Below are 57,671 nucleotides of genomic sequence, written 5' to 3' on the forward strand. Positions count from 1 at the left end.
GACTTCAGTCGGCTGCGTTTCGCGAAATCCCACCGCAGCCGACTGAAGTCGGCTCTACCGGGACCCCCCCCGGCGCAGCCTCCCCCCGTCGCACCGAGGCGCACCAGCGCGCGGCGCGCGGGCGGCTCAGCTCATGCCAGTCATCACACCGCGCTGGTAGGCAGGGCGCTCGCGCAACCGCGCGTACCACTCCGCAAGGTGCGGCAGGTCGGGGCGCTGGATCGGCATTTCAAACCATGCATACACCAGCGATCCCAACGGAATGTCACCCATCGCGAAGTGGTCGCCGGACAGCCACGGCTGCTTGGCAAGCTCCGCATCGGCCATCGCCAGCAGATCGCCCGCCTTCACCAGTGCCGCGTTGATGCGCGCTTCGTCGCGGTCTGCCGGCGCGGTGCGCATCACACCCCAGATCAGCTCGCTGTACAGCGGCGCCATGCGGGAAGTGCTCCAGTCCATCCATTTCTCGCTCTGCGCCCGCACGATCGGCGATTCGTCGTACAAGCTGCCCAACGCATAACGCGCCGACAGATAGCGCACGATCGCATTGGATTCCCATAGCGGCAGGCCGTGGTCTTCAATGACCGGCACCAGTCCGTTGGGATTCATCGCCTGGTACTCCGCTGCCTGCGTACCGCCGAAACTGCCGCCCACTTCGATGGACTCGTAGGTCAGGCCGATCTCTTCGGCACACCACAGCACCTTGCGCACATTGCTCGAATTGCGACGGCCCCAGATCTTCAGCATGTTGGTTCTCTTGCGGGCAAACGGGCGCCCGGCAGGCGCGGGACCGCTACGATACGCCGATCACGCCACATCTGGCTTGCCGCTTTTTGCTGCCTGCTTCCTCGCCTGTTTGGCGGCGGGTTTCGGCGCTTGTCCTGCGGCAGGTTTTGCAGCCGGCTTTTTCGCCAGCGCGCGTACGAAGGACGATTTGCCTTCCTTCTTCATGTCGAACAGGCCGATCGCCGCCAGCAGGTCACTGAGCTTGCCGTAGCCATAATTCCGCGGATCGAACGACGCTTGGTTGCCGATCTGGCTACCGACCGGCCCCAGGTGCGACCAGCCGTCCTCACCCTCCGCCGATGCCACCGCGCGGCGCAGCAGGTTCACCAGTTTGGTATCGCTGCGCATCTCCGCGCCGGTCTTGCGCGGGCGCGCCTCGCTGCTCGTTTCACCTGCGGACACTGCACCGGTTTCGATCTCCGGCGCGCTGACATGTGCCTGGCCCAGCGCTTCGACATAGGTGAACTTGGAACACGCGTTGACGAAGGGCTCCGGCGTCTTCTTTTCACCGAAGCCGTACACCTTCACCCCATCGGTCAGCAGGCGCATCACCAGCGGGGTGAAGTCGGCATCGCTGGAGACGATCGCGAAGCCATCCAGGTTGCCGGCGTACAGCAGGTCCATCGCGTCGATCACCATCGCCATGTCGGACGCATTCTTGCCGCGGCTGTAGGCGAACTGCTGGATCGGGCGGATCGCGTACTCGTGCAGCACCGCTTCCCAGCTTTTCAGGTTCGGGCTTTTCCAGTTGCCGTAGGCACGGCGCACGTTCGCCACGCCGTGGCGGGCGACCTCGGCCAGGACTTCCTCGATCTTCGCGGCCGGCGCGTTGTCGGCGTCGATCAACAGGGCAATGCGCTTTTCAGGCTCGGACATACCGACTCCAGGCTGACGATGGGCAGAGGACAGTATGTTCCAGCCCGGCGTACCCCGCCGTGACATGCGATCATCCCCACGCCCCCCTACTGGAGCCACGCGATGTCCCGCGAGCGCACCCCCCACCTGGTCATCGTCGGCGGCGGTTTCGCCGGCCTCTGGGCGACCCGCGCCCTGGCCAGCGAGCGCATCCGCATCACCCTGATCGACCGCCGCAACCATCATCTGTTCCAGCCCTTGCTCTACCAGGTCGCGACGGCAGGCCTTTCCGCGCCGGATATCGCCGCACCGCTGCGGCATATCCTCGGCCAACAGCGCAACGTGGAAGTCCGCCTGGGCGAAGTCAGCCGCATCGACAAGGTGACGCGCAGCGTGCATCTGGCCGATGGCACCTCGATGGCGTACGACTCCCTGCTGCTGGCCAGCGGCGCCACCCATGCCTATTTCGGCCATGACGAATGGGCCAAGGATGCGCCCGGCCTGAAGACGCTGGATGACGCGATTGCCTTGCGACGCAAGCTGCTGTTGGCCTTCGAGCGTGCCGAGGCCGAGCCGGATCCCGAAAAGAAAGCAGCGTGGCTCAGCTTTGCCGTGGTCGGCGGTGGCCCGACCGGCGTGGAGCTCGCCGGCACGCTGGCCGAAATTGCCCGGCATACCCTGCGCAACGAGTTCCGCCACATCGACCCGGCGTCGGCCAAGGTGCGGCTGGTGGAAGCCGGACCGCGCGTGCTGTCCACGTTCCCGGACGTGCTCTCGCTGAAGGCACGTCGGCAGCTGGAAAAGCTGGGCGTGGAAGTACTGACCGGCACCGCGGTGACGTCGATCGACAGCCTCGGTTTCCAGCTGGGCGATCAGTTCGTCCCTGCACGCACGGTGGTGTGGGCGGCAGGCGTCGCCGCATCGCCGTTGGGCGCCACGCTGGACGTGCCGCTCGACCGCGCTGGCCGCGTGCAGGTGCAGCCCGACCTGACCCTGCCCGGCCACCCGGAAGTGTTCGTGGCCGGCGACCTGGCCGCGCTGACCCAGGCCGATGGTCGACCGGTGCCAGGCGTCGCACCGGCGGCCAAGCAGATGGGCAAACACGTAGCGGACACCGTTCGTGCGCGCCTGCACGGCAAACCGGAACCGGGCGCGTTCACGTACGCCGACTACGGCAACCTGGCCACCATCGGCCGCATGGCCGCGATCGTGCACCTGGGCAAGCTGCAGCTGTCCGGCGTGCTGGCGTGGTGGTTCTGGCTGGCCGCCCACGTGTTCTTCCTGATCGGCTTCCGCAACCGCATGGTGGTGTTGTTGAACTGGGCCGTGGCGTACTGGAGCTACCAGCGCAGCGCACGGATCATCTTCGGTGACGTGAAGCCGCCGAAGGATCCGCCCCCTTCGGTGTAGCGGCGCGACCGCTGCGCTGACGCGTGGGGTTCATGGGTGGGGTCTGCGGATGGGCCCACGGATGGGCTTACGGGTGGGGCTTACGGATCGGGTCTACGGATGGGGCCGACGGATGGGTCCTACGGGTTGGGCCTACCGGTAGAGCCGACTTCAGTCGGCTTGCGCGGTGGTGCGGTAAGAGCAGCCGACTGAAGTCGGCTCTACCGATCGGCTTGCGCGGTGGTGCGCTAAGAGCAGCCGACTGAAGTCGGCTCTACCAAGCGGCTCTACCAAGCGGCTCTATCGGTCGTGCGTCACGGGCCGATGGCGCCGCTGAGCCATGCGAGCTTCTTCGCGCGCGGCAGCTGCTTCAGTTGCCACTCGGCGCGGGAGGCTTCCGCGCGGTCTGGATACTGGCGTACGGCCAGGATCTGCAGGGGTGGGCGCGCGCGGGTGTAACGCGCGCCCTTGCCGGCCTGGTGGGCGGCGAAGCGCGCCTGTACGTCGGTGCTGATCCCCGCGTAATAGCTGCCATCCCGGCATTCAAGCAGGTACAGGAACCACGGGGCAGTCAGGCAGGGCATGCGGCGATTATCGCGCAACGGCGGCCAGCAGCTACACTACGCGCCGGATGCAGGAGAGTGGTGCCACGCTGGCACCCGCCGAAGGCGCAGGCTCCCATGATCGCTCAGGCCGGTGGGATGGCATCCCACCAACCATGTATCCGATTCGCCGAGCTGGAGAGAGGTCCGCAAGGATCCGCCGAAGGGGCACGCGGTTTCATCCGCTGAACTCTCAGGCAAAAGGACAGCGGGAGCGGCACCGGTCACCTTGATTCGTCGATGCGCGCGCATCGGTGCGTGCCTTGCGTGGCCGTCCGTCAGCCGACTCACGTCGGTTCTACCGTCAGCGGCGTCCCACCGCGTCCGGAGCCTGCCCATGCTGTTGTCCATCATCTACCTGATCGCTATTTCCGCCGAAGCCATGACCGGCGCCCTGTCCGCAGGACGCCGCCGCATGGATCTTTTCGGCGTGGTCATGATCGCCTGTGTCACCGCGTTGGGCGGGGGCTCACTGCGCGACATCATCCTCGGCCATTACCCCTTGGCCTGGGTGAAGCATCCGGAGTACCTCGGATTCACTGTCTGCGCTGCGTTGATCGCCACTTGGGTCGCGCGCTGGATGCACCACTTCCGCCGCACGTTCCTGGTGCTGGATGGTTTGGGGCTGATCGCCTTCACCCTGATCGGCTGCGCGATCGCCCGCGAGACCGGACATGCCACACCGATCGTGCTGATCGCCGGGATGCTGACCGGTGCGTTCGGCGGCGTGCTGCGCGACATCCTGTGCAACGAGGTGCCGCTGATCTTCCAGAAAGAGCTCTACGCGATCATCTCGTTGCTCACCGGTGCTGCGTACCTGCTGCTGTTGCGCTGGAACGTGGCCGACAACATCGCCATCCTGTGCTGCCTGGGCGGGGGGTTCGCGTTACGCCTGCTGGCGATCCACTACCGCTGGGAAATGCCGAAGTTCGTGTACCACGACGAAGTGCACTGAAAAACCGGTAGTGACGGCCGCTGGCCGTCAGTTCGATTGACGGCCAGCGGCCGTCACTACCGACTTTCTGCTGACGGCCGTCACGCGCCGGCATGCCACCCCCATGACCTTGGTCATGCGGAAATATGCCGTGCGATTAGCTACCATGACGGCCCCGTCGCTGCGTGCGGCGGCATCCAGCCACGCTGCCTCTGCGGCCCCGCCAGACAACCCTTCCCCCCGTTGCCAGGCGATGCAGTCGTGTCCCTGGCGCAGTACTACCCTGCGCCAGCGCAGGGTGCAGGATGCCCCATGTCCGTTGCCGAACCGTCGCGCCTCCGCCGTAACCGCATGCTGCTGCTGGCAGCTTCCCTCGTCGCGCTTGTTGCGCTGATCGCATGGTGGGCGTGGCCGCACGCTGCTCCGGCAACCGATGAAGGCGGCCGCAAGCCGACTCCGGTGCGCGTGGCGCGCGCCAGCGCCGAACCGCTGCAGTTGCGGCTGAAAGCCATCGGCACCGTGACCCCGTTGCACAGCGTGGTGGTGCGCAGCCGCGTCGATGGTGAACTGCTGAAGCTGCATGTCGACGAAGGCCAGCACGTCCGTGCAGGCGAGCTGATCGCGCAGATCGATCCGCGCCCGTACGAGGTGCGTCTCGCCCAGGCACAGGGCACCCAGCAGCAGAACCTGGCCGAACTGGAAAATGCAGAGCGCCAGCTGCAGCGGTTCCGCGAGCTGCAGGCAAAGAACTATGTGTCCGGGCAGGAACTCAGTGACCAGCAGAGCAAGGTCCGGCAGCTGCAGGGGCGACGCTTGAGCGACCAGGCCACGGTGGACGAAGCCCGCCTGCAGTTGCAGTACACCCGTATCACCGCACCGGTGAGTGGTCGGCTCGGCCTGCGACGGGTGGACGTGGGCAACCTGATCCGCAGCAGCGATGCCGATGGCCTGGTCACGCTGGCGCAGACCGCACCGATCAGCGTGCTGTTCACCGTACCCGAACCGGAGCTTCCGGCGCTGCTGGATGCCGTGCGCGCCACGCCGGCGTTGGCGGTGCAGGCCTGGGACCGCGAAGAGCGCGCCGCGCTGGGCGACGGTGTGCTGTCCAGCGTGGACAACGTGATCGACACGGCCACGGGCACCTTGAAGCTGCGCGCGCAGTTCGACAACGCCGATGACGCGCTGTTCCCCAACCAGTTCGTCAACATCCGCCTGCAGCTCGGTGCGCAGGATGCCGTGGTGATTCCCGATGCCGCCGTGCAGTTCGGCAGCAAAGGCAACTACGTGCATGTGATCGACCAGGATGACAAGGCGCAACGCCGTGATGTGGTGCTGGGACCGGCCGATGGCAGCCGCGTCTCGGTGCGCAGCGGGCTCAAGGCCGGCGAAAAGGTGGTGGTGGAAGGCATCGACGGACTGGAAGACGGCAGCGCCGTGCGCATCATCAGCGAGGACGCTGCGCAGGACGGCGCATGAATCTGTCGCGGCCTTTCATCCTGCGCCCGGTCGCCACCACCCTGCTGATGGTGGCGCTGCTGCTGGCCGGCGTGCTGTCGTATCGGCTGCTGCCGGTGGCGGCGCTGCCGCAGGTCGACTACCCGATCATCCAGGTCACCACGCTGTATCCCGGTGCCAGCCCCGAGCTGACCACGCGGATGGTCACCGCCCCCCTGGAGAAGCAGCTGGGCCAGATCCCGGGACTGAAGCAGATGTCCTCCACCAGTTCTGGTGGCGCGTCGGTGGTGACGCTGCAGTTCGGGCTGGAGGTGTCGCTGGGCGTGGCCGAACAGGACGTGCAGGCGGCGATCAACACCGCCGGCAGTTTCCTGCCCGACGACCTGCCGGTGCCGCCGGTCTACCGCAAGGTCAATCCAGCCGACACCCCGATCCTGACCCTGGCGGTGACCTCGCAGGGCATGGCCCTGCCGCAGGTGCACGACCTGGTCGATACGCGCGTGGCGCAGCGTTTGTCACAGTTGCCGGGCGTCGGCCTGGTCAGCTTGGCCGGCGGCCAACGCCCTGCCGTACGCATCCAGGTCAACCCTGCCGCATTGGCCGCCAATGGCCTGGGCATGGACCATGTCCGCACGGCGATTGCCGCCGCCAACGTCAACTTGCCCAAGGGCAGTTTCGACGGGCCGATCCGCGCGGTGATGCTCGATGCGAACGACCAGATGCGCAGCGTCGCGGAGTACCGCGCGCTGGTACTGAAGTGGCGCGACGGCGCGCCACTGCGGCTGGGCGACGTGGCCAGCATCAGCGACGGTGCCGAGAACCGGCAGCTGGCGGCGTGGTCCGGCACCACGCCTGCGGTGCTGGTGAACATCCAGCGCCAGCCGGGGGCCAATGTCATCGCGGTGGTGGAGCACGTGCGCGAGCTGCTGCCGCAGTTGCAGGCGGCGCTACCCAAGGGCGTGGAACTGCAGGTACTCAGTGATCGCACCGAGTCCATCCGCGCGTCCGTCCACGGCGTACAGAAGGAGCTGGTGCTCGCCATCGGCCTGGTGGTGTTGGTGACCTTCGTGTTCCTGCGCAGTGCCTCGGCCACGCTGATTCCCAGTGTCGCGGTGCCACTGTCGCTGGTGGGGACGTTCGCGGTGATGCTGCTGGCCGGCTTTTCGCTCAACAACCTCACTCTGATGGCACTCACCATTGCCACCGGTTTCGTGGTCGACGATGCCATCGTGATGCTGGAAAACATCGCGCGGCACCTGGAAGAAGGCGAGACGCCGATGAACGCAGCGCTCAAGGGCGCCAGCGAGATCGGCTTCACTCTGGTATCGCTGACGGTGTCGTTGATCGCCGTGTTGATCCCGCTGCTGTTCATGGCCGATCTGGTGGGCGCGCTGTTCCATGAGTTCGCCATCACCCTGGCCGTGGCCATCGGCATCTCGCTGCTGGTCTCGCTGACTCTGACGCCGATGCTGTGCGCGCGCTTCCTGCGCCCCGGCGCGAACAAGCACGAAGGGGTCAGCGGCCAACGCGGCGACATGTTCGACCGTGTCATCGCCGCTTACGACCGACAACTGCACTGGGTGCTGCAGCGCCAGCCGTTGATGCTGATCGCCACTGCGGCGACGTTGCTGCTGACCGTGGCGCTGTACTTCGCTGTCCCCAAGGGCTTCTTCCCCGTACAGGACGCCGGGCTGGTGCAGGGCATCAGCGAAGCGCCGCAGGCGATTTCGTTCCAGGCGATGCGCCAGCGCCAGCTGGCCCTTGCCGCGGCCATCGAGCAGGACCCGGCGGTGGCCAGCCTGTCGTCGTACATCGGTGTGGATGGCAACAACGCGGCCCTCAATACCGGCCGCCTGCTGATCGAGCTCAAGCCGCACGGCCAACGCGGCGAGGGGCGCGGCGACGTCGCTTCGGTGATGGCCCGCCTGCAGCAGCGCGTGGCCGATATCCCCGGCATCACGTTGTATCTGCAGCCCGTGCAGGAACTCGGACTGGAAGACCGCATCAGCCGCAGCCAGTACCAGTTCACCCTGACCAGCCCGGACACCGATGCGCTGCAGGACTGGACGCCGCGGCTGCTGCAGGCGTTGCAACGTTCGCCGGTGCTGCGCGATGTGGCCAGCGACCTGCAGATGCAGGGCCGCCAGGCGCGCGTGGTGATCGATCGCGATGCAGCGGCCCGGCTGGGCGTGTCCGTGGAAGCGGTCGCCGATGCGCTGTACGACGCCTACGGGCAACGGCAGATCTCCACCATCTTCACCCAGGCCAGCCAGTACCGCGTGGTGCTGGTGGCGGATCCTGCACACCAGCCCGGACCGGATGCGATCGCCGGCCTGCGCGTGCGCAATGCCCAGGACCAGACCGTGTCGCTGGGCGCGGTGGCGCGCATCGAACAAGGCCCAGCGCCCCTGCTGCGCAACCATGTCGGCCAGTTCCCGGCTGCCACGTTGTCGTTCAACCTCGCGCCCGGTGCATCGCTGGGCGCTGCCGTCGCAGCGGTCGAGGCCGCGCGGGCGGATATCGCGCTGCCGGCCAGCATCGAGCTGCGCCTGCAGGGCGCGGCTGCGGCCTTCAACGGATCGCTGTCCAGCACGCTGTGGCTGATCCTGGCGGCCGTGGTGGTGATGTACATCGTGCTGGGCGTGCTCTATGAGAGCTTCATCCATCCCATCACCATCCTGTCCACGCTGCCCTCGGCCACGGTGGGTGCGTTGGCCGCGCTGTGGATCAGCGGGCGCAGCCTGGACCTCATCGCGGTGATCGGCATCGTGCTGCTGATCGGGCTGGTGAAAAAGAACGCGATCATGATGATCGACTTCGCGCTGGATGCACAGCGCACCCGGGGCATGGCACCGCGCGAGGCGATCCACCAGGCGGCGCTGCTGCGCTTCCGGCCGATCCTGATGACCACGTTGGCGGCCCTGTTCGGGGCGATACCGCTGATGCTGGCCAGCGGCTCGGGCGCCGAACTGCGCCAGCCGCTTGGCTGGGTGATGGTGGGTGGATTGCTGGTCAGCCAGGTACTGACCTTGTTCACCACGCCGGTGATCTATCTCGCCTTCGACCGCCTGCAGCGCCGTCGCGTGGCCGCTCCGATCCCGGCCGACGGCGGGGCCAAGGCGTGAACCCGGGCGCGCGCATTGCCCAGGCCTGCGTGCAGCGGCCGGTCGCCACCACGTTGCTCGCCGTCGCCCTCGTGCTGGCCGGCCTGATGGCGCTGCGCCTGCTGCCCGTGGCGCCGCTGCCGCAGGTCGATTATCCGGCCATCGAGATCAGCGCCAGCCTGCCCGGCGCCTCGCCCGAATCGATGGCGGCCACGGTGGCCACGCCCTTGGAGCGCGCACTCGGCAGCATCCCCGGTATCACGAACCTCGAATCGTCCAGTTCGCAGGGGCAGACGGAGATCGAGCTGGAGTTCGTGCTCGACCGCAACATCGACGAAGCGGCGCGCGAAGTGCAGGCCGCCATCAATGCGGCACGCGGCCAGCTGCCCAGTGGCATGCCCGGCATGCCGGAGTACCGCAAGGTCAATCCATCGCAGGCACCGATCCTGGCCTTGGCGCTGACCTCGGACGTACTGTCGCCGGGCCAGCTGTATGACATCGGCTCCACCGTCCTGGCGCAGAAGCTGTCACAGGTACCCGGCGTGGGCGAGGTGCAGGTCGGCGGCAGCGCATTGCCCGCCGTGCGGGTATCGCTGGACCCGAACGCGTTGAACCACGCCGGGCTGGCCCTGGATGACGTATCGCAGGCCATCGCGCGTGCGAACGCATTGCGGCCGCTGGGGGCAGTAGGAAACGCCGAGCGGCAGTGGCAGCTGGAGGCACCGCTGCAACTGCGCGAAGCGGCGCAGTACCGCGAACTGGCCCTTGCCATCAAGGACGGTCGCCCCTTGCGGCTGGGTGACGTGGCACAAGTCGCGGACGGCGTAGAGGACCGCTACGCCAGTGGTTTCCACAACGAACGTCCCGCCGTGCTGTTGATCATCAGCCGCCAGCCCGGCGCGAACATCATCGCCACCGTGGACGCCATCCAGCAGCAGCTGCCCCAGCTGCATGCGCTGCTGCCGGCGAACGTCGACATGCAGTTGGTGATGGATCGCTCGCCGGTCATCCGCGCCACCCTGCACGAGGCCGAGCTGACCCTGCTGCTGGCGATCGTGCTGGTGGTGCTGGTGGTGCTCGGCTTCCTCGGTCACTGGCGTGCCGCACTGGTGCCCAGCGTGGCCATCCCGGTCGTGTTGTTCGGCACGCTGGCCCTGATCGCGCTGCTGGGCTTTTCGCTCAACACGCTCTCGCTGATGGCGTTGATCGTTGCCGCCGTGCTGGTGGTGGACGACGCCATCGTGGTGCTGGAGAACATCGCGCGCCATCGCGAGCTGGGTGCCGATCGGTGGCAGGCGGCGATACGCGGTGCGGGTGAAGTGTCCGCAACGCTGGTGTCGATGAACCTCGCACTGGCAGTGGTTTTCGTCTCCATCCTGTTCATGGATGACTTCGTTGAACGGTTGTTCCGCGAGTTCTCGCTGACCCTGGTGGCCGCGATGGCGGTATCGGTGGTGGTGGCACTGAGCCTGGTGCCGATGCTGTGCGCGCATCTGTTCACCGATGCACAGCGCACGCCGTCGCGATGGCAGCGCGGCAGCAACGCGTTGTTCGAGCGGGTGCGTACCGGTTACCTGCGCACCCTGGACAAGGGCCTGCAGCGGCTGCGCTGGCCGCTGTTGGCCTTCGTCGCCGTGATCGCGCTCAATGCCTGGTTGCTGCAGAAGGTACCCAAGGGCATGGTGCCGCAGCAGGATACCGCGCAGCTGCGTGGCTTCGCGCGTGGCGATGACGGACTGTCATTCCAGGCAATGCAGCCCAAGATCAGTGCCTACCGCCAGCTGCTGCTGGATGATCCGGCAATTGAGGACATCATCGGATACATCGGCGGCGGCATGGGGGTCAACAATGCCTTCATCATGATCAAGATGAAGCCCTTGGCCGAACGCAAGGTATCCAGCCAGCAGGTGATCGAGCGACTGCGCGCGAACCTGCCACCGCTGCCTGGCGGCAACCTGTACATGTGGGTGGACCAGGACATCCGCCTGGAAGGCGCCAGCGACAGCGGCAAGCAGGAACTGCAGTTGCTGGCCGCCGACCTCGCGCCGTTGCGTGAGTGGGCGCCGAAGGTAAGCGCCGCGCTGAAATCCCTGCCGGAACTGGTGGATGTGGAAGCACAGGGCGAGGCCGGCATGCGCCAGGTGGTGCTGGACATCGACCGCGAAGCCGCCGCGCGCCATGGCGTGGACCTGCGCACGATCGCCACCGTGCTCAACAACTCCTTCAGCCAACGCCAGGTCGCCACGCTGTACGACACCCTCAACCAGTACCGCGTGGTGATGGAACTGGACCCGCGGCATACCCAGGACCCGACCACGCTGCAGCAGTTGCAGGTAGTCGGCGCGGAAGGCCAGCGCATCCCGTTGTCCAGTGTGGCCACGTGGCGCTATGGCATGGCGTCGGACCGTGTGTCCCACAGCCAGCAGTTCGCCTCGATCTGGATCGAGTTCGCGCTGGCACCCGGGGTGGGTCTGGAGCAGGCGGTCACCGCCATCAACGGCGCCATGGCCACGCTGATGCTGCCCGCCACCGTGCAGGCGAAGCTGTCCGGTGAAGCGGCCGGCCTGGAGCAGATGCGGCAACGGCAGCTTTGGCTGCTGCTGGGCGCCACACTGGCGGTGTACCTGGTGCTGGGCGTGTTGTATGAGAGTTTCCTGCAGCCGCTGGTGATCCTGTCCACGCTGCCGTCGGCCGGCGTCGGCGCCCTGCTCGCCCTGCTGCTGTTCGACAACGAGCTCAACCTGATCTCGCTGCTGGGGCTGTTCCTGCTGGTCGGCGTGGTGATGAAGAACACCATCCTGCTGGTCGACTTCGCCCTGGCCGCCGAGCGGCGCGGTCTCAGTGCGCACGATGCGGTGATGGAGGCGGCACGGCTGCGTCTGCGACCGATCCTGATGACCTCCATCGCCGCGCTGCTGGGCACCCTGCCGCTGATGCTCGGCGGCGGCGAAGGCTGGGAGCTGCGCCGCCCGCTGGGCATCGCCATCGTCGGCGGGCTGCTGGTCAGCCAGCTGCTGACCCTGTACACCACCCCGGCAATGTATCTGGCGCTGGCGAAACTGCAGCGGCCTCGGTAGAGCCGACTTCAGTCGGCTGCTCCCGCGCTCGCGGACCGACACGCAGCCGACTGAAGTCGGCTCTACCAGCGAGGCTCTACCAGCGAGGCCCAACCAAGGCGGCTTTACCCCACCCGCCAGATCGCGATCATTACCTCGTCCACCACCCCGGCGATGAACCTGGAACGGGTTCATTGCATCCCGTCCCAGGCGCATCGCCGATGCGGCCGCGATGGCTGCCAACTCCGCCAGCCACCGCTGAAGACGGCGCGCCCCCGCAGGCAGCAACCGTCTTCCACACACGTTGCACCGCTCAGGCGGCTTGCGCTTCCACTTCTGCTTCCCGCGCCGCCACGGCCTCGCGGCGCGCACGCACGGCGGCGGCCAACCGCTCCAGCACCACTTCGGTGGTCGCCCAGTCGATGCAGCCATCCGTGATGCTCTGGCCGTGCACCAGCGGCTGGCCTTCCACCAGCTCCTGCCGACCGCCGACCAGGTTGCTCTCGATCATCACCCCGACGATGCGCTGCTCACCGCCGGCCATCTGCGCGGCGATGTCATCGACCACCTTGGGCTGGTTGTCCGGATTCTTCAGGCTGTTGGCGTGGCTGGCATCGACCATCAGGCGCGTGGGCAGCTGCGCCTTGGTCAGCACCTGGCAGGCATCCGCGATGCTGGCCGCATCGTAGTTGGGCTGCTTGCCGCCGCGCAGGATCACGTGGCAATCCGGATTGCCCGCCGTGGCGACAATCGCGGTATCGCCCTGCTTGGTCACCGACAGGAAATGATGGGGGTTCATCGCCGCGCCAACGGCATCGGCGGCGATCTTGATGTTGCCGTCGGTCCCGTTCTTGAAGCCAACCGGGCACGATAGGCCGGACGCCAGCTCACGATGCACCTGGCTTTCGGTGGTACGTGCGCCGATCGCACCCCACGCCACCAGGTCGGCGATGTACTGCGGCGAGATCACATCAAGGAACTCCACGCCGGCCGGCAGCCCCAGCTTGTTGATGTCGCGCAGCAGGCCACGGGCAATACGCAGGCCTTTGTTGATGTTGAAACTGCCGTCGAGGTCCGGATCGTTGATCAGCCCCTTCCAGCCCACCGTGGTGCGCGGCTTTTCGAAGTACACACGCATGACGATTTCCAGTTCGCCCGCGAGCGCATCGCGCAACGGCTTGAGCTTCTGCGCGTATTCGATCGCGGCGGCGGGATCGTGGATCGAACAGGGCCCCACTACGACGGCAAGACGGTCGTCCGCCCCGTGCAGGATGGCATGCAGCGCGCTGCGCGAGGCACTGACGGTGTCGGATGCTTCATCGTCGCAGGGCAGCAGGGCCAGCAGTTCTGCCGGTGAGGCCAGCGGTTCGATCTTGCGGATGCGGAGGTCGTCGGTATGGGGGGGCATGGCGGGGATCTCGGTAAGCGGGTGGGGTTCCCCAGCGCGGCGACAACAAAAAAGCCGCCAGGTTCGCTGGCGGCTTTCGGGAATGCGTCTGAAGGTTTCTTCAGGGTGAACGCAGTCCTTCCTCCGCCTGGGGCTTCGGAAAGTAATACCAATAAAAGTTGGCGTGGGCTGCGTGCATGGTCAGTATTGTTAGCACAGAAATGCGCCAGTGCAACAGTTTCAATCGCAACATCGACCCGACGTGAATCAGTGGTTCAGCGCCGTTCGGTCGGAGCGGGTGCGACGCAGGTCATCCTGCTTCTCGCGCAGCCGACGCTGCTTTTCGCTGAGCTTTTCCTGATGCTTGCTGATCTTTCCCTCATCGTTCCGTGCCCGTGCGTCGCGCATCGGACGTGGCTGTAAGAACGCAGCGAGACAGAGGCACGCATCACTGCAGCCCGGTATCGCGTTGCCGGAACGGAGAGCCGCCGAGCATGGCTCGGCGCTACCACGGCAATGCAACCCCGTAGCGCCGAGCCACGCTCGGCGAGCGCGAAGCGCGGCCTGCATCAGGCATCCTGTTGCCGGAACGGACAGCCGCCGGGCCAACAAAAAACCCCGCCGTTTCCGGCGGGGTTTTTGATGATGCAGGTGCTACGGGACGCGTTGGACTTAGAAGTCCATACCGCCCATGCCACCCATACCGCCCATGCCACCAGCGCCGCCGCCGCCAGCAGACTCTTCCTTGCGCGGGGCTTCAGCCACCATTGCTTCGGTGGTGATCATCAGGCCAGCGATCGAAGCGGCGTTCTGCAGGGCAGAACGGGTCACCTTGGTCGGGTCCAGGATGCCGAATTCGACCATGTCGCCGAACTCGCCATTGCCGGCGTTGTAGCCGTAGTTGCCGGTCCCTTCCTTCACCTTGTTCAGGATGACCGACGGCTCTTCACCGGCGTTGGCCACGATCTCGCGCAGCGGGGCTTCCATGGCGCGCAGGGCGATCTGGATGCCGTGGGTCTGGTCTTCATTGGCACCCTTCAGGTCGCCAACGGCCACCAGGGCACGCACCAGGGCCACACCGCCGCCCGGGACCACGCCTTCTTCGACGGCTGCGCGGGTAGCGTGCAGGGCGTCTTCAACGCGGGCCTTCTTTTCCTTCATTTCGATTTCGGTCGATGCGCCGACCTTGATCACTGCAACGCCACCGGCCAGCTTGGCCACGCGCTCCTGCAGCTTCTCACGGTCGTAATCGGACGAGGTGTCCTCGATCTGCGTCTTGATCTGGGTGACGCGCGACTGGATCGCTGCACCGTCGCCGGCACCGTCGATGATGATGGTGTTTTCCTTGGAAACCTGCACCTTCTTGGCGCGGCCAAGATCGGTGATGGTGGCCTTCTCCAGCGACAGGCCCACTTCCTCGGAGATCACGGTACCGCCGGTCAGCACGGCCATGTCTTCCAGCATCGCCTTGCGACGGTCGCCGAAGCCCGGTGCCTTGACGGCCACGACCTTGACGATGCCACGGATGGTGTTGACCACCAGGGTCGCCAGCGCTTCGCCTTCGACTTCTTCAGCGACGATCAGCAGCGGCTTGCCCGACTTGGCGACGCCTTCCAGCACCGGCAGCAGGTCACGCACGTTGGAGATCTTCTTGTCGTGCAGCAGGATGTACGGGTCATCCAGGTCGGCCGTCTGGCCCTGCTGGTTGTTGACGAAGTACGGGGACAGGTAGCCGCGGTCGAACTGCATGCCTTCGACGACGTCCAGCTCGTTGTCCAGGCCCGAGCCTTCTTCAACGGTGATGACGCCTTCCTTGCCAACCTTCTTCATCGCTTCGGCGATGATGTTGCCGATCGACTCGTCCGAGTTGGCCGAGATCGTACCGACCTGGGCAATCGCCTTGTCGTCAGCGGTCGGCTGGGAGATCTTCTTCAGCTCGGCAACCGCGGCGATGACCGCCTTGTCGATGCCGCGCTTGAGGTCCATCGGGTTCATGCCGGCCGCGACGGCCTTGGCGCCTTCGCGGATCAGGGCCTGCGCCAGCACGGTCGCGGTGGTGGTGCCGTCGCCAGCGTCGTCATTGGTGCGCGAAGCAACTTCCTTCACCATCTGCGCGCCCATGTTCTCGAACTTGTCAGCCAGTTCGATTTCCTTGGCGACGGAGACGCCGTCCTTGGTGATGGTCGGTGCGCCGAAGCTCTTTTCGAGCACGACGTTGCGGCCCTTCGGACCCAGGGTTGCCTTCACGGCATTGGCGAGCACGTTGACGCCGCGGACCATGCGGGCGCGGGCGTCTTCACCGAAACGAATATCTTTGGCAGCCATTGCGATTACCTTTTAATTGAAATGCGGTTGTAGCGCCGGGCGACGCCCGGCGGCTTGATGCGCGGATGCAGCTCAGCCGATGACGGCGAGCACGTCGTCTTCGCGCAGGACCTTGTACTCCACGCCAGCTTCCTTGTAGCTGCTGCCGGCGTACTGGCCGTAGATCACCTTGTCGCCAACCTTCAGCGACGGCGCGCGCACGCTGCCGTTGTCCAGTGCCTTGCCCGGACCCACGGCAACGACTTCACCCTTGGTCGACTTTTCCTTGGCCGAATCCGGGATCAGGATGCCGCCGGCGGACACTTCCTCGGCTTCGATCGGCTTGACTACAACGCGGTCGTGAAGCGGCTTCAAGTTGCTCATGTGAGACCTCTCAAGTTATTGATTGTGCTGAAAAAGTCCGGCGATTTTAGCACTCACCCGAGGTGACTGCCAGAACCGCTCGTGAAAAAAGCCCGAACTGATCGGGACACAGCAGAGATGGAGCCCGGCCTTGCCCTTTCAAGGGGCTCCTTCAATTTCTTTTTTGGTGATGCCGATCACGCCCCCCATAAGAAGCGTGCCGAATACGACAGAAATGTCATGGAATCGGCTTAGATTGCCGTCAGGGGATCCGCTCACAAGGAGTAGTCGATGCGATTGCTGTCACCACTAGCCGCTGCCTGCCTGCTGGCACTGGCCACCTCGCCCGTCCGGGCCGAGGTCTTCATCAATGAACTGCACTACGACGACAGCACCCCGGCCGGGGACGTCGGCGAGGCGATCGAGGTCGTTGCCACGGCCGGCGAGGACCTGTCCGGGTACCGCCTGTACCTGTACAACGGCAGCACGCCGTCGGCAGCCAGCGTGTACGCCAACACTGCGGTTCCGGCGGGCACGGCAGCGGCCTGCGGCAGCGCCCGCATCGCGGTGGTGACCTACCCGACCAACGGCATCCAGAACGGGGCCAACGACGGCATCGCGCTGGTCGACGCCAGTGGCAAGGTGGTGCAGTTCCTCAGTTACGAGGGCACCATCACCGCCGGCAGCGGCCCAGCCGCCGGCATGACCAGCCAGAACATCCCGGTTGCGGAAAGCAACAGCACCGCGCCGGGGACCTCGCTGCAGCTGACCGGCAGCGGCAGCCAGTACACGCATTTCACCTGGGCCGAATCGGCCGCGCAGACGTTCGGCGCCTGCAACACCAGCCAGACCTTCAGCGGCAGCCCCGGCGCCCCGGGCCCGAACACGCCGCCGTCGGTGTCCACGACCCTGCCCGCTCAGGGCAGCAGCACCTTCCCCGCCGCCGGCGATCTGGAAGTGGTGTTCAGCGAGAACGTGACCCTGGCCAGCGGCGCGTTCGCGCTGAGCTGTGGCCAGTCCGGCAGCGTGCCGCTGAACCATCCGTCCAGTGGCCGCACCCTGAAAATTTCCACCAACACCGCCCTGGTGGCCGGTGAAGCGTGCCGCTTCGACATCCGGGCCAGCCGCATCAGCGACAGCCAGGGCGCGCGACCGGCGGCCGATTCACGCATCGCCTTCACCGTGGCCAGCAGTACCGGCACCCCCGATCCGGGCAATCCGGGCAACCCCGGTGCGTACTACTCCAAGGTCAACACCTCCAGCCCCAGCCAGCTGCGCTGCTCGTTGCACGCCACCATCAAGGGCCACACCGCGTATCCGTACAGCGGGTCCGGCACCAGTACCTGGACCATCCTGGAAATTGCCGACGAAGATCCCAACAACGCCGGCAACGTGCTGGATGCCTACCGCAACCGCAGCTACGTCAAGGGCAGCGCGCGCGCGGGCACCGGCAGCGGCCTGACCTACAACCGCGAGCACACCTGGCCGAACTCGCTGGGTTTTGCCAGCACCTCCGGCGACAAAGGCCTGCCGTACGCGCCGTATACCGATACCCACATGCTGTACCTGACCGATGCGCAGTGGAATGCCGACCGGGGCAACAAGCCGTTCGCCAAGTGCGACAGCAACTGCGGCGAGCGCGCCACCGAGTCGAACAACGGCCAGGGCGGCGGCAGCGGCGCCTACCCCGGCAATTCGAACTGGGTGCGCACGCCGGATGGCAACCAGGGCACGTTCGAGGTGTGGGGCAAGCGCAAGGGCGACATGGCCCGCGCGGTGATGTACATGGCCATTCGCTATGAGGGAGGCAAAGATGCCGCAACTGGCCAGTCCGAACCCGACCTGGAGCTGACCGACGACCGCAGCAAAATCGTCAAGACCAGCAGCTCGCCGGCTTACATGGGCCTGCTGTCCACGCTGATCGACTGGCATCTGGCCGACCCACCGACCGAGGCCGAGCGGGCCCGCAACGAGGTGATCTACAGCTTCCAGGGCAACCGCAACCCCTTCATCGACCACCCCGAGTGGGCCACCCCGGCCCTGTTCACCTCAGCGAAGCCGGCCAGCTGCCAGCTGGCCAACTGATGCGCTGCTGATCTGCCTAATGCCCCGGTCCGGCCTCCTGCGCGGACCGGGGCCCTATACTCGGCGGCGATGTCGACCGCCGATCCCGTGCTGCTGTTGTTCACCACCTGCCCTGACCTGGCCACTGCCGAGCGCATCGCGCACGCATTGGTAGGTGAGCGGTTGGCGGCGTGCGTTACCCGCCAGGAGGGCGCGCGGTCCACGTACCGCTGGCAGGGCGAAGTAACCACGGACACCGAGCTGCAGCTGCTGGTGAAGACCACGGCCAGCCGACTCGATGCCGCGATGGCGCGGCTGGTCGAACTGCATCCGTATGAACTCCCCGAGTGCATCGCGGTCGAAGCACGCGCCGGCTTGCCGGCCTATCTGGATTGGATCCGGGCGCAGACCCGGGAGGAACACGCTTGAACACCTTTGGATTGATGACGCTTGCCCGTCGCGGCGCTGCCCTGTGTGCGCTGCTGGCCCTGGCCCTGCCCGCGTGGGCCCTGAGCGAGAAAGACCTGCTGCCGGTGGATGAAGCGTTCGCGCTCAGCGCCACGGCTCCGCAGCGCGGCCAGATCGAGCTGCAGTGGAAGATCGCACCGGGCTATTACCTGTACCGCCATCGCACCAGCGTCAAGGCGGATCCCGCGTTCAATGCAGGCACCCTGAAGATGCCGGCCGGTGATCGCCACCACGATGATTTCTTCGGCGAAGTGGAAACCTACCGGCAGCAGCTGGTGGCGACCCTGCCCGGCCAGCCGACAGCCGACGCCGGCACGGTCAGCGTGGAAGTCCGCTACCAGGGCTGCGCCGATGCGGGCGTGTGCTACCCGCCGCAGAAGCGGGTGATCCAGGTCGCCCTGCCCGGCGGTGGCGCTGACACGGGAACAGCGGGTTCAGCGGTCCGTAGCGGCGGCGCGGCGGCCCTGCTCGGCAGCCCGCTGGGCAGCGCCGGTGGCGGCCTGCGGCTGCCCGGGACGGCCAGCGCGACGCAGTCGTTGCCGCTGCCGGCGGAGAAAGCCTTCGGCTTCGACGCCATCGTCGACGACGGGAATGCGCTGCTGCTGCGCTTCACCCCGGCCAAGGGGTATTACCTGTATCGCGACCGCACTTCGCTGAAGCTGGAAGGCGCCAACGGCGTGCGCCTGCAGCCGCTGCGTTGGCCGGCGGCGCGCTCGCACCGCGATGAGCACTTCGGTGATGTCGCGGTGTATTTCGATCAGACCGATGTGGCCCTGCCGTTGCAGCGCACCCGTCCGGGCCCGGTCGATGCCACCTTGGTCGTCACCTTCCAGGGCTGCCAGACCGACGGCATCTGCTATCCGCCGATGACCCGCCGGGTGAAGCTTGCGATCCCCGCCGGCACCGTCGACAACGGCGTGGCCGGCACCACAGCGGCGACCGAGCTGCCGGCCGCGCTGCCGCGCGAAGCACAGCGCACCGACGGCGGCGGCAGCGGTGGATCCACCGATGGGCGGCGCCTGGTTGCGATAACGCCGGACCCGCTGCCCGATGACAGCACCGTGGCCCGGACCGCCGATGCCGCAGCTCCCAGCCCCGACGCCAGCGCAGGCAATGCGCAGCGCACGCCGCCGCCTACGTCCGCGCCGACGACCACCTTCAAGGGTCTGCTGATGGTGCTGCTGCTGGCGCTCGCCGGTGGCCTGGTACTGAACCTGATGCCCTGCGTGCTGCCGATCCTTTCCCTGAAAGTGCTGGGCTTGGCGCAGAGCGGTGAAAGCCGCCAGCGCGCGCGGGCGCATGCCCTGTGGTACACCGCCGGCGTCCTGGTGGCCTTTGCGGTGATCGGCGCGTTGGTGCTGGCATTGCGCGCCGCGGGCCAGGCGGCCGGCTGGGGGTTCCAGCTGCAGCATCCGTGGTTCATCGCCACCCTGGTGTACCTGATGTTCGCCGTCGGCCTGAGCCTGTCCGGCGTTTTCACGCTGGGCGGCAGTGTCGGCGGCATCGGCCAGTCGCTGGCCTCGCGTAGTGGCCCGATGGGCGACTTCTTCACCGGCGTGCTGGCGTGCGTGGTCGCCAGCCCGTGCGTTGCGCCGTTCATGGGCCCGGCACTGGCCTATGCCTTCGCCGCACCGGCGGTGCAGTCGATGCTGGTGTTCCTGGCACTGGGCCTGGGCCTGGCGCTGCCGTTCCTGCTGGTCGGCTTCGTCCCCTCGCTGGCCCGCCGCCTGCCGCGTCCGGGAGCCTGGATGGAGACCCTCAAGCACGTCCTGGCGTTCCCGATGTATGCCACCGCCCTGTGGCTGTTGTGGGTGCTGGGCAAGCAGCGCGGCGTGGACGCGATGGCCTTCGTACTGGCCGGACTGGTGCTGCTGGCGCTGGGCCTGTGGTGGTTCGAGCGCAGCCGCTGGCGCAGCCAGCGCATCGGTGCGGTACTGGCCGGCGTGGTGATCCTGGCGGCGCTGGTACCGGTGTGGGGCGTGAGCCGACTGGCGGCGCCGGTTGCCGGTGCACAGGCCGCCGGCGAGAACGCGGTGGCCTATTCGCCGGAGATGCTGGACCGGCTGCGCGGCGACAACCGCGTGGTGTTCGTCAACATGACCGCCGACTGGTGCGTCACCTGCAAGGCCAACGAACGCGCCGTACTGTCGCGTCCCGCGTTCCAAGACCTGCTGCGCAGGACCAATGCGGTGTACATGCGCGGCGACTACACCAACGTGGATCCGCAGATCACCGCGTTCCTCGATGAGCACAAAGCCGTGGGCGTGCCGCTGTACGTGGTGTATGGCCCCGGCGCACCGCCGATCGTGCTGCCTTCGGTACTGACCCAGGCGCTGGCCGAAGAGGCCTTGCTGCGTACTGCGCGGTGACGCGCCTGCGGCCCGCACTGCTGTGGACGGCGGTGCTGGCCGGTGGCCTGGGCCTGTGGGCCGGGAACGTGATGGAAGAGCGTGGGGCGGCCCCCGTTCCCCGGCAGGCGAAGGCTGCAGATCCCATCGGATCGCCGCTGCCCGCCATCGTGCTGCCGGACCTGTCCGGGACCCCGGTGGACCTTGCCGCCTTCCGTGGACGGCCGCTGCTGATCAACGTCTGGGCCAGCTGGTGCGGCCCCTGCGTTGAGGAAATGCCCGAGTTGGCTCGCTTTGCCGATGCGCAGGGCGACCAGGGCGTGCAGGTGCTGGGCCTGGCACTGGACACCAGGGAAGGCGTGCAGGACTTCCTGCAGCGGGTGCCAGTGGGCTATCCCATCGTGCTGGACACGCCGGGCCGCGACGACGCCAGCGTGCGCCTGGGCAATACGCAGGGCCTGCTGCCCTACAGCGTGCTGGTGGATGCGCAGAGCCGCATCGTGCGCCGCAAGCTCGGGCCTTTTGCCCCAGGTGAGATCGAGGAGTGGGCGACAGGCCGTTGATCGCGCTTGACCCTGAAGCCTTGGACCGGAACACTGTGCGAGTGATTCTCATTTGCTAATGGCATGAATGCCATCCGCATCGCCACTTCCTGCGCAGCAGCCAGCCCCCACTGGCGGTACCGGTTCCCCCTCCCCCGATGTTCAAGAACGTTCTTTTCCAGGTGCACTGGTTCCTCGGCATCACTGCCGGCACCGTGCTCGCCCTGATGGGCCTCACCGGCGCCACGCTGTCGTTCGAGGACGAGCTGCTGCGCGCGCTGAATCCCGGCTTCGCCGCCGTGGCGACCCAGCATGCGGACGGGCAACAGGCATTGCCATTGGATACCCTGGTGGACACCCTTGCCGCTTCGAGTGACACCCCGTTGCAGCGGCTGCGCGTGGACGCGACAGGCCAGCGCCCCTCAGTGGCCCGCTTCGACGGCGGACGCGATAACTGGGTTTATTTCGATCCCTACACCGGCGAGTCGTTCAGTGCGCTGCGGGGACAGGGATTCTTCGATTTCATGGAAGATCTGCACCGTCGCCTGGTGGCCGGCGAGCGGGGGCAGCTGGTCACCGGTATCTGCACGATCTTCCTGCTGGTGTTCGTGCTGTCGGGCATCTACCTGCGCTGGCCGCGGCAGTGGTGGAACTGGCGCAGCTGGTTCGCCGTGGAGTGGAAGCACCGTGGCCGCAGCTTCCTGTGGAGCCTGCATTCGGTGATCGGCACGTGGGTCCTGCCGGTCTATCTGCTGATCGTGCTCACCGGGTTGTGGTGGTCGTTCGACTGGTACCGCGATGGCCTGACCCGCGTGCTGGGCGGCGAAAGGGAAACACCGGCCGTGCTGCAGGGCGAGGGCACGTTGAACCTGCAGCGCGTGCAGGCCACGTTGTACGCCCTGCCCGGCGTACGCGAGGGCTATATCGACCTGCGCTTGCCGGCCCGTGGCGACCGGCCGCTGACCGTGCGCGTGATGTCGGCCAGCAGCACGCACCACGACCGCGCCCACGACGTACTGCAGCTTGATCCCTCCAGCGGTGCGCTCCTCGAACAGCGCGCCTACGGCAGCCTGGATGCAGGCGGCAAAGTGTTGGCCAGCATGTTCGCACTGCATTCGGGCAGCTTCTTCGGCCTGCCCGGCCGCCTCATCGTGATGCTGTCCAGCCTGATGATGGTGCTGTTCTTCGTCACCGGCTGGATGCTGTACCTGGATCGTCGGGCGAAGAAACGCGCGGTACGCGCCTCACGTGTCGACCTTCCTGCGCTCGAAGTCACCGGCGACGCCAGCGGGCCGGCGTGGCTGGTGTCCTTTGCCAGCCAGAGCGGCCAGGCCGAGCAGCTGGCCTGGCGCGCGGCCGGCCAGTTGCAGGCGGCCGGCATGCGCGTGCAGGTGCAGCCGTTGGCCCGATTGGATGTGGCCACCCTGCAGCAGACCGAACGCGCCCTGTTCGTGGTCAGCACGTTCGGCGACGGCGAAGCACCGGACAGCGCGCGGGTGTTCGAACGCAACGTACTGGCGCAGGCGCAGGCGTTGCCCGGGTTGGGCTACGCGATGCTCGCACTGGGTGATCGTCAGTACGCGCGCTTCTGTGGATTCGCGCGCCGGGTGGAGACCTGGCTGGGTGAACAAGGGGCGGCGGCGCTGTTCCCCTGCGTCGAAGTGGATGGCGATGATGCACGCGCGCTGCAGCGCTGGCAGCAGCACTTGGTGGCGTTGACCGGCATCGAGGCACTCGAGGCGGATACAAGCCCGAGCGCCCTGCAGGAATGGTCACTGGTAGAGCGCGTGCTGCTCAATCCGGGCAGCCAGGGCGGTGCGATCTGGCAGATCACCCTGCAGCCACCACCCGGCACCGGCTGGCAGGCCGGGGACATCCTGCAGGTAGCTCCCCGGCAGGGCGATGCGCACGTACAGGCCGTCCTGCACGCCGCCGGCGTGGATGCGGATGCGTGGGTGCACGTGGATGGCGCAACGGTACGCGTCGGCGATGCGGCCGCACTGCGCGTATTGCCCGATGCCACCCAGGTGCAGGCCGTGCACGACGCGGTGCACTGGCTGGATGAGCTGCCGCGGCTGCCGCCACGCGAATACTCGATCGCTTCGTGCGCGGCCGATGGCACGGTGCAGCTGGTGGTCCGCCTGGTGTACGACGCCGCTGGTCGCGCGGGGCTGGGGTCGGGCTGGCTGGCACACCACGCGCCGGTGGCGGGACCCCTGCATGCGCGCGTTCGCCGCAATGCCGGTTTCCATCGCCATGCCGATGCGCCGCCGATGATCCTGATCGGCAACGGCACCGGTATCGCAGGGCTGCGCAGCCTGTTGCGCGAAGCCGATGCAGCGGGGCACCACGGGCACTGGCTGCTGTTCGGTGAACGCCAGCAGGCCTGCGATGCGTTGTATGCCGATGAGCTGCGGGATTGGCAAGCACAGCGGCACTTGGCGCGCGTGGATCTTGCGTGGTCGCGCGATGGCGAAACGCGCCTGTATGTGCAGGACCTGCTGCGTGCGGCCAGCGCAGAGCTTCGCCACTGGATCGCCGATGGCGCCTGCCTGTATGTCTGCGGCTCGCTGCAGGGCATGGCGCAAGGCGTGGATGACGTACTGCGCGAGACGCTGGGCGAAGACGCCCTGGACGCCCTGCTGGCAGAAGGCCGCTACCGCCGCGACGTGTACTGAGCGACGGCCGGCGCGCTGGCGCGGACCCGGTCGCGCCTACCCGGTGGTGCCTACCCGGTGGCGTCTACCCGGTAGAGCCGACTTCAGTCGGCTGGCATTTCGCGCACCACCCCAGCCGACTGAAGTCGGCTCTACCAGTCGGCTGGCATTTCGCGCACCACGTCAGCCGACTGAAGTCGGCTCTACCGGTCGGCTGGCATTTCGCGCACCACCCCAGCCGACTGAAGTCGGCTCTACCAGTCGGCTGGCATTTCGCGCACCACCCCAGCCGACTGAAGTCGGCTCTACCGGTCGGCTCTATCAGGCGGCTTTACCGTTCCCCGCTGACCGGCTGCAGATGCGGCTGCAACAGCGCCGCTACCCAGTCCATGAATACCCTCACGCGCGCGGGCAGGTGCCTGCGCTGTGCATACAGCAACGTGACCGGCATCGGCTCGGCCGGAAACTGCGGCAGGATCTCCACCAGCACCCCGTCATGCAGCGCCTGCCGCACGCCCAGGCGCGGTACCTGGATAATGCCCAGCCCCGCCGCTGCCGCTGCGCTGTATCCATCGCCGCTGTTCACCGTCACCGCGCCAGCCATCGGCAGGGTGCGGTACTGCTGGCCATCGAAGTATTCAAAGCCGGACGGACGCTGGCCCAGCGTGCTCACGTAGTGCACCAGCCGATGATCGTGCAGCGCTTCAAGCGTATGCGGCGTACCGTAGCGGGCCAGATAGCTCGGGCTGGCGCAGTTCACCACCTCCATGCAACCCAGCGTCCGCGCGACCAGCGTGTTGTCATCGAGCGGGCCGACCCGAAGCACGCAGTCGAATCCCTCCCGCACCAGGTCGACGCGGCGATCGGTGCCACTGAGCTCGATTTCCAGCCCAGGATGCTGCTTTAGGAAATCCGGCAACGTCGGCACGACGAGGTGCCGCGCAATCCCGCTGGACATGTCCACCCGCAGGCGGCCACGCAGGGTGGCGGTGTCGCGGCGGAACATCCCCTGCAGGTCCTCTACATCGTCCAGCAGATCGCGGGCGCGCTGGAACAGCTGCTCGCCATCGGCGGTCAACTGCACGCGGCGGGTGGTCCGATGCAGCAACTGCGTGCCCATCGCGGTTTCCAGCTGCTGCACGGCGACCGATACGCTGGCCTTGGGCAGGCCCAGTCCTTCAGCGGCGCGGGTGAACGACCCGCGCTCAGCCACATGCAGAAACGCGCGAAGCTGCGCCAGGCTGTCCATTGATTGTTGTTCCAGATTGAACAGTCATATCAGCATCACGCGATTTATTCGCGCCTGCAAGCCCAATACGCTGGCCCCCTACCCGCTGATGGAGTTCGCTATGACTACCGCTATCCGTACCGTATTGATCACCGGCGGCAGCCGTGGCCTGGGTCGCAATGCCGCACTCGCCCTGGCCGCCGACGGGGCCGACATCGTACTGACCTACCGCAGCCAGTCCGCTGCCGCCGATGACGTGGTGGCACAGATTGAAGCGATGGGCCGTCGCGCTGCCGCGCTGGCGCTGGACGTGGCCGACAGCAGCGCGTTCGCGGCATTCAGCGAACGCCTGCAGCTGCAGTTGCAAGCCTGGGGCGTGGAGCGCCTTGACGGCCTGGTCAACAACGCCGGCGAAGGCCACTACGCGCTGATCGCCGATACCACCCCAGCGTCGTTCGATCATCTGGTCAACGTGCACTTGAAAGGGCCCTACTTCCTGACCCAGACGCTGTTGCCGCTGCTGGCCGATGGCAGCCGCATCCTCAACGTGTCCAGTGGACTGGCCCGCTTCTCGCTGCCGGGCAGCTCCGCCTACGCGATGATGAAGGGCGGCATCGAAGTGTTCACCCGCTACCTGGCCAAAGAGCTGGGCGCACGCGGGATCAGTGCGAACACCCTGGCGCCGGGCGCGATCGAGACCGACTTCGGTGGTGGCCGGGTGCGCGACGATGCCGGCACCAACGCGATGGTGGCCTCGTCCACCGCGCTGGGCCGCGCAGGCAAACCGGACGACATCGGCCCGGCCGTGGTCGCCCTGATGTCACCGGGCACGCACTGGATCAACGCCCAGCGCGTGGAAGCATCGGGCGGCATGTTCATCTGACGCATCGACACGACGTTATCGCGGCATCCCGGTAGCGCCGAGCCACGCTCGGCGAGCGCAGCGAGAAGAACCTGACGGCCAGCGGCCGTCACTACCAAGCGCAGCGGCCCAGGTCACGCGGCCACGGCGCGTGGCGCTGCGCGCAGCTGGAACACGGCCACCGCTTCGGCCAGCAGATCCGCCTGGTCTTCCAACGCACGGGCCGAGGCCGTGGCTTCTTCCACCATCGCCGCGTTCTGCTGCGTGCTGGCGTCCATCTGCACGATGGTCTGGTTGACCTGGCTGATGCCATTGCGTTGTTCCAGCGACGCATCGCGAATCTGCAGCATGATCGCCGCCACCTGCTGCACGCTGGCCTGCAGCTCGGTCATCGTCGCGCCCGCCTGGCCGACCGCCTTCGTACCCTGCCCGACCTGCGCCACCGAATCTTCGATCAACCCCTTGATCTGCTTCGCCGCATCCGCGCTCCGTTGGGCCAGGCTGCGTACTTCGCTGGCGACCACCGCGAAGCTGCGCCCCTGCTCCCCCGCGCGCGCCGCTTCCACGGCTGCGTTCAAGGCCAGGATATTGGTCTGGAACGCGATGCCATCGATCAGCGAAGTGATCTCGCCGATGCGACGCGACGCCGCCGAAATATCACTCATCGAACGCTGCACGCGACCCACCGCGTCGCCTCCGCGCGCGGCGACCTCCGCACTGGCCTGCACCAGTACGCTGGCCTGGCTGGCCGCATCGGCATTGCGCGATACGGTATCGGTCAGCTCGTGCATCGATGCAGCGGTCTCTTCCAGATTGGCAGCCTGCAACTCCGTCCGGGTCGACAGGTCGGCATTGCCTGCGCTTATCTCACCGGCCGCCTCGCCGATGGAGCCCGCGGCCTGCTGGATGCGCGCCACGATCCCTGCAAGCTGCTGCACCGTCGCATTGGCATCGTCGCGCATGCGGGCAAACACCCCTTCGACCTCACCGTCCATGCGCGCGCGCAGGTCACCGCGGGCCAGCGCCGCCAGCAGCGTCTGCAGGTCGCCCAGGTTGTGTTCGAAGGTTGCCAACAGATGGTTGATGCTGGCGGACAGACGGTGCACGAAGCCCGCCTTGCCCTCCAGCGGAATCCGCCCGGCCAGTTCACCTAGCGCCGCCGCATCGACCAACGCCGCCACCTCGGTCTCCAGCAGCACCTCCAGCGCGCGACTGCGCCACTCCACCACCTCGCCCAGTGCGTGTCCATCGTCGAAGATGGGTGTCGTCACCACGTGCCAGGTCGTGCCGGCGTGCTGGATATCAAAGTCCCGCCTTCTACTCCCACCCGCGCTGGACAATGCGGTGTGCACGTCGCGGGCCGACGCGCCGATCACCTCATCGGCTGCACGTGACAAGGTCAGCAGCAGCGCCGGGTTGGCATGCGTCACGATGCCCTGTGGGTCTATCACCATCAATCCCGTGGACGCGCTGTCCAGCGCTTGGCGTGCGCGTGCGTTCTCCTGGGCGACGGCGCGGTCCCGCTCGATGCGCGCGCGCAGTTGCTGCTGCATATGACCAAGTCGCTGGGCAAGCTGCCCGATCTCATCGTGTGGATTGTGCACACGCAGCTCGGTATCCAGCCGGTCTTCGGCAATGTCCTGCGCAAATCGCAGTGTGTCCTGGATCGGTCGACGCACCGCGCGCAGCACCATCAAGAGTGTGCCGATCAACACCAGCGCAACCGTCAACAGGCTTGCGGCGAACATCACACCCAGCCGCGACGCCTGCGCCTGCTGTCGTTCGCGCGCCTGCTCCAGGTTTCTGGCCTGCACCGTCTGGAATGCCTGCAATGCCGGCGCGATGCTTGACGCGGTGTCTACCAGCAGCTGTGCCTCCACATCCAGTCCGACACGCGCCGCGGTATAGGACAGCAAAGCGCCCTGATACGCATCCATCAGCTCGCGAAGCTGCTGTTGCGTATCGGCAGACAGGCCCGCCAGCGCGAGATCGAACGGCAGCTTTTCTTCGCTGGCCTTGTCGGCATGGCTGGAGTCACCGTTCAACAGCAACAGACTCTCCTGCCGGCGCATCTTCTGCACGTGCATCGCCAGTAGGGGGCGATCAGTTGCATCCACGGCGGACTGCAAGGCGTCGGCCGCGGTATCAAGCTGCACCGCCAGCGCCTCATCACCGCGTCCCATCTCATCCACGCGGGCGTTCAAACCGGCAATCCCTTCGGAGAATGCGGCGGCATGGCTGGCCACCTCGTCGAGCACCTTCTTCCGTGCACCGTCCATCGGCAGCGCACGTAACTGCTCCAACGTGGCCTGCAGGCGCTGCTGGGCCTGTTGCAGCGAGGCGCGATCAGACGCGTCGAACGTCAGGGCATACTGCGTCTGCAGTCTGCGGGCTTCGGCGACCTCCGCCGCCAGCGTGGCCGCAAGACCGGTGCCCTGCTGATGGACAGCGAACGTGCGCGCGGCCCGATCACTCACATGAGTCGTCCACGCATACATCGCGGCAACGGTGACCAGGCCGATGCCGCAGACCAGCAGGCTGCCTTTGATCTTGGCAGCTACACTCAGGCGGCCCAGGCGGTGGGTATGTCCGCTCGCAACCGCAGCGGTGCCGCGCACGCGGGCGCCCAATGTTCGCAGGAAATGCGGTACAGCCGACATGACAGACTCCGAGGCGGAATGACGCATCGGTATCGGCCGGCAGCTTGCGTACTTTAGCCCCGGTAGCGCCTAACCCTGCCCCGTGGGCATAGAGGGAACCGCCACGCATGCCGCAGCGGTACCGGGGGACGTTGTAGCAACGGCGCAAGACGCGCCGATGACAGCGCGCGGGAACATCAGAAGCGCACGTCCGCCTTCATGCCCACCACCACCGCATCCTTGCGCGCGGTGAATCCGCCGGGGTGGCGGACAAACTGGATACCGGGCTGCAGATCCACGCCGACCAGCGGCTTCCAGCCGTAGAACACTTCGGCCATGTGCTCGCGACGCGCGAACGCCGTGCCAACACCTTGCTGGCCAGAACGCGCAGCACGTGGATTGACCCGGGTGGTTGCCAGGCCGATGCCGATCCGATCGTCAGGCCGCGTGTGCATCAGCCCGGTCTGGATCAACTGCACGTTGAACATCTGATCGATATCGCCGGTACGCCGGTCGCCTTGTGCGAACGCCACCTGGCCACGCAGCCCGGACCGTTCGTTCGCGCCACTGCCGCGCGTCAACTGCTGCTGCGCGCTGGCCCAGCCGCCGTAGGCCCCCGTGCGCAGTTCCTGCTGCTGCGACATCCCCTCGACAGGAAGCCGCTGCACTGCATCGGCGCGCCATGCACTGCTGTACCAACCACCCACTGCGTAATGCCCACTACGGCCGTCGAAGGTGGGCTCCCAGCCCAGCTCCAGCGGCGTCAGCGTGCCCACGGTTCCGGACGGTGCGAACCGCAGTCCGCCGCCATGGGTGTCGGCGTAACGCGGATTGACCTGGTACGCCCCTGCACGCACGTACACCTCCTGCACGGGCCGCCAGGTGAACACGCCGCCCCATTGACTGAGAGGCGAGTTGAACCAGTAGTCGCCGCCGAACACGGCGGGCTGACTGCCGCAGAGCGCGAGATTCATGGCGATGCAGTCCAGCGCGTTGAAGTCATCACCGACCGATACCCGGCCGAGCTTCAGGTCGAACTGGCCGTCGGCAGACTGCTTCGCCAGCCACAGGCTGCCCAGCCGGGCGATGTTGCCGCGCCCGTAAACTTCCTGGTTCTGCAGCAGGCTGCCCAGCCCCGCCCGTTCTGTCAGGTTGTGTCCGTCGCGCAGCGATAGCGATGCAGCAGCGCGCGTGCCCTCCCAGCCCCACAGACGCTGCAGGTCGAACTGTCCGCTGGCCGATAACTGGCCGGCGTGCGCCGAGGTGTGGCGTAGACCGCCAGACAGGTTGCGTGCGGCTTCGACGGTATAGCCCATGTCCAGCTCGATCCCGTCGCTGGCGAGCCGCTCGCGTGCCCCGTTCCAATCCCCCGTGATGCCCTGTGCCGCCACGGCTACCCCACAGCTTCCGGTGGCGGACATCAGAATGAGGCACCTCAGGGCGCCGTAAGGGATCAGAGGCTTCTTCATTGAAATTTCCTTGCTGCGAGGAGCCTCAACGTGGCATACCCGCGCGCGCCCTCGCGGCGCGTCAACGCGCGGACTGCGAAGCTGGTCACAGCCCTTGCCGCGAAAGGCGCGAACACGCAAAGTCCGCTGTCGCTTTCCGCAGTGCGCACCTCGCCAACCACGACATGCCCGCGCAGTCGGCGGTGTGATGGCAGTGCTTGATTAACGGATCGGGAACCGCTGGCAACCTGTGATGAACCGCACACTCTGTGGTGAGGACGCCGTTGACGGCAGACTCGCAAAGCGCGCTCTAGCCTCGCGGGTGATGATCGATATCCCCACCCTGCTCGGCTTCAGCGCCGCAGTCCTGGTTTCCATTGCGATCCTGTTGCTGCTGACCCGGCCCCGGGGTGGCGCGCGCCTGTGGCTTGCCATGCCATTCCTGGCCGGCGCGTGCTGCTGTGCCCTGCTGTTGTGGCCCGCACTCAAGCAGGCGCCGGCGGCCGGCTACATCGGCACCTTCTTCGCGTTGCTGGCGTTCGCAGCGGGCTGGCAGGGCATCCGATCCATCTTCCACCTGCCGCCACGCTGGGGCCTGCTGCTCGCGCCGCCGCTGTGCTGGCTGGCCTTGGTAGCGGCAGTGTTCGGTCCCGGCGAGATGTCGTCGTTGAACGCGGCGGGGCGCGCCGCGCTTGCGGCGCTTTACTGTGGTCTGTCGGCGGTCACGCTGGTCCAGCGCCGCGACCCCGCACTGCCGTCGGCGCGGCTGCTGGCGCGCATCCTCATGGTGTCGGCCGCCCTCGCCGCCGTCGCCATGACCCTGTCGCCCTGGCTGCCGGAGCCACTGGGTGCCGGCGCGCCGCGCACGTGGGCCGTGGCGGTATTCAGCGGCATCGTGCTGATCGATGTGCTGCTGGTCTGCGGACTGATGGTTGCGGTGCTGAAGGAACAGGCGGCCAGCCGCCTCTACGACGAGGCCACGCGTGACCCGTTGACCGGGTTGTACAACCGACGTTTGCTCGATGAAAAGCTGGGCATCTGGGATCAGGAGGACCGTGTCAGCGGGACCGTGCGCGCGGCGTTGTTCTTTGATATCGATGAGTTCAAGAGCATCAACGACCGCTTCGGCCACGACATGGGTGACAAGGTGATCTGCCAGGCCGCGAGGGCGGCGGAGCAGGCGGTGCGCCGCGACGACCTGATCTTTCGTTATGGCGGCGAAGAGTTCCTGTGCATCCTGCCCGACTCGAGCCTGAAAGCCGGGCTGGCCGCGGCGGAGCGCCTTCGCTCCACCTTCGAGCGCTGCGCCCAGGAGGTAGCCGGGCACCGCATCGATGCGACGCTCAGCGTAGGCGTGGCCATCAGCCAAGGCCGCCGTTCGAACGCGGGTGCCTTGGTGGCCGCAGCGGATCGGCAGATGTACCGCGCCAAGCAGGCAGGCCGCAACCGGGTGATGGGTAGCGACGACGACTGATCTGTGTGTGTTGATTCGCGCCGGATGGGCGTCACCCGTACCAGCGCACCACATGCGCAGGGAGCCACGGTCGCGGATCGATGTCGAGCGCTGCGTACGCGTCGAGCTGGTCACGCAACGCGTTTTCCACGGAAGGAGTGCGGTAGCGCAGGCTTTCTTCTTCCGGTAGTTGTGCGGCGGCCCAGTCATGCAGCCGGTCCACCCGTTGCAGCATCACCTGATGCAGCCACGGACGCAGGGCGTACACGTGGTGACCATGATCGGCCAGTCCCGCCACGGCATCGGCCAGCAGCGCGTTCGCCCCCCGCACCCACTCGGTCTTGCCACCGGCCTTTTCCTGCACGGTGAGTGGCGACGGTGCTTTGTGCAGGGCCAAGGGACGCCGCAGCTGCAACTCCAGGTCGCGCGCATCGCGCTGCGTCTCCGCCTCCACCAACCATCCCGCTTCCACATCGAAGAACTCGAACCAGCGCCGGTGCAGCGCACTGATGCGGCCCAGCGGGTCGCGCGAGAAGCCGATCTTGCAGAAGTCCTCCCATGCGCACGGGAATACATAGGCGAACCAGTGTCCATCCGTTCGCAGGTTCATGGCGCGGGCTGGCAGACGGGGCAGAAGAACGCGCGGCGCTGCGTGGTACCAAGATACTGCTTGCTGATGGGTCCGCCGCACTGCGGACAGATGCGCCGGGTATGCACCTGCCAGTGCTTCTTGAGCTCGAATGCCTTCTTCCATGCCAGGAAATCAAAGCTGTAGTCGCGGGCCTGCGCAATCACCTGGCCCAGCCTGCGTGGCGCGATCGCGTGAATCGGTGTGGCGGGATGCACGCGCGTACGGAACAGCACCTCGTTCTTGATGATGTTGCCCACGCCGGCAAAGATCGACTGGTCCAGCAACGCATCGCAGATCAACGTGTCCGGCTGGGCCTTCAAGCGGCGACGCGCAAGCCGGGGATCCCACTGCGGGCTCATCACATCGGTCCGCCAGTCGTAGGCATCGTCCAGGTCGCCTTCGATGTACTTCAACGAACACGTGTAGAGATTCAGCTCGCCGTTGTCGAACACAAGCGACGCACGTGCCGGGTTCGGCTTGCGCTCATCGATCCGCCAGGTACCAAACATCAGCAGGTGCGCGCGCAGGCTGAAGCCACGGAACTCAAGCAGGAAGTGCTTGCCCCAACTGCGCACGGACACGATCCGGCGGCCCTCCATGCGCGACAGGTCCAGGCTGCTGTTGCCGCTGGCATGGCGCACGGTCTTGTTGCGGAAACGCGCTGCGGCATCGCGCAGGATGACGATGGAGGGACCTTCAGGCATTTTCCTGCTCCAGCAAGGCCTGCAGCCGCAGGGCGTTGTCGATCGCAAAGCCGTGTGCAGTGTTGTCGAAGATCACCCAGCACGGCGTACCCGGGGTGGTGCTTGCACGAAGCTGGCCGGCCAGTTGCTGCAGCGCCTCTTCGCTGTACGCGCTGTAGTAGATGCGCGGGCTGCCGTGCCAGCGCCAGTATGCCCACGCCGGACTGGCGGCGGGAACCGCACCGGCCGGAACGCGCGGGGGATCCACGCCGACGCGGCTGATGTCATGGCGTTGCAGCAGGGCATCGGCTTCAGGCAGGAACCAGCTGGGGTGGCGCGGCTCGCAGGCTACCGGCAGCGCTGTACGCCGGCGCAGCATCGCAAAGAACGTCGACGCCACCCGTGCATCGAACGATAGCGCCGGCGGTAGCTGCAGCAGCAGACCGCCCAGGTGGTCGCCCAGATGGAGCGCTTCGCCCAGAAAACGGTCCAGCGGCGCACCCACCCCGCGCAGCGCCAGCTCATGCGAAATGAGCTTGGGGACTTTCACCGAGAAACGGAAGTCTGGCGGTACGGCCGCCGCCCAGCGCGCATAGGTCGCCGGCTGATGGGGGCGATAGAACGAGGAGTTGATCTCCGCGACGGTCAGGCGTGTAGCGTAGCGCTGCAACGCGCTGGCGCCTTCGCCGAAGCGATCTGCGTAGCGGCTGGGAATCGACCAACCGGCACAGCCTATCCGCACTGCCGATGCCACCGTCCGCTCTCCTCTGTTGGTGATTGACCAGGATCAAGCGTCCGCCGCCGCGCGTTACGGAACGGCGAAGCCCTGTGAAGCCGCAGCTGATGCGGGGCCTGGTTATCCAGCGGTGCTCCGCGGAATGGGCTCGCCGACGGACCGCTGCGCTCGCCGACCATGGGTCGGCGCTACCGATGGCGGCTGTGGTAGCGCCGAGCCGTGCTCGGCGGAATGGTCCCGCCGACGGCCCGCTGCGCTCGCCGACCATGGGTCGGCGCTACCGATGGCCGGGGGCCAAACGCTCCCTGTTGACCGGCCCGCTACGCCGTCCGGTGCATGCTGCGCCCATGTTCGAATTCACTGACGAATCCTGGTCCGTCCTGCCGCGCGACTTCTACAGGCGCCATCCGGCGGCGGTGGCCCCGGAACTGCTGAACAAGATCCTGGTCAGCGCGGACGGACGCGCGGCACGGATCGTCGAAGTGGAGGCCTACGCCGGCAGCGAAGATCCCGCGGCACACTCATTCCGCGGCATGACCGCACGAAACGCCACCATGTTCGGCGCACCCGGGCACCTGTATGTGTACTTCACCTACGGCATGCACTGGGGCAGCAACGCGGTGTGTGGCGAAGTGGGGGAAGGTGTGGGCGTACTGCTGCGTGCGGCTGAGCCCTTGCAGGGCATCGAGACGATGCAGCTGTCACGCCCCAAGGCGAAACGCGAGCGCGATCTGGCCAGTGGGCCCGGCAAACTGTCGCAGGCATTCGCGATCACGCGCGCGCTGGACGGTGCCGACCTGGTTACGGCCGACAGAGGCATCACGATCGTGGACGATGGCACGCCGCCGCCGTCGCACCCGGTCGTCGGACCGCGCATCGGCATCAGCCGCGCGGTCGAGTTGCCGTGGCGCTGGCACGTACGGGACAACCCGCACGTCTCGGTGCGTCCACCGCGAAAGGCCTGATGGGTCGCAATGCCCGGTAGCGCCGAGCCACGCTCGGCGGAGTGTTCCCGCCAACGGCCCGCTGCGCTCGCCGACCATGGGTCGGCGCTACCGATGCCCGCGATTGTCCGTAGCGCCGAGCCACGCTCGGCGGAGTGTTCCCGCCGACGGTCCGCTGCGCTCGCCGAGCATGGCTCGGCCCTACCGGCTACCGGGACGCTCGCTCACCCCTCCCATGACAAGCCGCGCGGTGCATTACGGAAGCCGGCTGCGCGCAGGGCATCGGTGATCGGCCCGCGACCGATCACCTCATCGTTGATGAGATCCAGGGTGAACGACAACCGCTTGCCACGTCGCAGTGCGATGGCCAGCGCCTGCGCCGCACTGGTCACCATCGCTGCGTGCGCAGGGTCATCATCCTCGAAGAAGGTCAGCAGATTGCGTCCGCCCTGCGCCAGATACATGCGCAGTTGCCCTGCGCCGATCACCACCAGTGCACCGGCGCGGCGCACGGGCCGTTGCCGTGCCGGGTGCGCCGGCCAAGGCAGCACCGTCCCATAAGGATTGGCAGGGTCGAGTACCGAAAGTCCAATAGCAACGTCCCTTCCCGCGGATACGCTGTCTTCGGCGAACTCGCGGAGCCGGTCCACGCTGCCGCGCTCCGCGAATTGCGCGCCGCCCAAGCCGTGCACGAAGCGTCCGCGCAGCACGCGCCCCGCATCCTCCATCCCCCGATAGACCTGTTGCAAGGCGGGGAACCCCCCTGCGATGCCTTCGGCTACTGCGGCGCCCCGGGTGACCACCCCGTGGCGATCCAGCAGCGCATCAGCCAGTGATACTGCACGCACGGTATCGCTGGCGGAGCCTCGCTGCAGCAACGACCAGCGACCCGCCAACGACGGGGCATCGTATGTAGCCGGCCCCTGCGCCCCAACGGATGCAGCCGGCGCGCTGTCTGCCATCTGGAATCCGGCAAAGCCACGGCGTCGACGCGACACACTGGCGGCACGGATGCGCGATTGCACACGCGCCCCGGACAGCGCGCGCAGTGGCGCCCAGATGTCCGTCGTCAGTTGTCCTGTCCAGACCAGATCCCACAGCGCGGCATGCAGGTTTTCAGGCGACAGCTCCACGCCTGGCGAACCGTCGGGGTCGGCCTGCATTCGCGCATGCACGCCCGCCGCAAGCTGCCGCGCGAAGAACGCACCGCCCCCGTCCAGCACGGACAGGATCAACGGCTGCAGGGGCGATGCCGTGTCTGCTTCCGCGCCGCCAGGTGCTGCAGGCAGCGTCTCGCCGGCCACATCCTGCAGGTCGAGCGAGACCAGCCCGTCGTCGTCACCGAGCCTGCCGTGCCCACACCACAGCACCGCGCCCGTGGCCAGCAACTCATCCAGCAACGCCGGCACATAGTCCCGAACACGGGCAGGCAGGATCTGGTTTTCCCAGATGGATATCGGCAACGGCACGCCGGCCAGCTGCTCGACCACCCGCACTACCCCGTCCACGCCCTCCATTGTCCCTTCACTGGCGTGGACATCGGGCAGGGCGGCATGTCCCACCGCGCCGCTCATCACGCCGTGCCGTTCGAGCAGCAACCGCGCGTATGCGTCCCCGGGCACGGGGCGGGTGGCCTCACGCGCTGCCTGCAGCGAGCGCACGCGCAGCCGACGGAAGACGTCTTCGCTCACCCACTCGTGATACGCCAACGGACTGATGTCCGGGTGGGCAGCAGCACCCGCTGCGACATTCACCGTGCCGAACGTGCCGCTCAACACCTTGCCCTGCTCGCCAAGACGAGACAATGCCGCATCGGCGACTGCAACACCCAGGCCGAATCGCTCGGCCATGTCCGCAGTGAAAAACGGGGCGTGCGTACGCGCGTAGCGTGCAATCAGTTCCCCCAGCGGATCAGCGCTGGGCGTGCGGAAGGCCTCCGGCACATCGGCGGGCAAGACACTGCCCAACGCATCGCGCAGCTTCCCTGCATCTTCCACTGCGGCCCAGTACGCCGTGCCCGCGATGCGTACCGGCAGCGCGCGGCGCTCGTCATGCAGCAGTTGTATGAAGCCTTCGGCGCTGCCATGGCCATCCTGCAGGCGCGCACCGATCTCTTCCGTGGTCAGCGGACCCAGCTCGCGCAGCAGATCGGCGACGCCCTCCTTGCCCTTGGCCAGGCGATCGGTAGCGAGCCGTTGCAGCTCATCGCCGACGCGCTGCACGACGGCGGTGTCCAGCAGTTCGCCCACATCCACCTGGCCCAGCAGGTCGCCCAGCAGCCCACTGTCCAGCGACAGGATGGACGCGCGACGCTCCGCCAGTGGCACATCGGTGCCGTACATGAACTCGGCAACGTAGCCGAACAACAGGTTGGCCGCGAACGGCGACGGCACCTCGGTGGTGACCTCGGCGATCTGTACCGCGCCGTCCACCAGGCGCTGCATGAGTGCACCAAGCGCCTGCAGATCATAGACATCCTGCAGGCACTCGCGGGCGGTTTCGATCAGGATCGGGAAATCCGGGTAGGCACGCGCCACGTCCAGAAGCTGCCCCGCACGGAGGCGTTGCTGCCACAGCGGTGAACGCCGACCGGGTGTCCGCCGCGGGAGCAGCAAGGCACGCGATGCACACTCGCGGAACCGCGCGGCAAACAGGGCCGAGCCACCCACTGCCGCCGTGACGCTGCGCTGCAGGGCATCGGGATCGAACAGGAACAGCTCCGCCCCCGGCACACGCCCCGTACTGTCCGGGATACGCGCCATGATGCCGTCTTCGCTCGCCACCACCGACGGATCCACGTGCCAGCGCTCACGGATACGTTCGGCAATGGCCAATGCCCACGGATCGTGCACGCGGCGTCCATAGGGCGAGTGCAGCATCACCCGCCAATCGCCCAGCTCATCGCGGCAGCGCTCCACCACCAGCTGCCGGTCGGTTGGCAGCACGCCGGTCGCCTCGCGCTGTTCTTTCAGCAGGCTGAGCATGTTCTTGATCGCACGCGCATCCAGACCGCATGCCTGCAGCCGCGAGGCCAGCGCTTCCGGCAACGCGCCGTCGGCACGTGCAGCCGGTTCGAGCGCTGCGAAAAAGGCACCGATGGCCAGGCCGAGCTCGGCCGGCCGTCCCGCATTTTCGCCGCGCCAGAAAGGCAGGCGTGCAGAGCGGCCTGGGGCCGGGGTCACGATCACCTGGTCGTGGGTGATCTGCTCCACCCGCCACGAGGTGGCGCCGAGCGTGATCACATCGTTGACCCGCGACTCGTGCACCATTTCCTCGTCAAGCTCACCCACACGGCGCGAGCCCGCGCGCTCCTCGCCTTCCGGGAGCACCACGCTGAACATGCCGCGATCCGGAATGGTGCCGCCGCTGGTGATTGCCAGTTGCTTCGCACCGGGCCGCGCGGTCAGTTGGCCGCTGTCCCGGTTCCACACCACCTTCGGACGAAACCCGGCGAAGTCGTCCGACGGATAGCGGCCTGCCAGCATGTCCAGCACCGCATCGAAGGCACTGCGTGGCAGCTCGCGATACGGCGCTGCGCGACGCACGCAGGCATACCACGCATCCACGTCGAGCGGATCCATCGCGACTGCGGCCACCGTCTGCTGGGCCAGCACATCCAACGGATTGCGCGGCGGATCCACTGCCTCGATGCGACCGGCCAGCATGCTGTCCACGATCACCGCCGCATCGATCAGATCGCGACGTGTGCGTGGGTAGACGAAGCCGGTGGACACACCCCCGACCTGATGGCCGGCACGGCCCACCCGCTGCAAGGCGCTGGCCACCGACGGCGGCGCGGCCACCTGGATCACCAGGTCCACCAGTCCCATGTCGATACCCAGTTCCAGACTGGACGTCGCCACCACGCAGCGCAGTTCGCCGGACTTGAGCGCGACCTCGATCTCACGACGCTGTTCTTTGCTCACCGACCCGTGGTGGGAACGCGCGATCAACGGCTCCGCACCGTCCGAACGCCCGGACGTGCCGCCATTGAAGGAACCGTAGGCGGTGGCTTGCAGGGCCTGTGCCGGTTGTTCACCCGCAGCCTGCGCAAGGCGCTCCGCGTACAGGGCGTTGAGGCGCGCCGTGAGCTTTTCCGCCACACCGCGCGAGTTGGCGAAGACGATCGTCGAGCGCCAGCGCAGTACCTCATCCAGGATGCTGGCCTCCACGTGTGGCCAGATCGAGCCCACCCGTGACGACTGCTCGCGGCCACCCGTCGCGGGCCCGTGCGTGGGCAGGTCGGCCATGTCGTCCACCGGCACCACGATGCGCATCGCCAGATGCCGCGGAGACGGTGGCTGCACGACGCGTACCGGCCGGTCGCCGCCGAGGAACCGCGCGACTTCGTCGACAGGGCGAACTGTCGCCGACAGGCCGATACGCTGCGCAGGTGCCGGCAGCAGCGCCTCCAGCCGCTCCAGGCTGAGCGCGAGATGTGTACCGCGCTTGGTGCCGGCGACCGCATGGATCTCGTCGATGATCACCGTATGCACGTTGCGCAAGGTGTCCCGCGCCTTGGACGTGAGCATCAGGAACAGCGATTCGGGTGTGGTGATCAGGATGTCCGGGGGGCGGCGCAGCAGGCGGGCGCGCTCGGCCGGGGTGGTGTCGCCACTTCGGATCGCGACGCTGAGGTCCACTTCCGGATCACCACGGCGTGCACGCTCGGCACGCACGCCCTGCAGCGGGATCTGCAGGTTCCGCTGCACGTCCGAGCCCAATGCCTTGATCGGCGAGATGTACAGCACGCGGGTAGCGGCGCGATCAGGGCCGGGCACGGTTTGGGCCGAACGTGCCTGCTGATCGCGTTCGCTGAACAGCTGGTCGATGGCGTGCAGGAAGGCGGCCAGTGTCTTGCCCGATCCCGTCGGCGCGATCACCAACGTGTGCTGGCCCTCGCTGATGGCTTGCCACGCCTGTACCTGTGCGGGGGTGGCGGCCGGAAAGGCGTGAGCAAACCACGCGCGCGTGGCGGGACCAAAGACTTCAGGAAGTGCGTCGAGGGGGCTGGGCATGACCCCATTATGCGAGCGGCCGCGTGCAGGCCGGCATGACGGGGCTGCTGCGTCGGGTGCCGGTGGACCCGACCGCTGCTCGCGTTACCTTGGACACTGGGGCGGCGGTTATATAGCAACTAGGCTGCGCTGCATGCACCGCCCGGTGCCTTGCGGAAGCGCCCTGCCATGACGATTGCCTGGAAACTGACTTCGCTGCTGCTGGCCGCCGCACCGCTTGATGCATTCGCCGCCGAGCAATGGATCATCGGCACCGACCTGTGGGGCAACACGAGCTACCAGACACTGCAGTTGGACGCCCACGGGGAACGCCTGCAGGGCACGCTGGATGGTGACGCGGTGGCAGGTTCGCGCACAGACGGCGGCTTTTCCTTCACTGTCACGGACAAGGAGGGTCAGGTCAGCCACTACCGCGGTCGCATCGACGACGCGCGGATGCGTGGGGAGAGCGATCAGCCGGACACCAATGATCGCGCAGCTCGCGCCGTCCACGCGTTCACCGGTTGGCGTGTCCCGGATCGCAAGCAGTCCGCCCCGCAGGTGCATCGGTTCACGCCAACGGATTATTCCAACACCTTCAGTGCGGATCGTCCGCCGGTACTGGTCATCCATCCCGGCGATTCCGTGCAGACCCGCACGCTGGATTCGGGTGGCGTAGACGAGCGGGGCATCACCCGGGCGCTGTACGGCAATCCCCAGGTCGGTCCGTTTTTCGTTGTCGGCGCAGAAGCCGGCGACACCTTGGCCATCACCTTGGTCTCGTTGAAGCTCAACCGCGATTACGCCGACAGCCTGGATGGCCTCGTCGACCGTCTGAAGACTGCTCGCGTAGCCGGTGAAGCTTCTGCGCTGGGCAAGCCGGTACGCTGGCAGTTGGACCGTGCGCGTGGCATGGCCCGTCCACAGGGGGCGTCCGGCGCACTCAAGGGTTTCGAGGTACCGGTGAAGCCGATGCTGGGTGGGCTGGCACTGGCCCCGGGTTTCGGCTATCCCCCGATCTCCACGGGCGACACCCATGTGTTCGGCGGCAACATGGACTTCAATGCGGTTGTCGAAGGCAACACGGTGTTCTTGCCCGTGCAGCAGCCCGGCGCCTTGTTGTACCTGGGCGATGGGCATGCGTTGCAGGGTGATGGCGAGACCACGCAGTGGGCGCTGGAGACCTCGCTGGATGTCATCGTGAAGGTGGAACTGGTGAAGCGACAGTCCATCGCGACCCCGCGCGTTGAATCCCCGGCCCAGCTGATGGCGCTGGGGCAAGGCGGCTCCAGCGACGACGCCTTGCGTCTTGCTACGGCCGGCATGCTGCAATGGCTCCGACAGTCCTATGGATTGACGCTGTCCGAGGCGACGCAGGTGCTTGGCGTGGCCGTGCAGTACAACGTGGCCAACCTGGCCGGACGGAGCGTGGGCGTTGCCGCGAAGATCGACAAGACAGTGTTGCGGACACTGACACCCGTGGCTGCCCCGGCGAAGTAACGCCTGGCAGTTGCGCTCTCGGTAGCGCCGAGCCGTGCTCGGCGGCTTGCCGGTCCGTGCACGGGTGCCTGACCCAGGCCGCTGCGCTCGCCGAGCGTGGCTCGGCGCTACCACAGCGCAAAGCTCCGCCACCTGGTAGCGCCGAGCCGTGCTCGGCGGCTTGCCCGTCTGGTGCACGCACGCCTGATCCAGGCCGCTGCGCTCGCCGAGCGTGGCTCGGCGCTACCACCGCGCTCCACCGTCACTTGGTAGCGCCGAGCCGTGCTCGGCGGCTTGCCGGTCCGGTGCGCGGACGCCTGACGCATGCCGCTGCGCTCGCCGAGCGTGGCTCGGCGCTACCACCCCGCTCCGCCGCCACCTGGTAGCGCCGAGCCGTGCTCGGCGGCTTGCCAGTCCGGTGCACGGGTGCCTGATGCAGGCCCCTGCGCTCGCCGAGCGTTGCTCGGCGCTACCACCCCGCTCCGCCGCTGCTCGGTAGCGCCGAGCCGTGCTCGGCGGCTGGCCGGTCCGGTGCATGGGCGCCTGATGCAGGCCGCTGCTCGGCGGCTTTCCGGTCCGGTGCACGCACGCCTGACGCAGGCCGCTGCGCTCGCCGAGCGTGGCTCGGCGCTACCACCCCCACACCCACCCAACCGCCAGACTCAGCACACATTCGTTGCAGTACGGTTTAAGTTCTGTTAACTATTGCTGCAGCGCACCAGAACCTCTGGCACGCAAGGAGAACCAAGGAATGAAGACCTGACCTGACCCGAAATCCCACAATCCGACTGCAAGGTGCATGCATGAACTACCGCATTGGCAAGTGTGTTCACGCTCCGAAAGCCTTTTCGCCATTGGCATCTGCAGTACACGTGGCGCTGGCCACCGCCCTGTTGACCACAGGCTCCATCGCGGTGGCGCAGGACCGAAACACCTCACCCACCGCCGAAGCCGCCACCCTGGACACCGTGTCCGTGCTGGGCAGCCGTACCAAACCGCGCACCGTCTCATCATCTGCCGTGCCGATCGACATCATCAGCGGTGACGAGTTCCGCAACCAGGGTGCCACCGACGCACTGGACCAGCTCAAGGTGCTGGTGCCGTCCTTCAACGTCAGCACGATCCCCATCGACGATGCCGCCAGCCTGGTGCGGCCAGCCAACCTGCGCGGCCTGCCGCCGGACAACACGCTGCTGCTGATCAACGGCAAACGCTTCCACCGCGCTGCGGTGATCACGTTCCTGGGGCATGGCCTGTCCGACGGTGCACAGGGTCCGGACCTGTCGGCGTTCCCGTCGCTGGCGCTGGAGCAGGTGGAGGTGCTGCGCGATGGTGCAGCGGCCCAGTACGGGTCGGATGCGATCGCGGGGGTGATCAACTTCGGCCTGAAGAAACTGCGCGAAGGCGGCAGCGCCGAGGTGTTCACCGGCAAGTACTACGAGGGCGATGGCCTGACCACGCAGTATTCGGCGCAGATCGGACTGCCACTGACCGAGCGCGGCTTTGCCACGCTGACCGCTGAGTGGCGCAAGGCGGACGACACCTCGCGCAGTGTGCAGCGGGACGATGCGGGCGCCGCGGCGGCGGCCGGATACCCGGGCGTAGGCGATCCCGCGCAGGTGTGGGGTTCACCGAAGGTCGACGATGACCTGAAGCTGGTCTACAACCTCGGCCTGTCCACCGATACGGTGGATTTCTATCTGTTCGGCAACTACGCCAAGCGCGATGTCGACGGTGGGTTCTACTACCGTGATCCAACGGCGCGCTCCGGGGTGTACTCCAACGATGGCGGCGATACCCTGCTGGTCGGCAACCTGACCGGTGCAGGCGCGTGCCCGACCATTGCACTGCGCGACGGTGCCGGCAACCTGCTGCCGTACAGCGGGGTCAGCGGCGCAGTCGCCGCCTTGCCCGCCAACTGCTACACCTTCCTGTCCAGCCTGCCTGGTGGCTTTACGCCGCGCTTCGGCGGCTCGCTGGAAGATACCTCGGTGGTCGCCGGGGCAAAGGGCACCTGGGACGAGTGGTACTGGGACGTCAGCGGGTCGTGGGGCCGCAACGACATCGACTTCGTCATCTACAACACAGTCAATGCATCGCTGGGCCCGAACCAGCCGGCCGGTCTCTCTTTCCGCCCAGGCGGCAATACCCAGACCGAAAAGAACCTCAACGTCGATGTCAGCCGCGATATCACCACGACCTTCAGCAGCCAACCGCTGCGGTTGGCCATGGGCGCGGAATGGCGCGAAGAAAGCTTCACGATCAGTCCGGGTGACGGACCGTCGACGGCCATCGGTCCACTGACCGACCAAGGCTTCGCCTTGGGTTCCAACGGCTTCAACGGGTTCAGCGCGCGAACGGCCGGCACCTTCGACCGACGCAACTGGGCGGCCTACGCCGATCTGGAAGCGCAGCTCACCGAACGCTTCCTGCTGGCCGGCGCGCTGCGTTATGAGGACTACGATTCCTTCGGCAGTACCACCATCGGCAAGCTCACCGCGCGCTTCGACTTCACCCCTAACTTCGCGCTACGTGGTGCCGTCAACACCGGCTTCCGTGCACCTACGCCGGGCCAGGCCAACATCAGCCAGATCAGCACGGTGTTCGGGGGCACGGCCCTGGAAGACATCGCCACGCTGCCGCCGACCGATCCGATCGCGCAGCTCAAGGGCGCACGACCGCTCACGCCGGAGGAGTCAACGAACATCTCGCTGGGCGCGGTGTGGACCGACGGCGACTGGCTGGTCACCGTGGATGGTTACCAGATCAAGGTGGAGGACCGCATCGCCCTGAGCACCAGCTTCGCGGTGACGCCGGAAGAACGCGCGGCGCTGGTGGCGGGCGGCAACCCGGAAGCCGCGTCGATCTCGCAGGTGACCTACTTCGGCAACGCATTCGACACCACCACCACCGGCGTGGATCTGGTCACCAGCTATCGCAGCGACCATTTCGGTGGCACCACCACGTACTCGCTCGCCGCCAACTGGAACCGCACCGAGGTCGACCGCTACGACACCGACTTCATCGATGCGGCGCGCGTCTACAAGCTGGAGGAATCCCTGCCGAAGACAAAGGGCTACTTCAGCATCAACCACCAGCGGCAGATCTTCCATGCCAACCTGCGCTTGAACTATTACGGGTCGTGGTACGAAGACCATCTGGACAGTGGCGTGATCTCCGCAGCGGACGGCGGCCTGCCCATCCATGCCGGCAGCGCGCTGCTGGTGGATGCAGACGTGGGCTGGAACTTCGACTCTGGACTTTACTTCAGCGTCGGCGCGCAGAACCTGTTCGACCGCGTGCCTTCAAAGAATCCCTGGGCGGGCGTCGCTGGCGCCGAGTACCCGGTCCATTCGCCGTATGGCTTCAACGGCGGGTTCTATTACGCGCGGGTGGGGTGGAAGTTCTAGGCCGTTCTTCCGGGAGGCAGGCGGCGGGCCAGGGAAGTGCCTGCCGCCTGTTTCATCCGCACGCCGCTAATCCGCATAGAGCCTGACAGGCAAAAGGCCGTCCATGCCTTCTGCGTCCACCAAGCGTGATCCCGAGCGAACTGGGTGTCGCGTATTGCATCCCGCCATCGTCTTTCACAGATTTCCTCATGGACGCGGGAGTGTGGACTTACGCACGATGATGACGCTGGCGCCATCACGACGTCGGCCGGGATTGGCATCCTGTTTGTGCAACACGATTTGGCTCTGTTCTGCCCTCGGGGCACGGCGGAGAATGCACTGCATCGTCTTCCGGTCATACGGCGGGCGGTGTGTGGGGATCCCTGATCCGCCGGCCCTTTTTCGTGTTGTACACCGGTATGCCAACCCGCATCGCCCGCCACCCAGCGCTTCCGCGCGGGTGGCTTCAACGCACTGTGAGGTCGCTTGCATGAGCTCTTCCGATCTTCCCCCTACCCCGCCGCTGCGCCTGATCGCATCCGCGGAAAACGCTGATCGTTCTACAGACAGCGTCAGCTTGGACCTGCAGCGGACCGGGCGCGTCGTGGTGTCCGTTCGCGTGCTGCGCGCCTTGGATGCCACCTTGGAAATCCTGCAGGCCGAGCATATCGCCCGATGCGATGGCGATATCGCTTCGCTGTTGGGTGAGCATCTGACCGATGGCTTGCTGGTGGCCGCCCGCGAGCTGGTCAGGGCGTCGGCGAGTCCGCATCTGGATCGGCCGTAACGCCTTTCTACCTGCCTGCACAAGGCTATCAGGCGGGCGCTTTGTACCCTGCGCGCGGCCAGTCTGGCGGCATCCAGCATCGGCAACTCGGTAGCTCTTCCTTTCAGCCTACCGGCCGAGTGCCGCATTGCTCAACGTCTGTACCGTCGCGCAGTTCTCGCATTTGACGACCAGCCCACCAAACAGCTGTTGGATGTCCCGTTCCTCGATGCACGTGATATGGCCACAGCGCTTGCATTCGGCATGAATGGTCTGCACAAACGCAATGGCGCCATCGGGTCCCTTTGCCGCTTGGAAATCTCTGATTCGGAATACGCCGGTGTCAATCATCAGGTCAGTCTCGAATGATCTGACCGCCAACGTAGCCAACCGCGCGTAAGGGGAGTTCCATGCCAGCGTGATCCCGGCATCAAGACGCGCCATGGCGTGAGAACGGGTCAAGATAAATCGTTCAGGTTTTCCTCCTCTGTGATGAACGCGTTAAGTGTTAGCGTTCTCAGTCCAGAGTGTGTTGCGTCATGAGGTGCCGGGAATGCCTGTAAGGGCGTTGGTGTACGTAAGTAAGGTTTCTCCAAAGATCAGCCCTCCTGAGCTGGAAGTGCTTGTAAACAATGCACAGACGTTCAACCGCACGGCGGGAGTGAGCGGTGTCTTGCTGTTCGACGGTGCGCGCTATCTGCAGTACCTGGAGGGGCCAGAGGATGGCGTAACTGCCGTCTATGGTCGGATCCATCAGGCGACGCGGCACACGCAGATCGAGGTCATTGCCCAGGGGCATGCCGGTTCACGCTATTTCCCGTATTGGCCCATGAAGAAGTTCGACGTGGACCCGGAGACGTTCGATGCGGTCGCGCAGGCCAGCTGGGCAGGTTTCGCCCCCAGCGCGGCGGAAGGTAGCGCCACCGCAGTGGGCCGCCTGATCGACGTCGTGGGCGTACATCCAGTCCGCGATTGACCCGTCACATCGGTAGCGCCGAGCCACGCTCGGCGGAATCTGTCAGCGACTGATGCCCACCATACCGCTGCGCTCGCCGCACACCGACTTGGCTCAGCGTTACGTTGATCGCAGCCGCATGCCCGCATTTGCTATCTTGCCCCGGCCCTTCCACTGCCTCACCGGAATCCCATGCCGCGCGTGTCCCCAGGCGTTCGATCCGCCTCCACTGCAAAAGCCGCACTTGAACAGGAAATCGCACGCTCAGGCCTGAACGACCAGGCGCTGCTGCGTGCCGCCACCAAGGAAGCCTTCGAGCGGGTGAACCTGCTGCTCAAGGCGTACTACGCCGATTTCAGCCCGAAACAACAGGCGCTTATCCTGGCAACCGTTGGTGCCAAGGCGACCTCGAGCGTGGCGTCCCGCGAGACGCCTGCCAAGGCAGCGCGCCTGGCCAAGCGGCCGACAGAGGAGCTTCCGCCGCGTTTCTGGCTGCCGTTCAGTGGCGAGACGTGGTCAGGCCGTGGCCGCCCGCCCAACGCATTCCTTGCCTGGGAAGGCACCGTGGCGCACACCGAGTGGAAGAAGCGCCATCCTGATGAGCGGTTTCCGCTTTATCCGGGTTGATGCGGGGAGATTATCAAGAGCAGGCGACTGAGGGCTGCCGATCGACGGCAGCCGACTGAAGTCGGCTCTACCCGGCATAGGCGAATCACCTGCGGAACGGCAGCCGACTGAAGTCGGCTCTACCCGGCGTAGGCGACCCACCCGCGGAAGGAAAGCGCCGCGTAGAACAGGCGGGGTTCAATGAACCCGGCCTCTTCCAGCAGCGACACTTCGCGCTCGGGTGAGAGCGTGGGCAACCTGCTCGCCAGCGCCTCGGCGCGCGCGGCGAGGTCGTCATCAGTACCCCCACGCGCCATTGCGAATGCGGCCCAGCGCTGTAGCCATACCCTTTTCTCGGTGGGTTCGTCAGGCACGCTGTGATGGGCAATGACCAAGGGAGCCCCCGGTTTGAGCCTACGTTTCAGCTCGCGAAGCGTATGCAACCGCTCGTCCGGCGACAGAAAGTGCAGCGTCAGCAGGCACGTCGCGCCATCGAAGAGCACGTCGGGTGCATCGTCGATATAGCCCTGGATCAACTCGCCGTGCAGCGACAGGTCGCCAAGCGTGTGGTGCGCAAGCGCCAGCATTTCGGCCGATGGGTCAACGCCCACCAAGCGCCACGTCGGGCTCGCCTCCGCAAATGCCCGCATTTCGACCCCACCCCCGGCACCGAGCACGAGCACCTGCCCGTGTGCAGGCACCCGCTCGGCCAGCAGCACCTGCGCCATCTGATGTAGGGCATGCACACCTGGCACGTTGCGCACCAGGTTATCGATGTACTGCGATACCGCAGCGGGATCAGAAAACGACATGGCGGCCATCTCTTCGAGGTTGACCGCAAATGTAACACTTACGATTACATTAAACGTCAGGGCTGCCTGCGCATGCGGGTCAGCGACTGCACGGTGCCGTCGTCGTTGGCCATGCAGAGGTAACGTCCGTCCGGATAATCGATGATCAGCTCGGTCACTTGTTCATTGACCGGCACGCGGGTGACCACGCGGCCTTCCGCATTGGCCCGGTCGTCGCAGGCGGCCGACGCCCCTCGCCCATCAGCCCGCGATTCGGTGGGTCGCCCTCGCGATGACGTATTGCGGAACACCGCACGGCACCCGTCCTTGACCCAGATCGAGTGGCGGTTGAGGTCCCAGTTCTCACCCTTTACGCAGCGCGTGCTGCTCAGCTGACGAACGACCCGTACATCGCCGCGGGTGTCCATGTCGCACTCGGTCTGCTTGCGGTCACGCGATTCGCAGGTCACCTCGGCCGGCAACGCCCCCTCGCCACGGTCGGTGGCAGGACGATCATGACGGTGCCGTTCGCCGTCATCCGACTGACCCGCGCTGCCCACCTGGCAGACCCCGTTGGCGCCGCCCTTGCCGGTATAGCTCATCTGCACGCCGCCATCGGGCGAACGGTTGATGGACAAGGTGACGCCGCTGCTCGCGTCACGCGCCTCATAGTAATTGTCGTTGAAGCGTTTCAACTGCGTCTGGCGGCCGTTGATGTAGACCGGGCCGCCCTCATCGGCGTGCACCTCGATGGCGCCCGGGCAGGTGCCGTTGAAGAGCGGGATGGCCGCGTTGGCCGCGGGAGAAACGCCCGCCAAGGGGGTCAGCAGAACGACTGCGGCAAGGTGCGAGAACCTGAACATGGTGAGCATCCGTGAGACCTGTCGAGGAAAGCGGACGATAGCAGTCACGTCATGGGCTCGGTGTCTACACAGTGATGGGGACACTGCTGCGTCCCCCCTCCGCGATCATGGCCGTCAACTACTCGGTGACGGCGGCCGTTTCCATTTGCCTCCGGGTGGCAGGCCCTGCATCACGGTAGCCTCTATTCACGCCTTCGACGTTGCCTCACGCACGAACGCTTCATAGGTGCGCAGCGGGTGCCCCAGTATCGCCTGCAGCCGTTCGACAGATCCCTCTGCAGCCTGCATGCCGTGCAGCTGGATGCCCGCCAACATCAGGCGCATGTCATACGCCAGCCAGGACGGTGCATAGGAGGCCATCTGCGCCTCGAACGCCGCCACGTCATCACCGGCGTAAGCCACCTCACGGCCCAGTGCGGTGCTCCACGCGGCCGCCACCGATGCGCCCGTCATGGCCTGCGGGCCCACCAGTTCCAGGGTCAGCGCCTCCAGCGCCGCCGGTGCACGGTCACGTCGCAGCAGCTCCGCCACAGCGATCTCTGCGATGTCGCGCGCATCGATCATGCACACGCCGGCCGAGCCGATCGGCATCGGGTACACGCCATGGTCCTGGATGGTCTGCTGGACCATCAGCTCGTTCTGCATGAAGTACGCCGGACGCAGCACGGTGGCCGCAATGCCGAGGCTCTCGATCATGCGCTCGACCGTGTGCTTGCCGGTGAAGTGCGGCACGTTGGTGAAGGTGTCGGCATGGATCACGGACAGATAAACGATGCGTTCGACGCCCGCTTCCTGCGCAAGGTTCAACGTGATCAGCGCCTGCGTTACCTCGTCGGGCGTGACCGCGTTCAACAGGAACAAGGTGCGGACCGAAGACAGCGCGGCGCGGATCGACGGGACGTCGGTCAGGTCGCCCACCACTTCGGTGACGCCGGCAGGAAAGGCGCGCTTGCCGCGTGTGCGGACCAGCGCCTTGACGTCGGCACCGGCACCGGCCAGGCCCTCGACAACCAGTGCACCGACAGTGCCCGTGGCACCAGTAACGAGAATGCTCATGTGAAACTCCTTCAACGGATGGATGGGGATCGGACGAGCAAACGATAGTCCGTTGCAGTATCAAAACGCAGACCACATTATGTAGACCCGCCGTCTCATCTATGAAACACCATGGACCTCAATGATCTGGGCGACTTCCTGCTGGTCGCGGCCAGCGGCGGATTGGGCAAGGCCAGTCGGGCCAGCGGCAGATCCAAGGCGACCCTGTCCCGCCGGATCTCCGATCTGGAGGACCAGTTGGGCGTGCGGCTGGTGGAGCGCAGCGCGCGCGGCCTGATCCTGACCGAGGCCGGCCAGATGCTGGTCAACCGCATCGAATCCCCACTGGGAGAGGTGGCCGAGGCCATGGCTGCCGCGCGGGATGGCGTTTCCTCTCCACGCGGCGTGCTGCGCATCGCCGCCCCCGTGCTCTTTTCGCAGCTGGCCATGGGGCGCATCGGTGCAGACTTCTGCGCCGCCTATCCGGAGGTGACCGTCGAGGTCGTGGCCGAGGACCGCATGGTCGACCTCATTGAAGAACACTTCGATGTGGTGATCCGGACCAATCCGCGGCCAGACAGCGCTCTGGTCGGTCGCTGTTTCGCCAAGGACCGGCTGGTGGTGGTTGCCGCGCCCGGCGTGGCGATGCCAGAGCGCGGCACCGTCCGCGCGGTGCCTGCAATTGTCGCCGCCACCTTCCAGCCCGGGCACTGGAATCTCGACGACGGACGCCTGATTCTGGAGCCCATTCCGCGGCTGCGATTCTCCTCGTTCCTGATGATCCGCGATGCCGCGCTGGCCGGTGGCGGCGCCGCGCAGATCCCCGCGTCCATCGCGCAGCAGCACATCGCCAGTGGCGCGCTCATCCAGTGGGGCGTAATCACCGGTGCCGAGCCCGCGCTGTGGGTACTGCACACCTCGCGCCGGTTGGCCACGCCGAAGGTGCGCGCCTTCGTGGACTTCATCTGTGCGCGCTACCCGGATATGGCCCTGACATTGCAGGGGTAGGGAATGATCGACGGTAGCGCTGGTGTCCAACGCACTGCGCAACCAAGCGATCACCCTGCCGCATCGTAGACTTGGCGCGTCCGCGTCACGGCCATTCGGGCCGGCGCCATTCGAGACACTGCAATGCAACCCGGAGTTACCTGTGATGATCCTGACGCAATGGATGGCGTGTGTGCGTGGCGTTCCTTTGAAAAGCCTGGCACCCCTGCTTGTTGGCGTACTGGCGGCCCCGGCCGCGCATGCGCTGGACACCGCGCAGTGGCAGGCCGTCGCGCCGGCGCTTCAAGCGGCGCTGGAATGTCGCACGAAACCTGACACCACCGGTGCGGCGTGGACGTCGCTGCCCCGCGATGCGGAGGGCGGAATCGCCGCCATCAAGCCACCCGCGCCGTTCCTGGTATTCGGCCTGCCGGTACGCGAGGTGGCCATCTTCATCGACGCCAGTGGCGAACTGGGCGAAAGCTACACCGCCGACCTGGGTGCGAGCCTGGCCGCTGTCCGCAAGGCGGCGAAACTCAACGCCGAGGATGGGCGCACCACCCCGATGGGCGACCTGACGCTGGGCGGAGACACCTCGCCGAAGCTGACGTGCACGGTGGCAGGCGCGTACGACGAAAGCGATTATCAGGAAAACTGATTTTGTTCCTGCTGGTGTAGGGTATCGGACCCATGGAGCCAAGGCTGTCTTCCACAGCCTGGGTTAACCAACGGCGCGCTCATGATTGACGCGGAGTCGATGGGGCTTACGGAGTTCCTCTAACCATTGGGTGTCCGCTTCCGGCCAGAAGCGGGCGTAGTTCATCATCAGTGGTTTACGCTGTTCCACAGTCCATTCGCCGATGCAATGGTCGCGAAATCTCTGAAGTCACGGGCGGGCCTCCCCAGAACGTGCTCCACATCTCCTGAGATGCTTTCCAACTTGTGATTGGCAATGTCCGTGTAGAGCGCGCCGAGAGTGTGCGCCCAACCTTCAGGTATACCCAAACTTATCTGTTCTGCTACGTATTCCTCTGTGCTCAGCGCAGCATAACGAACACGTCGTTCTGTTACGCGGCTGATTTCCTCGGCTACGTCGGCAAAGCCAAGTAGGCGTGGGCCAGTGAGTTCGTAGTACTTGCCCCCGTGCTGCTCATCCGTCAAGGCCAAGGATGCCACTTCGGCGATGTCATCGGCATCTACGAAAGCCTCTTTGCCCGTTCCAGTGGGCAAGCGAAGCTCTCCGGAAAGGACAGGGTCCAGAAGAAAATCTTCACTGAAGTTCTGATTGAACCATCGCAGACGCAAGCTAGTGAGGACGAGACCCGCCGAGACTACGCCTTGTTCTGCCGCCCGCACGGAGTTGGAGAAATCGCTTCCGTCGTCGGGAGTCGAAGCAAGCACTGCGCGGGTCGCACCCTTCGCAACTGCGACCTTGGCGAATTCGGAAACCTGCAACGCAGCCTCCATCCTACCCAGCCCTGGATGGACAATGTAGATCGAATCTACCCCGTCAAGGGCGTCTGACCACGTTCGGTCGTCTTCCCAGTCAAACGGCAAGGTGGATCTGCGCGAGACTGCACGCACAGCATGTCCGGCTTTCACGAGAATCTTAGCAACACGGCTTCCTGTCTTCCCCGTTGCGCATGTGACGAGGATCATATTCTCTGACATATTCAAACCTTTAGCATTGAGTCCAGGGGTTGCGAAGCACTGCCGTTTCCGAAGTTGGGATGTTGTCCTGAGCCGGAATAGTGGACTCATTACCGACGCGACTGATTGTCTAAAAAACCCAAAATTCGCGAAGTCACCAATCTCTTGAGTTCAGGTGAGAGCTCATTCCGTGAAAGCGCCTCGTGCACCCATAGACCATCGGCTGCCAAACGTGCAACGAAGTTGTCAAGATGGCCCGCTGAACTCAGCGCCTTGTCCAGTGGAGGCGCCCAGCGGTCCAGCACATCGAACCAAGCATTGGCATTTCCTTGGATGGATACGGAATCAAGAAGGAAGCGAAGCTCCGCAGCCGTGGCGCCGTGGGCACATGTGGCGACGTAGGCCTCGTACCGCTCCAAGGTGCTAGCTGCCGCTACGGGCTTGCCGGCATTCTGCTCCATCATGGCCTCCCAACGCCCTGCGAGATAATCATGCATGGCCGTCAACAACTGCTCCCGCGAAGCGAAGTGATACACAACACCGCTGCGGGTCAGGCCGGCTTCCTGGCAGACCGATTCAAACGTAACGGCGTCTACACCATCTCTGTCAACGATGCGGGTTGCCGCTTCAAGTATTTTTGATCTATTACTAGGGCGCATGATCTCAGTGCGAAGTGGTGACGGATGGTTCCCCCGTCCGATGGTCTCGCAGCAGATGCCATGTGACCAGTGCCCCGCCTAACGTGATGACACCTACCACGGCTATTGCGATGGTGTAAGCGCGATCATAGGAGCGCCCTAGAGCAACGACGGTCTGCGAGTCGCCGGTTCTATTGGCCATCGCCAGTGCATCGGCTACGCCACCAGCTCCGATGCCGCTGGCGAAATTCGTGAAGAGTGCAGCGACCAGGCTGCCGAGGATGGCGACGGCAAGCAGACTTCCAAACTCGTATGACACTTCTTCGACGGAGGACGCCATGCCGGCCCGTTCCGCCGGTACATTGCCGATGATCGCGCTTGAGGCAACGGACATTACCGAACCCAGCCCGAATCCGGTCAGCAGGAATCCGCCGACAAACAGCGCGACCCCCTCCCCCATCCTGAAACTGAGGGTAGCAAGGGCGATACCCGCGGCCGCTACGAAAAGGCCGCCAGCGATCAAAGGCCGCAGCCCCGTGCGGTGCAGGATAGCACCGCCGATAAGCGCGCTCGGCAGGCAACCCACGGCGACGGCAGAGACCAGCAGCCCGGCTTCTATGGGACTGAACCCTGCGATCATCTGGAACCGTTGCGTTGTCAGCAGTTGGAGCCCGCCAATAGCAAACATGGCGGCACCCGCTGCCAGGGTGCCCGAGGCGAACGCTTTGTTACTGAAGATGGCAAAGTCCAACAGCGGATGCGGCAAACGCTTCTGACGCCGGACAAACGCAGCACCCGCTACCGCAGCTACACCCGCCGAGAGGGCGGCTTCCCGCCAGGACGGTGGCGTGTGCGCGATCGACTTGATGGCGAACACCAGTCCAGAGAGAGCAAACAACGCAAGGATCGAGGACAGCAGATCCCACGACATGGAACGATCCGGCTCTTCATGCGGCGCGTAGGCGATCGCAGCCAGTACGGCAACAAGCACCACCGGGACGTTGATCAAGAAGACCGAGCCCCACCAAAAGTGGTTGAGCAGCACGCCGCCGACGATAGGCCCCAGCGCGCTACCGACAATCGATAGCGAGCCCCATACGGCAACAGCGAAGTTTCTTTCACGCTGATCCGTGAAAGCGACCCTGATCAGAGCCAACGTGGCCGGCATCATCGCAGCGGCACCAATCGCGAGCACGGCGCGTGCAGCGATCAAAAGGTTCGCACTTGGTGCGAAAGCTGCGGCTACCGATGCGCAGCCAAAAATGCCCAGACCGATGAGAAACATGCGCCGATGCCCTACCCGATCCCCCAACGTTCCTGCGCCAAGCAGGAGACCGGCCATGACCAACGGGTACGCATTGATGATCCAAAGGGCCTGCTGCTCGGTCGCATGCAGCTCCTCACTCAGCGTGGGCAGTGCGGTGTACAGGACTGAGTTGTCGAGCGTGATCAGCAGCAGCCCGGACGCAACGGTTACGAGCAGCTTCCAGCGATGTACATGTGCTGTTTCGGCTTGCATGAGACGCTTCCGCACGTTGACGTGACCGTAACTGTACGCCCCGTATGGTTACTCGTCAATCGCTTTTCAAGACCATGCGCATGCCCCGAATGAAAGAACTCCCGCACAGCCCCTACGTCCCGTTCGACGATGCCGTGACCGAGTACAACACCGCGTTCGGGCATCTGACCCCTTGGGAATACGCAGGCTGGAGGAACGAGACCCTGTCCTGGAAGCGCACTGCCTATATTCACGGCAACCTTAATCCCGCTTCGCCTTATCTGCTGGAGGGACCTGACGCACTCCAGTTGCTCAAAGACGCCTGCATCAACGACTTTGCTCGCTTTTCTGTTGGCGCCTCCAAACACGCAGTGATGTGCAACGAAAGGGGCAACGTCATGTCCGACGGCATCGTCATGCGGACAGGTGAACAGCGCTTTATTGCGTTCTTCCTCAGCCCCTATATCGACTACCTAGTCGCATCCGGACGGTATGACGTGCAGGGCACGGACCTCACCGGTGAACTCTTCCTGTTCCAGGTCGCAGGTCCGAGTTCGTTGAAGATTCTGGAAGCTTTTGCCCAGCAGTCACTCCGGGACATCGAGTTCCTGTGGCATCGCCCTATCCAGGTGCCGCTTGGCGATGGTGGCCAGCATGTCCAGTTGCGGATCTTCAGGCTGGGAGTGGCGCGCACACTTGCCTATGAAGTCCATGGGCCCGCTGACCTGGCGCCTCTGGTCTATGAAGCCATTGAAGCTGCTGGCAAGGATCTTGGAATCGAGCGTCTTGGTCTGCAGGCCTATGGGATGAACCATACGGAGGGTGGATTCGCGCAATCTTTCATCCACTTCCTGCCTGCCTGGTCGGAAGATCCAGCGTTCATGGCTTATGTCGGAGATCGATTCAATGACGCGTTCTCCGACCTGAAAGGCAGCTTGGGTCCAGCTGATACACAGCGCTACGCCAACCCATATGAATTGGGCTGGGGCGATATGATCACCTTTGATCACGCATTTGTCGGCGATCAAGCGTTGCGCGCCGCGTCGGCAACCCGGCACCGACGGATCGTCACGCTGGAATGGAATCTGCAGGATGTCCTTTCCGTTGTCGCTGAACAGGCTGAGCCAGAGAGTGGCGTCCAATACTTGGACTGGCCCGCGAATCCCATATGGAAGCCCGGCGCGATGTCCACGGTAATTGCCGATGAGGTCCAAATGAATGGCAAGCGCGTTGGGCTTTCGAGTGGCCGGATGTTCAGCGCTTTCTACGGGCGCATGATTTCTTTGGGCATCATCAAGGCCGACCACTGCGAGCTTGGAAGCGAGGTGAGCGTACTATGGGGAAATCCGGGTTCGGCACAGCGGATCATACGTGCCACCGTCTCCCGATATCCTTATCTAGACTTGCCGAAAAATCGGGAAATTGATGTCTCCCAGCTCCCGTGATTAGCTAGCGCCGAGTAGGACATCAAGCGGCTATTCAGCCATGTCCGCTTCCGGCCTTGGATTCAACCGGTCGACGCAACACACTGAAGACTGCTTACCGGCAGCAGGAGTGTTGCAGATGGAGCGCAGGCCAAGGATCTACTACAGCGACGCCCAGAAGGCTCTGATGTGGGAGCGATGGCGACGAGGCGAATCGCTGCACAAGATTGCAACTCTATTTGACCGTCACCATAGCTCGGTTCGCTCGGTTCTGTCCGAGTCCGGAGGTATCCAGCCAGTCCCACGCCGCCGATCAGAGCGCGTATTAAGCTTGGCGGAGCGTGAAGAAATCTCCCGGGGTGTGGCTGTTGGGAAGTCCATGCGTGCCATTGCGAGCTCGCTCGGACGGGCTCCGTCGACCATAAGTCGCGAGCTACACCGCAACGATGGGGTCAATGGCTATCGAGCGAATCTGGCTGATCAGCGTGCCTGGCAGCGTGCGCGACGCCCCAAGCTCTGTAAGCTCGGCTTGCATCGAGCGCTTGCGATGAGAGTGGCAGCAAAGCTGAAGCAGCAATGGTCACCACAGCAGGTGTCCGGTTGGTTGAAACGCACCAATCCTGAAGATACGAGCCGCCAGGTGTCTCACGAGACAATCTACCGAACGCTCTACATCCAGTCCCGAGGAGCCCTGAAGCAGGAGCTGTTGGCGCACCTACGGCGGACTCGTGCCATGCGCCGCTCACGGCATCACACACAGAAAACAGCTGATCACGGCAGGATCAAAGACACGATCTCCATCAGTGAGCGTCCGCCTTCGGTTGAGGACCGGGCAGTACCTGGCCACTGGGAGGGCGACCTGCTATTTGGTGACCGCGATAGCCAGATTGCGACGCTCGTGGAGCGCAAAACCCGTTACGTCATGCTGGTCAAAGTTGACGGAAAGGACTCTGAGACCGTGGTGAATGCGCTGATCAAAAGTGCCCGCCGCCTGCCTCGGGAACTGTACCGATCTCTGACTTGGGATCGCGGCAAAGAGATGGCGGCGCATCGCCGCTTTACGCTCGCCACCGACATCCAAGTCTACTTCTGCGACCCACACCATCCCTGGCAACGCGGCACCAATGAGAACACCAACGGACTACTGCGACAGTACTTCCCTAAGGGCGTCAGCCTTGCCAATATCTCTCAAGCTCAGCTTGATGCAGTTGCCCGCCAACTGAACGAGCGGCCCCGCAAGACGTTAGGCTACGAAACACCCGTCGAGCGATACCGACGAACCGTTGCGTCGATCGGTTGAATCCAAGGCCGGAAGCAGACGTAGGCAGCGGACGTCATCTCCAGAATCTAAGATCAAGCGAGGAATCAGTCCTCTTCTTTCCCGATGGTCTCGGATATCCAATCTTCGTAGTTGCTCAGCCTTACCCCGTAGCTCGTCTCACCGTACTTGCCAGGGTGGATCTCAAGGCCCTCAACCTGAGCACGCTTCCATGCGGCGATGCCAGCGACATGCCACTCATCGTCAGCTCTTACAAGAATTGGCCCGCCGCTATCCCCACTACCTGTCGTAGCTTCAAGGGCATGCGCGTTCGGCGGACGATCAAAGACATATCCGATCCACCTGCCTTCCGAGATGGTGATCTGGTTGTAGCCCT

At 65.7% G+C, this 57,671-nt stretch carries 44 protein-coding genes and 2 riboswitches (1 of these 46 running past the window's edge); of the genes, 22 read left to right on the plus strand and 22 right to left on the minus strand.

Features of this window, described 5'->3' with window-relative positions:
- Positions 1 to 126: 126 nt before the first annotated feature.
- On the minus strand, positions 127 to 747 hold the full coding sequence (locus IFT65_RS14400) for a glutathione S-transferase (protein ID WP_188325147.1): 621 nt from the start codon (positions 745 to 747) through the stop codon (positions 127 to 129).
- A 60-nt stretch (positions 748 to 807) separates the two neighbouring features.
- Complete coding sequence (locus tag IFT65_RS14405) at positions 808 to 1,662, minus strand: NYN domain-containing protein (RefSeq protein ID WP_192082002.1); 855 nt, start codon at positions 1,660 to 1,662, stop codon at positions 808 to 810.
- A 102-nt stretch (positions 1,663 to 1,764) separates the two neighbouring features.
- Here IFT65_RS14405 and IFT65_RS14410 point away from each other — a divergent pair, with 102 nt between their 5' ends.
- A complete protein-coding gene (locus IFT65_RS14410; RefSeq protein ID WP_192082003.1) occupies positions 1,765 to 3,051 on the plus strand; it encodes an NAD(P)/FAD-dependent oxidoreductase in 1,287 nt (428 codons plus the stop codon).
- A gap of 293 nt (positions 3,052 to 3,344) precedes the next feature.
- Here IFT65_RS14410 and IFT65_RS14415 read toward each other — a convergent pair whose 3' ends face one another.
- The gene (locus IFT65_RS14415; protein ID WP_188325150.1) at positions 3,345 to 3,614 is read right to left on the minus strand and encodes a GIY-YIG nuclease family protein; all 270 of its coding nucleotides are present in this window, start codon (positions 3,612 to 3,614) and stop codon (positions 3,345 to 3,347) included.
- A 40-nt stretch (positions 3,615 to 3,654) separates the two neighbouring features.
- Positions 3,655 to 3,745, plus strand: a riboswitch (glycine riboswitch).
- Positions 3,746 to 3,757: 12 nt separating this feature from the next.
- A riboswitch (glycine riboswitch) is annotated at positions 3,758 to 3,851 on the plus strand.
- Between the two features lie 118 nt (positions 3,852 to 3,969).
- Here IFT65_RS14415 and IFT65_RS14420 point away from each other — a divergent pair.
- The 4 genes from IFT65_RS14420 to IFT65_RS14435 all read left to right on the plus strand — a co-directional run bounded on the left by IFT65_RS14420 (position 3,970) and on the right by IFT65_RS14435 (position 12,202).
- Entirely contained in the window at positions 3,970 to 4,587 is a 618-nt protein-coding gene (locus tag IFT65_RS14420; RefSeq protein WP_188325151.1) for a trimeric intracellular cation channel family protein, read from the plus strand.
- Between the two features lie 291 nt (positions 4,588 to 4,878).
- A complete protein-coding gene (locus tag IFT65_RS14425) occupies positions 4,879 to 6,042 on the plus strand; it encodes an MdtA/MuxA family multidrug efflux RND transporter periplasmic adaptor subunit (protein ID WP_192082004.1) in 1,164 nt (387 codons plus the stop codon).
- Positions 6,039 to 9,146: a multidrug efflux RND transporter permease subunit gene (locus tag IFT65_RS14430; protein WP_192082005.1), complete on the plus strand. Its 3,108-nt coding sequence runs from the start codon at positions 6,039 to 6,041 to the stop codon at positions 9,144 to 9,146. Before IFT65_RS14425 ends, IFT65_RS14430 begins: the two co-directional genes overlap by 4 nt.
- Positions 9,143 to 12,202, plus strand: a complete 3,060-nt coding sequence (locus IFT65_RS14435; RefSeq protein ID WP_342365895.1) for an efflux RND transporter permease subunit — start codon at positions 9,143 to 9,145, stop codon at positions 12,200 to 12,202. Before IFT65_RS14430 ends, IFT65_RS14435 begins: the two co-directional genes overlap by 4 nt.
- A 292-nt stretch (positions 12,203 to 12,494) precedes the next feature.
- Here the strand turns inward: IFT65_RS14435 and IFT65_RS14440 are convergent, their stop codons facing one another.
- The 4 genes from IFT65_RS14440 to IFT65_RS14455 form a co-directional block, all read right to left on the minus strand.
- A complete protein-coding gene (locus IFT65_RS14440; protein WP_188325154.1) occupies positions 12,495 to 13,589 on the minus strand; it encodes a 3-deoxy-7-phosphoheptulonate synthase in 1,095 nt (364 codons plus the stop codon).
- A gap of 246 nt (positions 13,590 to 13,835) precedes the next feature.
- Entirely contained in the window at positions 13,836 to 13,976 is a 141-nt protein-coding gene (locus tag IFT65_RS14445; protein WP_192082006.1) for a hypothetical protein, read from the minus strand.
- A gap of 264 nt (positions 13,977 to 14,240) precedes the next feature.
- Positions 14,241 to 15,893, minus strand: coding sequence for a chaperonin GroEL (groL, locus tag IFT65_RS14450; RefSeq protein ID WP_192082007.1), 1,653 nt, complete (start codon positions 15,891 to 15,893; stop codon positions 14,241 to 14,243).
- Positions 15,894 to 15,965: 72 nt separating this feature from the next.
- Entirely contained in the window at positions 15,966 to 16,256 is a 291-nt protein-coding gene (locus IFT65_RS14455) for a co-chaperone GroES (RefSeq protein WP_188325157.1), read from the minus strand.
- 270 nt (positions 16,257 to 16,526) lie between these two features.
- Between IFT65_RS14455 and IFT65_RS14460 the strand changes: the two genes are divergently transcribed.
- The 5 genes from IFT65_RS14460 to IFT65_RS14480 all read left to right on the plus strand — a co-directional run bounded on the left by IFT65_RS14460 (position 16,527) and on the right by IFT65_RS14480 (position 24,335).
- Positions 16,527 to 18,320 (plus strand): endonuclease, encoded by a 1,794-nt coding sequence (locus IFT65_RS14460; protein ID WP_192082008.1) that lies wholly within the window; start codon positions 16,527 to 16,529, stop codon positions 18,318 to 18,320.
- Between the two features lie 69 nt (positions 18,321 to 18,389).
- Positions 18,390 to 18,728, plus strand: a complete 339-nt coding sequence (gene cutA / locus IFT65_RS14465) for a divalent-cation tolerance protein CutA (RefSeq protein ID WP_192082009.1) — start codon at positions 18,390 to 18,392, stop codon at positions 18,726 to 18,728.
- Between the two features lie 14 nt (positions 18,729 to 18,742).
- Positions 18,743 to 21,136 (plus strand): protein-disulfide reductase DsbD, encoded by a 2,394-nt coding sequence (locus IFT65_RS14470; protein WP_192082069.1) that lies wholly within the window; start codon positions 18,743 to 18,745, stop codon positions 21,134 to 21,136.
- Entirely contained in the window at positions 21,133 to 21,678 is a 546-nt protein-coding gene (locus tag IFT65_RS14475; protein WP_192082010.1) for a redoxin family protein, read from the plus strand. Before IFT65_RS14470 ends, IFT65_RS14475 begins: the two co-directional genes overlap by 4 nt.
- A 137-nt stretch (positions 21,679 to 21,815) precedes the next feature.
- The gene (locus IFT65_RS14480; protein ID WP_192082011.1) at positions 21,816 to 24,335 is read left to right on the plus strand and encodes a PepSY domain-containing protein; all 2,520 of its coding nucleotides are present in this window, start codon (positions 21,816 to 21,818) and stop codon (positions 24,333 to 24,335) included.
- Positions 24,336 to 24,645: 310 nt separating this feature from the next.
- Here IFT65_RS14480 and IFT65_RS14485 read toward each other — a convergent pair whose 3' ends face one another.
- On the minus strand, positions 24,646 to 25,563 hold the full coding sequence (locus IFT65_RS14485; protein WP_192082012.1) for a LysR family transcriptional regulator: 918 nt from the start codon (positions 25,561 to 25,563) through the stop codon (positions 24,646 to 24,648).
- Positions 25,564 to 25,663: 100 nt separating this feature from the next.
- Between IFT65_RS14485 and IFT65_RS14490 the strand changes: the two genes are divergently transcribed.
- Positions 25,664 to 26,425, plus strand: a complete 762-nt coding sequence (locus tag IFT65_RS14490) for an SDR family oxidoreductase (protein WP_192082013.1) — start codon at positions 25,664 to 25,666, stop codon at positions 26,423 to 26,425.
- A 113-nt stretch (positions 26,426 to 26,538) separates the two neighbouring features.
- On the opposite strand, the gene IFT65_RS14495 is transcribed toward IFT65_RS14490, so the two are convergent.
- Both IFT65_RS14495 and IFT65_RS14500 read right to left on the minus strand, forming a co-directional pair.
- Positions 26,539 to 29,064, minus strand: coding sequence for a methyl-accepting chemotaxis protein (locus IFT65_RS14495; RefSeq protein ID WP_192082014.1), 2,526 nt, complete (start codon positions 29,062 to 29,064; stop codon positions 26,539 to 26,541).
- A gap of 176 nt (positions 29,065 to 29,240) precedes the next feature.
- Positions 29,241 to 30,464, minus strand: coding sequence for a carbohydrate porin (locus IFT65_RS14500; RefSeq protein WP_192082015.1), 1,224 nt, complete (start codon positions 30,462 to 30,464; stop codon positions 29,241 to 29,243).
- Positions 30,465 to 30,816: 352 nt separating this feature from the next.
- Here IFT65_RS14500 and IFT65_RS14505 point away from each other — a divergent pair, with 352 nt between their 5' ends.
- Positions 30,817 to 31,965 (plus strand): GGDEF domain-containing protein, encoded by a 1,149-nt coding sequence (locus tag IFT65_RS14505; protein ID WP_192082016.1) that lies wholly within the window; start codon positions 30,817 to 30,819, stop codon positions 31,963 to 31,965.
- Between the two features lie 31 nt (positions 31,966 to 31,996).
- Here IFT65_RS14505 and IFT65_RS14510 read toward each other — a convergent pair whose 3' ends face one another.
- The 3 genes from IFT65_RS14510 to IFT65_RS14520 are packed head-to-tail and all read right to left on the minus strand — an operon-like array spanning position 31,997 to position 34,012.
- Positions 31,997 to 32,554, minus strand: a complete 558-nt coding sequence (locus IFT65_RS14510; RefSeq protein ID WP_192082017.1) for a GIY-YIG nuclease family protein — start codon at positions 32,552 to 32,554, stop codon at positions 31,997 to 31,999.
- Positions 32,551 to 33,279 (minus strand): DNA-formamidopyrimidine glycosylase family protein, encoded by a 729-nt coding sequence (locus tag IFT65_RS14515; protein WP_192082018.1) that lies wholly within the window; start codon positions 33,277 to 33,279, stop codon positions 32,551 to 32,553. Before IFT65_RS14515 ends, IFT65_RS14510 begins: the two co-directional genes overlap by 4 nt.
- Complete coding sequence (locus IFT65_RS14520) at positions 33,272 to 34,012, minus strand: DUF72 domain-containing protein (protein WP_342365896.1); 741 nt, start codon at positions 34,010 to 34,012, stop codon at positions 33,272 to 33,274. Before IFT65_RS14520 ends, IFT65_RS14515 begins: the two co-directional genes overlap by 8 nt.
- A 329-nt stretch (positions 34,013 to 34,341) precedes the next feature.
- Here IFT65_RS14520 and IFT65_RS14525 point away from each other — a divergent pair, with 329 nt between their 5' ends.
- A complete protein-coding gene (locus tag IFT65_RS14525) occupies positions 34,342 to 34,959 on the plus strand; it encodes a DNA-3-methyladenine glycosylase (protein ID WP_192082019.1) in 618 nt (205 codons plus the stop codon).
- Positions 34,960 to 35,162: 203 nt separating this feature from the next.
- Here the strand turns inward: IFT65_RS14525 and IFT65_RS14530 are convergent, their stop codons facing one another.
- The gene (locus IFT65_RS14530; RefSeq protein WP_192082020.1) at positions 35,163 to 39,956 is read right to left on the minus strand and encodes an ATP-dependent helicase; all 4,794 of its coding nucleotides are present in this window, start codon (positions 39,954 to 39,956) and stop codon (positions 35,163 to 35,165) included.
- 168 nt (positions 39,957 to 40,124) lie between these two features.
- Between IFT65_RS14530 and IFT65_RS14535 the strand changes: the two genes are divergently transcribed.
- The 3 genes from IFT65_RS14535 (at position 40,125) to IFT65_RS14545 (ending at position 45,590) form a co-directional block, all read left to right on the plus strand.
- Positions 40,125 to 41,435 (plus strand): acetamidase/formamidase family protein, encoded by a 1,311-nt coding sequence (locus IFT65_RS14535; RefSeq protein WP_192082021.1) that lies wholly within the window; start codon positions 40,125 to 40,127, stop codon positions 41,433 to 41,435.
- 782 nt (positions 41,436 to 42,217) lie between these two features.
- Entirely contained in the window at positions 42,218 to 44,824 is a 2,607-nt protein-coding gene (locus IFT65_RS14540; RefSeq protein ID WP_192082022.1) for a TonB-dependent receptor, read from the plus strand.
- A gap of 469 nt (positions 44,825 to 45,293) precedes the next feature.
- Positions 45,294 to 45,590: a hypothetical protein gene (locus IFT65_RS14545; RefSeq protein ID WP_192082023.1), complete on the plus strand. Its 297-nt coding sequence runs from the start codon at positions 45,294 to 45,296 to the stop codon at positions 45,588 to 45,590.
- Between the two features lie 108 nt (positions 45,591 to 45,698).
- Here the strand turns inward: IFT65_RS14545 and IFT65_RS14550 are convergent, their stop codons facing one another.
- The gene (locus tag IFT65_RS14550) at positions 45,699 to 46,031 is read right to left on the minus strand and encodes a hypothetical protein (RefSeq protein WP_192082024.1); all 333 of its coding nucleotides are present in this window, start codon (positions 46,029 to 46,031) and stop codon (positions 45,699 to 45,701) included.
- A gap of 91 nt (positions 46,032 to 46,122) precedes the next feature.
- Here IFT65_RS14550 and IFT65_RS14555 point away from each other — a divergent pair, with 91 nt between their 5' ends.
- Positions 46,123 to 46,545 carry a BLUF domain-containing protein gene (locus IFT65_RS14555; RefSeq protein ID WP_188325177.1) on the plus strand — a complete coding sequence of 141 codons (423 nt, stop codon included), beginning with the start codon at positions 46,123 to 46,125 and terminating at the stop codon, positions 46,543 to 46,545.
- Between the two features lie 171 nt (positions 46,546 to 46,716).
- Positions 46,717 to 47,151 carry an H-NS family nucleoid-associated regulatory protein gene (locus tag IFT65_RS14560; protein ID WP_192082025.1) on the plus strand — a complete coding sequence of 145 codons (435 nt, stop codon included), beginning with the start codon at positions 46,717 to 46,719 and terminating at the stop codon, positions 47,149 to 47,151.
- A 119-nt stretch (positions 47,152 to 47,270) separates the two neighbouring features.
- On the opposite strand, the gene IFT65_RS14565 is transcribed toward IFT65_RS14560, so the two are convergent.
- The 3 genes from IFT65_RS14565 to IFT65_RS14575 all read right to left on the minus strand — a co-directional run bounded on the left by IFT65_RS14565 (position 47,271) and on the right by IFT65_RS14575 (position 49,840).
- Positions 47,271 to 47,942 carry a class I SAM-dependent methyltransferase gene (locus IFT65_RS14565; protein WP_192082026.1) on the minus strand — a complete coding sequence of 224 codons (672 nt, stop codon included), beginning with the start codon at positions 47,940 to 47,942 and terminating at the stop codon, positions 47,271 to 47,273.
- Between the two features lie 56 nt (positions 47,943 to 47,998).
- Positions 47,999 to 48,784, minus strand: coding sequence for a DUF3011 domain-containing protein (locus IFT65_RS14570; RefSeq protein ID WP_192082027.1), 786 nt, complete (start codon positions 48,782 to 48,784; stop codon positions 47,999 to 48,001).
- 186 nt (positions 48,785 to 48,970) lie between these two features.
- Positions 48,971 to 49,840, minus strand: a complete 870-nt coding sequence (locus tag IFT65_RS14575; RefSeq protein WP_192082028.1) for an NmrA family NAD(P)-binding protein — start codon at positions 49,838 to 49,840, stop codon at positions 48,971 to 48,973.
- 111 nt (positions 49,841 to 49,951) lie between these two features.
- Here IFT65_RS14575 and IFT65_RS14580 point away from each other — a divergent pair, with 111 nt between their 5' ends.
- Both IFT65_RS14580 and IFT65_RS14585 read left to right on the plus strand, forming a co-directional pair.
- Complete coding sequence (locus IFT65_RS14580; protein ID WP_192082029.1) at positions 49,952 to 50,827, plus strand: LysR substrate-binding domain-containing protein; 876 nt, start codon at positions 49,952 to 49,954, stop codon at positions 50,825 to 50,827.
- 145 nt (positions 50,828 to 50,972) lie between these two features.
- A complete protein-coding gene (locus IFT65_RS14585) occupies positions 50,973 to 51,464 on the plus strand; it encodes a hypothetical protein (RefSeq protein WP_192082030.1) in 492 nt (163 codons plus the stop codon).
- Between the two features lie 167 nt (positions 51,465 to 51,631).
- Here the strand turns inward: IFT65_RS14585 and IFT65_RS14590 are convergent, their stop codons facing one another.
- Genes IFT65_RS14590 through IFT65_RS14600 form a run of 3 tightly spaced genes read right to left on the minus strand, consistent with a single transcriptional unit; the run spans position 51,632 to position 54,613 of the window.
- Positions 51,632 to 52,567: an NmrA family NAD(P)-binding protein gene (locus tag IFT65_RS14590; RefSeq protein WP_342365897.1), complete on the minus strand. Its 936-nt coding sequence runs from the start codon at positions 52,565 to 52,567 to the stop codon at positions 51,632 to 51,634.
- On the minus strand, positions 52,567 to 53,115 hold the full coding sequence (locus tag IFT65_RS14595) for a TetR/AcrR family transcriptional regulator (protein WP_192082032.1): 549 nt from the start codon (positions 53,113 to 53,115) through the stop codon (positions 52,567 to 52,569). The genes IFT65_RS14590 and IFT65_RS14595 overlap by 1 nt, the downstream gene beginning before the upstream one ends.
- Positions 53,116 to 53,119: 4 nt before the next feature.
- A complete protein-coding gene (locus IFT65_RS14600) occupies positions 53,120 to 54,613 on the minus strand; it encodes an MFS transporter (RefSeq protein ID WP_192082033.1) in 1,494 nt (497 codons plus the stop codon).
- Between the two features lie 89 nt (positions 54,614 to 54,702).
- On the opposite strand from IFT65_RS14600, the gene IFT65_RS14605 reads away from it, so the two are divergent.
- Both IFT65_RS14605 and IFT65_RS14610 read left to right on the plus strand, forming a co-directional pair.
- Positions 54,703 to 56,037, plus strand: coding sequence for an aminomethyltransferase family protein (locus IFT65_RS14605; protein WP_197974142.1), 1,335 nt, complete (start codon positions 54,703 to 54,705; stop codon positions 56,035 to 56,037).
- 118 nt (positions 56,038 to 56,155) lie between these two features.
- Positions 56,156 to 57,316 carry an IS30 family transposase gene (locus IFT65_RS14610; protein WP_192082071.1) on the plus strand — a complete coding sequence of 387 codons (1,161 nt, stop codon included), beginning with the start codon at positions 56,156 to 56,158 and terminating at the stop codon, positions 57,314 to 57,316.
- A 65-nt stretch (positions 57,317 to 57,381) separates the two neighbouring features.
- On the opposite strand, the gene IFT65_RS14615 is transcribed toward IFT65_RS14610, so the two are convergent.
- A protein-coding gene (locus IFT65_RS14615; RefSeq protein WP_192082035.1) for a trypsin-like serine protease crosses the window boundary here: on the minus strand, positions 57,382 to 57,671 show its 3' end. It continues 520 nt past the right edge of the window; the window shows 290 of its 810 coding nt (coding positions 521-810); its start codon lies beyond the right edge, outside the window — the gene reads right to left on this strand; it ends in the stop codon at positions 57,382 to 57,384.

Origin of the sequence: Stenotrophomonas sp. CFBP 13725 (assembly GCF_014841935.1) — a bacterium.
Lineage (GTDB): Bacteria > Pseudomonadota > Gammaproteobacteria > Xanthomonadales > Xanthomonadaceae > Stenotrophomonas.

Coding starts and splice junctions, on each gene's coding strand:
- IFT65_RS14440 (WP_188325154.1), bottom strand. CDS start 13,589: ATGCCCCCCCATACCGACGACCTCCGCATCCGCAAGATCGAACCGCTG.
- IFT65_RS14605 (WP_197974142.1), top strand. CDS start 54,703: ATGAAAGAACTCCCGCACAGCCCCTACGTCCCGTTCGACGATGCCGTG.
- IFT65_RS14485 (WP_192082012.1), bottom strand. CDS start 25,563: ATGGACAGCCTGGCGCAGCTTCGCGCGTTTCTGCATGTGGCTGAGCGC.
- IFT65_RS14600 (WP_192082033.1), bottom strand. CDS start 54,613: ATGCAAGCCGAAACAGCACATGTACATCGCTGGAAGCTGCTCGTAACC.
- IFT65_RS14490 (WP_192082013.1), top strand. CDS start 25,664: ATGACTACCGCTATCCGTACCGTATTGATCACCGGCGGCAGCCGTGGC.
- IFT65_RS14610 (WP_192082071.1), top strand. CDS start 56,156: ATGGAGCGCAGGCCAAGGATCTACTACAGCGACGCCCAGAAGGCTCTG.
- IFT65_RS14495 (WP_192082014.1), bottom strand. CDS start 29,064: ATGTCGGCTGTACCGCATTTCCTGCGAACATTGGGCGCCCGCGTGCGC.
- IFT65_RS14500 (WP_192082015.1), bottom strand. CDS start 30,464: ATGTCCGCCACCGGAAGCTGTGGGGTAGCCGTGGCGGCACAGGGCATC.
- IFT65_RS14585 (WP_192082030.1), top strand. CDS start 50,973: ATGATCCTGACGCAATGGATGGCGTGTGTGCGTGGCGTTCCTTTGAAA.
- IFT65_RS14425 (WP_192082004.1), top strand. CDS start 4,879: ATGTCCGTTGCCGAACCGTCGCGCCTCCGCCGTAACCGCATGCTGCTG.
- IFT65_RS14535 (WP_192082021.1), top strand. CDS start 40,125: ATGACGATTGCCTGGAAACTGACTTCGCTGCTGCTGGCCGCCGCACCG.
- IFT65_RS14560 (WP_192082025.1), top strand. CDS start 46,717: ATGCCGCGCGTGTCCCCAGGCGTTCGATCCGCCTCCACTGCAAAAGCC.
- IFT65_RS14510 (WP_192082017.1), bottom strand. CDS start 32,554: ATGAACCTGCGAACGGATGGACACTGGTTCGCCTATGTATTCCCGTGC.
- IFT65_RS14410 (WP_192082003.1), top strand. CDS start 1,765: ATGTCCCGCGAGCGCACCCCCCACCTGGTCATCGTCGGCGGCGGTTTC.
- IFT65_RS14480 (WP_192082011.1), top strand. CDS start 21,816: ATGTTCAAGAACGTTCTTTTCCAGGTGCACTGGTTCCTCGGCATCACT.
- IFT65_RS14580 (WP_192082029.1), top strand. CDS start 49,952: ATGGACCTCAATGATCTGGGCGACTTCCTGCTGGTCGCGGCCAGCGGC.
- IFT65_RS14525 (WP_192082019.1), top strand. CDS start 34,342: ATGTTCGAATTCACTGACGAATCCTGGTCCGTCCTGCCGCGCGACTTC.
- IFT65_RS14590 (WP_342365897.1), bottom strand. CDS start 52,567: ATGAGTCCACTATTCCGGCTCAGGACAACATCCCAACTTCGGAAACGG.
- IFT65_RS14505 (WP_192082016.1), top strand. CDS start 30,817: ATGATCGATATCCCCACCCTGCTCGGCTTCAGCGCCGCAGTCCTGGTT.
- IFT65_RS14470 (WP_192082069.1), top strand. CDS start 18,743: ATGACGCTTGCCCGTCGCGGCGCTGCCCTGTGTGCGCTGCTGGCCCTG.
- IFT65_RS14555 (WP_188325177.1), top strand. CDS start 46,123: ATGCCTGTAAGGGCGTTGGTGTACGTAAGTAAGGTTTCTCCAAAGATC.
- IFT65_RS14530 (WP_192082020.1), bottom strand. CDS start 39,956: ATGCCCAGCCCCCTCGACGCACTTCCTGAAGTCTTTGGTCCCGCCACG.
- IFT65_RS14540 (WP_192082022.1), top strand. CDS start 42,218: ATGAACTACCGCATTGGCAAGTGTGTTCACGCTCCGAAAGCCTTTTCG.
- IFT65_RS14565 (WP_192082026.1), bottom strand. CDS start 47,942: ATGTCGTTTTCTGATCCCGCTGCGGTATCGCAGTACATCGATAACCTG.
- IFT65_RS14460 (WP_192082008.1), top strand. CDS start 16,527: ATGCGATTGCTGTCACCACTAGCCGCTGCCTGCCTGCTGGCACTGGCC.
- IFT65_RS14415 (WP_188325150.1), bottom strand. CDS start 3,614: ATGCCCTGCCTGACTGCCCCGTGGTTCCTGTACCTGCTTGAATGCCGG.
- IFT65_RS14405 (WP_192082002.1), bottom strand. CDS start 1,662: ATGTCCGAGCCTGAAAAGCGCATTGCCCTGTTGATCGACGCCGACAAC.
- IFT65_RS14575 (WP_192082028.1), bottom strand. CDS start 49,840: ATGAGCATTCTCGTTACTGGTGCCACGGGCACTGTCGGTGCACTGGTT.
- IFT65_RS14545 (WP_192082023.1), top strand. CDS start 45,294: ATGAGCTCTTCCGATCTTCCCCCTACCCCGCCGCTGCGCCTGATCGCA.
- IFT65_RS14455 (WP_188325157.1), bottom strand. CDS start 16,256: ATGAGCAACTTGAAGCCGCTTCACGACCGCGTTGTAGTCAAGCCGATC.
- IFT65_RS14430 (WP_192082005.1), top strand. CDS start 6,039: ATGAATCTGTCGCGGCCTTTCATCCTGCGCCCGGTCGCCACCACCCTG.
- IFT65_RS14570 (WP_192082027.1), bottom strand. CDS start 48,784: ATGTTCAGGTTCTCGCACCTTGCCGCAGTCGTTCTGCTGACCCCCTTG.
- IFT65_RS14445 (WP_192082006.1), bottom strand. CDS start 13,976: ATGCGCGACGCACGGGCACGGAACGATGAGGGAAAGATCAGCAAGCAT.
- IFT65_RS14420 (WP_188325151.1), top strand. CDS start 3,970: ATGCTGTTGTCCATCATCTACCTGATCGCTATTTCCGCCGAAGCCATG.
- IFT65_RS14515 (WP_192082018.1), bottom strand. CDS start 33,279: ATGCCTGAAGGTCCCTCCATCGTCATCCTGCGCGATGCCGCAGCGCGT.
- cutA (WP_192082009.1), top strand. CDS start 18,390: ATGTCGACCGCCGATCCCGTGCTGCTGTTGTTCACCACCTGCCCTGAC.
- IFT65_RS14400 (WP_188325147.1), bottom strand. CDS start 747: ATGCTGAAGATCTGGGGCCGTCGCAATTCGAGCAATGTGCGCAAGGTG.
- IFT65_RS14595 (WP_192082032.1), bottom strand. CDS start 53,115: ATGCGCCCTAGTAATAGATCAAAAATACTTGAAGCGGCAACCCGCATC.
- groL (WP_192082007.1), bottom strand. CDS start 15,893: ATGGCTGCCAAAGATATTCGTTTCGGTGAAGACGCCCGCGCCCGCATG.